The organism is Sphingomonas sp. DC5200-1 (assembly GCF_049897245.1).
GTDB lineage: Bacteria > Pseudomonadota > Alphaproteobacteria > Sphingomonadales > Sphingomonadaceae > Sphingomonas > Sphingomonas aquatilis.
This window is the reverse complement of record NZ_JAFCVW010000005.1, coordinates 166651-221343: the sequence shown is the minus strand read 5'-3', so window position 1 is coordinate 221343 and position 54693 is coordinate 166651. Positions and strand designations below refer to the sequence as shown.

General features: G+C 66.1%; 61 protein-coding genes (2 of these 61 cut by a window edge). 18 read left to right on the top strand and 43 right to left on the bottom strand.

Features of this window, described 5'->3' with window-relative positions; genetic code table 11:
• Positions 1-151 carry the start of an aspartyl protease family protein gene (locus ACP7A3_RS12780; RefSeq protein ID WP_426255843.1) on the bottom strand. It extends 626 nt beyond the left edge of the window, so the window shows 151 of its 777 coding nt (coding positions 1-151); the start codon lies at positions 149-151; its stop codon lies off the left edge, out of view.
• Between the two features lie 982 nt (positions 152-1133).
• Between ACP7A3_RS12780 and ACP7A3_RS12775 the strand changes: the two genes are divergently transcribed.
• The 4 genes from ACP7A3_RS12775 (at position 1134) to ACP7A3_RS12760 (ending at position 7517) form a co-directional block, all read left to right on the top strand.
• Positions 1134-3533: a TonB-dependent receptor plug domain-containing protein gene (locus ACP7A3_RS12775; RefSeq protein WP_426255842.1), complete on the top strand. Its 2400-nt coding sequence runs from the start codon at positions 1134-1136 to the stop codon at positions 3531-3533.
• Positions 3533-4783: an aminotransferase class V-fold PLP-dependent enzyme gene (locus ACP7A3_RS12770; RefSeq protein WP_426255841.1), complete on the top strand. Its 1251-nt coding sequence runs from the start codon at positions 3533-3535 to the stop codon at positions 4781-4783. The genes ACP7A3_RS12775 and ACP7A3_RS12770 overlap by 1 nt, the downstream gene beginning before the upstream one ends.
• Before the next feature lie 534 nt (positions 4784-5317).
• Positions 5318-6286, top strand: a complete 969-nt coding sequence (locus tag ACP7A3_RS12765) for a serine hydrolase domain-containing protein (RefSeq protein ID WP_426257150.1) — start codon at positions 5318-5320, stop codon at positions 6284-6286.
• A 145-nt stretch (positions 6287-6431) separates the two neighbouring features.
• The gene (locus ACP7A3_RS12760; protein WP_426255839.1) at positions 6432-7517 is read left to right on the top strand and encodes a serine hydrolase domain-containing protein; all 1086 of its coding nucleotides are present in this window, start codon (positions 6432-6434) and stop codon (positions 7515-7517) included.
• 17 nt (positions 7518-7534) lie between these two features.
• Here the strand turns inward: ACP7A3_RS12760 and ACP7A3_RS12755 are convergent, their stop codons facing one another.
• The 7 genes from ACP7A3_RS12755 to ACP7A3_RS12725 all read right to left on the bottom strand — a co-directional run bounded on the left by ACP7A3_RS12755 (position 7535) and on the right by ACP7A3_RS12725 (position 15518).
• Positions 7535-8644 (bottom strand): ABC transporter permease, encoded by a 1110-nt coding sequence (locus ACP7A3_RS12755; protein ID WP_426255838.1) that lies wholly within the window; start codon positions 8642-8644, stop codon positions 7535-7537.
• Positions 8641-9774: an ABC transporter permease gene (locus ACP7A3_RS12750; protein WP_426255837.1), complete on the bottom strand. Its 1134-nt coding sequence runs from the start codon at positions 9772-9774 to the stop codon at positions 8641-8643. Before ACP7A3_RS12750 ends, ACP7A3_RS12755 begins: the two co-directional genes overlap by 4 nt.
• Positions 9771-10775: an HlyD family secretion protein gene (locus ACP7A3_RS12745; RefSeq protein ID WP_426255836.1), complete on the bottom strand. Its 1005-nt coding sequence runs from the start codon at positions 10773-10775 to the stop codon at positions 9771-9773. Before ACP7A3_RS12745 ends, ACP7A3_RS12750 begins: the two co-directional genes overlap by 4 nt.
• Positions 10772-12349: a TolC family protein gene (locus tag ACP7A3_RS12740; protein ID WP_426255835.1), complete on the bottom strand. Its 1578-nt coding sequence runs from the start codon at positions 12347-12349 to the stop codon at positions 10772-10774. The genes ACP7A3_RS12745 and ACP7A3_RS12740 overlap by 4 nt, the downstream gene beginning before the upstream one ends.
• A gap of 145 nt (positions 12350-12494) precedes the next feature.
• Complete coding sequence (locus tag ACP7A3_RS12735) at positions 12495-13646, bottom strand: L-dopachrome tautomerase-related protein (RefSeq protein ID WP_426255834.1); 1152 nt, start codon at positions 13644-13646, stop codon at positions 12495-12497.
• Positions 13643-14749 (bottom strand): NADH:flavin oxidoreductase/NADH oxidase, encoded by a 1107-nt coding sequence (locus tag ACP7A3_RS12730; protein WP_426255833.1) that lies wholly within the window; start codon positions 14747-14749, stop codon positions 13643-13645. Before ACP7A3_RS12730 ends, ACP7A3_RS12735 begins: the two co-directional genes overlap by 4 nt.
• Positions 14750-14822: 73 nt before the next feature.
• Positions 14823-15518 carry a type 1 glutamine amidotransferase domain-containing protein gene (locus ACP7A3_RS12725; RefSeq protein ID WP_426255832.1) on the bottom strand — a complete coding sequence of 232 codons (696 nt, stop codon included), beginning with the start codon at positions 15516-15518 and terminating at the stop codon, positions 14823-14825.
• Positions 15519-15685: 167 nt separating this feature from the next.
• Here ACP7A3_RS12725 and ACP7A3_RS12720 point away from each other — a divergent pair, with 167 nt between their 5' ends.
• A complete protein-coding gene (locus ACP7A3_RS12720; RefSeq protein WP_426255831.1) occupies positions 15686-16600 on the top strand; it encodes a LysR family transcriptional regulator in 915 nt (304 codons plus the stop codon).
• A gap of 313 nt (positions 16601-16913) precedes the next feature.
• On the opposite strand, the gene ACP7A3_RS12715 is transcribed toward ACP7A3_RS12720, so the two are convergent.
• On the bottom strand, positions 16914-17615 hold the full coding sequence (locus ACP7A3_RS12715) for a hypothetical protein (protein ID WP_426255830.1): 702 nt from the start codon (positions 17613-17615) through the stop codon (positions 16914-16916).
• Positions 17616-18035: 420 nt separating this feature from the next.
• Between ACP7A3_RS12715 and ACP7A3_RS12710 the strand changes: the two genes are divergently transcribed.
• From ACP7A3_RS12710 to ACP7A3_RS12660, 11 genes are all read left to right on the top strand, one after another.
• Entirely contained in the window at positions 18036-18392 is a 357-nt protein-coding gene (locus tag ACP7A3_RS12710; RefSeq protein WP_426255829.1) for a hypothetical protein, read from the top strand.
• A 114-nt stretch (positions 18393-18506) separates the two neighbouring features.
• Positions 18507-18653 carry a hypothetical protein gene (locus ACP7A3_RS12705; protein WP_426255828.1) on the top strand — a complete coding sequence of 49 codons (147 nt, stop codon included), beginning with the start codon at positions 18507-18509 and terminating at the stop codon, positions 18651-18653.
• A gap of 225 nt (positions 18654-18878) precedes the next feature.
• On the top strand, positions 18879-19220 hold the full coding sequence (locus ACP7A3_RS12700; protein WP_426257151.1) for a hypothetical protein: 342 nt from the start codon (positions 18879-18881) through the stop codon (positions 19218-19220).
• Complete coding sequence (locus ACP7A3_RS12695; protein ID WP_426255826.1) at positions 19220-19849, top strand: SOS response-associated peptidase family protein; 630 nt, start codon at positions 19220-19222, stop codon at positions 19847-19849. Before ACP7A3_RS12700 ends, ACP7A3_RS12695 begins: the two co-directional genes overlap by 1 nt.
• Entirely contained in the window at positions 19846-20037 is a 192-nt protein-coding gene (locus ACP7A3_RS12690; protein ID WP_426255825.1) for a hypothetical protein, read from the top strand. The genes ACP7A3_RS12695 and ACP7A3_RS12690 overlap by 4 nt, the downstream gene beginning before the upstream one ends.
• 418 nt (positions 20038-20455) lie before the next feature.
• On the top strand, positions 20456-20596 hold the full coding sequence (locus ACP7A3_RS12685) for a hypothetical protein (protein ID WP_426255824.1): 141 nt from the start codon (positions 20456-20458) through the stop codon (positions 20594-20596).
• A 23-nt stretch (positions 20597-20619) separates the two neighbouring features.
• Entirely contained in the window at positions 20620-21120 is a 501-nt protein-coding gene (locus ACP7A3_RS12680) for a hypothetical protein (protein ID WP_426255823.1), read from the top strand.
• A 48-nt stretch (positions 21121-21168) separates the two neighbouring features.
• Positions 21169-21483, top strand: a complete 315-nt coding sequence (locus tag ACP7A3_RS12675) for a PadR family transcriptional regulator (protein WP_426255822.1) — start codon at positions 21169-21171, stop codon at positions 21481-21483.
• Complete coding sequence (locus tag ACP7A3_RS12670) at positions 21480-21971, top strand: hypothetical protein (protein ID WP_426255821.1); 492 nt, start codon at positions 21480-21482, stop codon at positions 21969-21971. The genes ACP7A3_RS12675 and ACP7A3_RS12670 overlap by 4 nt, the downstream gene beginning before the upstream one ends.
• Before the next feature lie 78 nt (positions 21972-22049).
• Complete coding sequence (locus tag ACP7A3_RS12665; protein WP_198356128.1) at positions 22050-22388, top strand: type II toxin-antitoxin system RelE/ParE family toxin; 339 nt, start codon at positions 22050-22052, stop codon at positions 22386-22388.
• Positions 22388-22681 (top strand): helix-turn-helix domain-containing protein, encoded by a 294-nt coding sequence (locus tag ACP7A3_RS12660; RefSeq protein WP_426255820.1) that lies wholly within the window; start codon positions 22388-22390, stop codon positions 22679-22681. The genes ACP7A3_RS12665 and ACP7A3_RS12660 overlap by 1 nt, the downstream gene beginning before the upstream one ends.
• Before the next feature lie 192 nt (positions 22682-22873).
• Here ACP7A3_RS12660 and ACP7A3_RS12655 read toward each other — a convergent pair whose 3' ends face one another.
• From ACP7A3_RS12655 to ACP7A3_RS12620, 8 genes are read right to left on the bottom strand one after another with little or no spacing between them, the layout of a single operon-like run.
• A complete protein-coding gene (locus tag ACP7A3_RS12655; RefSeq protein WP_426255819.1) occupies positions 22874-23050 on the bottom strand; it encodes a hypothetical protein in 177 nt (58 codons plus the stop codon).
• A 31-nt stretch (positions 23051-23081) separates the two neighbouring features.
• The gene (locus ACP7A3_RS12650; RefSeq protein WP_426255818.1) at positions 23082-23510 is read right to left on the bottom strand and encodes a hypothetical protein; all 429 of its coding nucleotides are present in this window, start codon (positions 23508-23510) and stop codon (positions 23082-23084) included.
• A complete protein-coding gene (locus ACP7A3_RS12645) occupies positions 23507-24160 on the bottom strand; it encodes a lysozyme (protein ID WP_426255817.1) in 654 nt (217 codons plus the stop codon). The genes ACP7A3_RS12650 and ACP7A3_RS12645 overlap by 4 nt, the downstream gene beginning before the upstream one ends.
• Entirely contained in the window at positions 24144-24422 is a 279-nt protein-coding gene (locus ACP7A3_RS12640) for a hypothetical protein (protein WP_426255816.1), read from the bottom strand. Before ACP7A3_RS12640 ends, ACP7A3_RS12645 begins: the two co-directional genes overlap by 17 nt.
• Positions 24423-24464: 42 nt before the next feature.
• Positions 24465-24656 carry a hypothetical protein gene (locus tag ACP7A3_RS12635; protein WP_198356511.1) on the bottom strand — a complete coding sequence of 64 codons (192 nt, stop codon included), beginning with the start codon at positions 24654-24656 and terminating at the stop codon, positions 24465-24467.
• A complete protein-coding gene (locus ACP7A3_RS12630) occupies positions 24656-24940 on the bottom strand; it encodes a hypothetical protein (protein WP_426255815.1) in 285 nt (94 codons plus the stop codon). The genes ACP7A3_RS12635 and ACP7A3_RS12630 overlap by 1 nt, the downstream gene beginning before the upstream one ends.
• Before the next feature lie 12 nt (positions 24941-24952).
• Positions 24953-26896: a hypothetical protein gene (locus ACP7A3_RS12625; protein ID WP_426255814.1), complete on the bottom strand. Its 1944-nt coding sequence runs from the start codon at positions 26894-26896 to the stop codon at positions 24953-24955.
• Between the two features lie 19 nt (positions 26897-26915).
• Positions 26916-32333: a hypothetical protein gene (locus tag ACP7A3_RS12620; protein ID WP_426255813.1), complete on the bottom strand. Its 5418-nt coding sequence runs from the start codon at positions 32331-32333 to the stop codon at positions 26916-26918.
• Positions 32334-32365: 32 nt separating this feature from the next.
• Here ACP7A3_RS12620 and ACP7A3_RS12615 point away from each other — a divergent pair, with 32 nt between their 5' ends.
• Positions 32366-32695: a hypothetical protein gene (locus ACP7A3_RS12615; protein WP_426255812.1), complete on the top strand. Its 330-nt coding sequence runs from the start codon at positions 32366-32368 to the stop codon at positions 32693-32695.
• Positions 32696-32761: 66 nt separating this feature from the next.
• On the opposite strand, the gene ACP7A3_RS12610 is transcribed toward ACP7A3_RS12615, so the two are convergent.
• From ACP7A3_RS12610 to ACP7A3_RS12490, 25 genes are all read right to left on the bottom strand, one after another.
• Positions 32762-33274, bottom strand: a complete 513-nt coding sequence (locus tag ACP7A3_RS12610; protein ID WP_426255811.1) for a hypothetical protein — start codon at positions 33272-33274, stop codon at positions 32762-32764.
• Positions 33271-33681, bottom strand: coding sequence for a DUF6950 family protein (locus ACP7A3_RS12605; RefSeq protein WP_426256044.1), 411 nt, complete (start codon positions 33679-33681; stop codon positions 33271-33273). Before ACP7A3_RS12605 ends, ACP7A3_RS12610 begins: the two co-directional genes overlap by 4 nt.
• Positions 33682-33685: 4 nt before the next feature.
• Entirely contained in the window at positions 33686-34291 is a 606-nt protein-coding gene (locus ACP7A3_RS12600) for a hypothetical protein (protein ID WP_426255810.1), read from the bottom strand.
• Positions 34292-34293: 2 nt separating this feature from the next.
• Complete coding sequence (locus ACP7A3_RS12595; RefSeq protein WP_426255809.1) at positions 34294-34890, bottom strand: hypothetical protein; 597 nt, start codon at positions 34888-34890, stop codon at positions 34294-34296.
• A 3-nt stretch (positions 34891-34893) separates the two neighbouring features.
• The gene (locus tag ACP7A3_RS12590) at positions 34894-38283 is read right to left on the bottom strand and encodes a phage tail length tape measure family protein (RefSeq protein WP_426255808.1); all 3390 of its coding nucleotides are present in this window, start codon (positions 38281-38283) and stop codon (positions 34894-34896) included.
• Positions 38270-38458 carry a DUF7697 family protein gene (locus tag ACP7A3_RS12585; RefSeq protein WP_426256043.1) on the bottom strand — a complete coding sequence of 63 codons (189 nt, stop codon included), beginning with the start codon at positions 38456-38458 and terminating at the stop codon, positions 38270-38272. The genes ACP7A3_RS12590 and ACP7A3_RS12585 overlap by 14 nt, the downstream gene beginning before the upstream one ends.
• A gap of 35 nt (positions 38459-38493) precedes the next feature.
• Positions 38494-39093 carry a hypothetical protein gene (locus ACP7A3_RS12580; protein WP_426255807.1) on the bottom strand — a complete coding sequence of 200 codons (600 nt, stop codon included), beginning with the start codon at positions 39091-39093 and terminating at the stop codon, positions 38494-38496.
• Complete coding sequence (locus ACP7A3_RS12575; protein WP_426255806.1) at positions 39093-39413, bottom strand: hypothetical protein; 321 nt, start codon at positions 39411-39413, stop codon at positions 39093-39095. Before ACP7A3_RS12575 ends, ACP7A3_RS12580 begins: the two co-directional genes overlap by 1 nt.
• 16 nt (positions 39414-39429) lie before the next feature.
• Positions 39430-40371 carry a phage tail tube protein gene (locus tag ACP7A3_RS12570; protein WP_426255805.1) on the bottom strand — a complete coding sequence of 314 codons (942 nt, stop codon included), beginning with the start codon at positions 40369-40371 and terminating at the stop codon, positions 39430-39432.
• A gap of 30 nt (positions 40372-40401) precedes the next feature.
• Entirely contained in the window at positions 40402-40842 is a 441-nt protein-coding gene (locus ACP7A3_RS12565) for a hypothetical protein (protein ID WP_426255804.1), read from the bottom strand.
• A 4-nt stretch (positions 40843-40846) separates the two neighbouring features.
• Entirely contained in the window at positions 40847-41554 is a 708-nt protein-coding gene (locus ACP7A3_RS12560) for a DUF6441 family protein (RefSeq protein ID WP_426255803.1), read from the bottom strand.
• Positions 41526-41858, bottom strand: coding sequence for a head-tail joining protein (locus ACP7A3_RS12555; RefSeq protein WP_426255802.1), 333 nt, complete (start codon positions 41856-41858; stop codon positions 41526-41528). The genes ACP7A3_RS12560 and ACP7A3_RS12555 overlap by 29 nt, the downstream gene beginning before the upstream one ends.
• Positions 41859-41862: 4 nt before the next feature.
• Positions 41863-42081 carry a hypothetical protein gene (locus ACP7A3_RS12550; protein WP_426255801.1) on the bottom strand — a complete coding sequence of 73 codons (219 nt, stop codon included), beginning with the start codon at positions 42079-42081 and terminating at the stop codon, positions 41863-41865.
• Positions 42082-42150: 69 nt separating this feature from the next.
• Positions 42151-43188: a major capsid protein gene (locus tag ACP7A3_RS12545; RefSeq protein WP_426255800.1), complete on the bottom strand. Its 1038-nt coding sequence runs from the start codon at positions 43186-43188 to the stop codon at positions 42151-42153.
• A gap of 79 nt (positions 43189-43267) precedes the next feature.
• On the bottom strand, positions 43268-43630 hold the full coding sequence (locus ACP7A3_RS12540; protein ID WP_426255799.1) for a head decoration protein: 363 nt from the start codon (positions 43628-43630) through the stop codon (positions 43268-43270).
• Between the two features lie 54 nt (positions 43631-43684).
• On the bottom strand, positions 43685-44230 hold the full coding sequence (locus ACP7A3_RS12535; RefSeq protein ID WP_426255798.1) for a hypothetical protein: 546 nt from the start codon (positions 44228-44230) through the stop codon (positions 43685-43687).
• A gap of 60 nt (positions 44231-44290) precedes the next feature.
• Complete coding sequence (locus ACP7A3_RS12530; RefSeq protein WP_426255797.1) at positions 44291-45157, bottom strand: S49 family peptidase; 867 nt, start codon at positions 45155-45157, stop codon at positions 44291-44293.
• Positions 45150-46880: a phage portal protein gene (locus tag ACP7A3_RS12525; protein WP_426255796.1), complete on the bottom strand. Its 1731-nt coding sequence runs from the start codon at positions 46878-46880 to the stop codon at positions 45150-45152. Before ACP7A3_RS12525 ends, ACP7A3_RS12530 begins: the two co-directional genes overlap by 8 nt.
• On the bottom strand, positions 46858-47100 hold the full coding sequence (locus ACP7A3_RS12520) for a DUF6148 family protein (protein ID WP_426255795.1): 243 nt from the start codon (positions 47098-47100) through the stop codon (positions 46858-46860). The genes ACP7A3_RS12525 and ACP7A3_RS12520 overlap by 23 nt, the downstream gene beginning before the upstream one ends.
• Positions 47101-47103: 3 nt before the next feature.
• Positions 47104-47334, bottom strand: a complete 231-nt coding sequence (locus ACP7A3_RS12515; protein WP_426255794.1) for a DUF7681 family protein — start codon at positions 47332-47334, stop codon at positions 47104-47106.
• 10 nt (positions 47335-47344) lie between these two features.
• Complete coding sequence (locus ACP7A3_RS12510; RefSeq protein ID WP_426255793.1) at positions 47345-49561, bottom strand: terminase gpA endonuclease subunit; 2217 nt, start codon at positions 49559-49561, stop codon at positions 47345-47347.
• On the bottom strand, positions 49497-50132 hold the full coding sequence (locus tag ACP7A3_RS12505; RefSeq protein WP_426255792.1) for a hypothetical protein: 636 nt from the start codon (positions 50130-50132) through the stop codon (positions 49497-49499). Before ACP7A3_RS12505 ends, ACP7A3_RS12510 begins: the two co-directional genes overlap by 65 nt.
• Positions 50133-50316: 184 nt before the next feature.
• Positions 50317-50466: a hypothetical protein gene (locus ACP7A3_RS12500; protein ID WP_426255791.1), complete on the bottom strand. Its 150-nt coding sequence runs from the start codon at positions 50464-50466 to the stop codon at positions 50317-50319.
• A gap of 48 nt (positions 50467-50514) precedes the next feature.
• A complete protein-coding gene (locus ACP7A3_RS12495; protein ID WP_426255790.1) occupies positions 50515-50931 on the bottom strand; it encodes a hypothetical protein in 417 nt (138 codons plus the stop codon).
• 108 nt (positions 50932-51039) lie between these two features.
• Positions 51040-51621 (bottom strand): transcription termination/antitermination NusG family protein, encoded by a 582-nt coding sequence (locus tag ACP7A3_RS12490; protein ID WP_426255789.1) that lies wholly within the window; start codon positions 51619-51621, stop codon positions 51040-51042.
• A gap of 200 nt (positions 51622-51821) precedes the next feature.
• Here ACP7A3_RS12490 and ACP7A3_RS12485 point away from each other — a divergent pair, with 200 nt between their 5' ends.
• The gene (locus tag ACP7A3_RS12485; protein WP_426255788.1) at positions 51822-53195 is read left to right on the top strand and encodes a hypothetical protein; all 1374 of its coding nucleotides are present in this window, start codon (positions 51822-51824) and stop codon (positions 53193-53195) included.
• A gap of 393 nt (positions 53196-53588) precedes the next feature.
• On the opposite strand, the gene ACP7A3_RS12480 is transcribed toward ACP7A3_RS12485, so the two are convergent.
• Positions 53589-54693, bottom strand: partial view of an SNF2-related protein gene (locus ACP7A3_RS12480; RefSeq protein ID WP_426255787.1) — the 3' portion only. It continues 569 nt past the right edge of the window; the window shows 1105 of its 1674 coding nt (coding positions 570-1674); the start codon falls outside the window, past its right edge; the stop codon is at positions 53589-53591.

Here is a 54693-nt window from a genome sequence, read left to right as displayed (position 1 = left end):
GCGCGGCAACCAAGCCGGCATCGGCACGCCCCATGCCGCTCGCGCCCGTATCGACGGCGAAGACGAACGGCCCTTTTCCATCGACCTTAACAGTCACATAGATCCGGCCATCGACGACGCGGAACGGCACGCTCAGAACCGCGCCAGTCATCGCTCTTCGCGCCAGGGAACAGACCCCGGGTTTGTCCGGCTTGATTGCGAAAGCGGGCGTTGTGAGACTGGCTAAGGCGGTCGCCGCAACGGTCGCTGTCCGTAGAATATTCCGGTGCATGCCCTTCCCCCGACCTTAAGCGTATTACCCATGCAATACACTTGGTGATTTGTCTTTTCAACAGCGCAAGGGGGGGCGGCGGCGATGATCGACGGAAGGCGGGGATGACAGAGGCCGCTCAGGAGACCCACAAACGGTCATGCGGAGCCCCCAACCTATACATTACCGACGGACATTCGGTCTTTTGGTTGGTCAGCCGGCCTAAGGGGCGGTCATGTCAGTGCGGATGCACCATTTATCGTCGGTGACGTCGTCCATCGACGTGCATCGTCGTCAGACGGCGGCAGCGGCACCGGGGCCCTATGGCTCACGTGTGTCCGAGAACCGATCGGTGTCGTGGCCGCGGTCACGGAGCAGGCACGGCGCTTATGGCAGGTGTTTTAACAACCCTGCCGCGCCCGTGTATTGCTAATCTATTCAGCGGTCTTCGAGAGACGCAGAGTACGGCCGTTCGCGCACCGGCGACGGCGTAACCTTCGGTGTGCATGGTTCGCGCGACGCTTGGCGATAAAGTTGCGCTTTGCCCGCAAGATCCCGTTGATCGCAGTCTTCGATACGCCAGCGCGGGACATGCTGGGGGGGTCGGACCACGTCCAACGTTGGTTTTGGCGCCCGATTGTGCCGAACGCTCGGTTTGATTTCGACAAGAGAGTAACGAGGCGGTTCGCGGCGACCGGGCCCGTTGCAGAACGGCTGGCGCCAATCCTCCCGTCGCGACTGATGCTGCCGGTTAGGAGGTGACACATAACGGTCATCGGCCTGACGCGTCTTTGCATTCGAAGCACAACGACACTGCAACAAAGCTGCTTTAGCGCGCAGTCCACAGGCGCCGAGAGAGCCGCCCTTCAGGGACTGTGTCATCATGAAATTCGCTACCGCCAGCGCCGTTGCGGCGCTGCACGTTCTCTTCGCGCCTGCCGTTTCGGCGCAGGTCACTGCGTCCCAGGGAGGTTCGGAGGTCAGTCAGGCCACGATGGATGCTGCTCGTGGAGATGACATCGTCGTGACCGGCACGCGCGAGCGCGGTCGTACGCAATTCGATACGCTGGCGCCGGTCGACGTGCTGCCGCAAGGGCTGGTGCAGTCCAGCGTATCGAGCGATCTCACCACCGTGCTGGCGCAGCTGCTGCCGTCCTTCAACGTGCAGCGCCTGCCCGCCGCCGACGGACAGGCGTTCGTGCGCCCGGCGACGCTGCGCGGCCTGTCCGCCGACCAGACGCTCGTCCTCGTCAACGGCAAGCGCTATCATCGCTCGGCTCTGCTGGGAACGCGCGGCGCACAGGCCCCCGATCTCGCCAGCATCCCCACCCTCTCGATCAAGCGCATCGAGGTGCTACGCGATGGCGCGTCGGCCCAATATGGCTCCGACGCGATCGCCGGCGTCATCAACATCATGCTCGACGACCAGCCGGGGATGGAGGCATACGGCCAGTTCAGCCAATATTATGCCGGGGACGGCAACACCTACCAGTCCGGCGCCCGCGGGGGCATCGCGCTGGACGACAAGGGCGCGATCGTCTTCACCGGCCAATTCGCGCATGGGGAGGCCACCTCGCGCACCCGCCAGCGTCCCGATGCTCTCGCGTTCCAGGCGGCGAACCCGACGCTCGCGGTGCCGAACCCGGTACAGCGCTGGGGGCAGCCGGACGAAGAGCGCATCAGCGGCGCGATCGACATGCACTATGACATCACCGATGCGGCGAAGGTCTACGCCTTCGCTACGGTGCAGCAGGGCGAGGGGCTGACCGATTTCAACTGGCGTAATCCCAGCAACACCGGCAGCGTCTACAACGCCAGCAGCGTCTTCCCCGGTTTCAGCTTCCGCAGCATCTACCCGGCTGGCTTCACCCCGCGCTTCGGCACGCAGTTCGCCGACCTGCAACTCGTCAGCGGCCTGCGCGGCGACCTGTCGGACGCCCTGAGCTACGACCTCAGCGCCTCGGCCGGCCGCAGCCGTATCGACTATACGATCGCCGAAACGCTCAACGCCTCCTTGGGGCCGGCCAGTCCGACCAGCTTCTACCTCGGCCGCCTGACGCAGCGTGAGACGAACCTCAACGCCGACTTCGTCTATCGCCTGCCCGTCGGCGTCGTCGAACCGCTCAATATCGCCTTTGGCGGCGAACGGCGGATCGAGCGCTACGCGGTCGGCGTCGGCGATCCGGCCTCCTATGCGATCGGAGCGGGGGCCGCGACGGGTCTTGCCCCCAACGCCAACGGCTTCCCCGGCTTCGGCCCGCAACAGGCGGGCAACTTCAAACAGACGAGCAACGCGGGTTACGTCGACCTCACATGGCATCCGATCACGATGCTCACCCTCGGCACGGCGGGCCGTTACGAGGACTTCTCGAGCTTCGGCGACAAGTTCACCTACAAATTCTCCGGCCGAGTCGAGCCGGTCGAATGGCTTGCGCTGCGCGGCACCTATTCCACCGGATTCCGCGCGCCGACCCCGGCGCAGCTCAACACACGCGTCGTGAGCCAGGGTCTCGACACCCGGACGTTGCAGGTCTTCAATCAGGGACGCCTCGCGCCGACGGACCCGCTTGCGGTCGCGCTCGGTGCCAAGCCGCTGCGCCCCGAAACCTCGCGCAATATCAGCGCCGGCCTCGTCGCGCAGACGCATATCGGGCTGGGCGGGACGGTCGATCTCTACCAGGTCGATGTCGACGACCGCTTCAGCCAGTCGGCGACCATCGCCATCCCGGCGGGCTTCGCCAACCCCAACCGCTTCACCTCGATCAGCTACTTTACCAACGATTTCAACACCCGGACCCGGGGTGTCGATGTCGTCGTCAGCTATGCTCGCGCGCTCGGCGGCGGTCGGGCCAGCGCCACGTTGGCTTACAATTACAACCACACCACCGTCCGTAGCGGGACGAGTGCGGCGATCGCCAACGACACGCAACGCCGCATCTTCCAGGAACGCCTGCCCCAGCATAATGCGACCGGCACGCTCGGCTACGATATCGGTCCGATCGGCATGATCCTGCGCGGCCGCTATTATGGGCCCTGGACCGATGTGACGGGCAATGCGACCGGCGAGCTGTTCCAGCGCTTCGGCGGCATCGCGCTCTTCGACGCCTCGCTCACCTATCGCATGACGCCGAACATCTCGATCCGCGGCGGCGCCGAAAACCTGTTCGACACCTATCCGGCGGAGGCGACCAATCAGGCCAATCGCGGCCTGATCTATTCGCGAAACGCCCCCTATGATACCGATGGCGGCCGGTACTATGTCCGGCTCGGGTTGAGCTTCTGATGATCGATCGGCGCGCGCTTCTGGCCGGCGGGATGGCCGCCACCCTTCCCCTGCCCGCGCGCGCCGGTGCGCCCGCGCATCCCGCCCCGGACGACGAGGCGTTCTGGGCGACCGTCGCTGCGGAGTATGACCTGCCCCAGGACGTCATCCAGCTCGAAAACGGCAATTGGGGCGCGATGTCCCGCCCCGTCCGCGCCGCCTACGAACAGGCTGTCGCGCGTGTGAACCGCGATACCAGCTATTACGCCCGGCGCGGCATGCTCGCCGACCTTGGCGCCGCCCGCAGCGCCGTCGCGGCGGAGCTGGGCGTACCTGCCGATGAGATCGCCTTCACCCGCAATGCGACCGAGGCGCTCAAGGCGCTGATCCTCGGCTACAATCGTCTGACCGCAGGCGATGCGATCGTCTATGCCGACCTCGACTATGACAGCATGCAGGCGTGCATGGAGAGCCTTGGGCCGCGGCGTGGCGTGCGCGTTCGTCGCATCGCGCTACCCGAACCCGCCACGCGCGCCAGCCTGATCGACGCCTATGCACAGGTGATGGCTGACGAACCGCGGCTGAAGCTCATCCTCCTCACCCACCTTAGCCACCGGACCGGCCTGGTGATCCCGGTTCGCGAGATCACTGCGATGGCCCGCGCCCGCGGCATCGACGTCATCGTCGATGCCGCGCACAGTTGGCAACAGCTCGACTTCGCGCTGCCCGACCTCGATTGCGATTTCGTCGGACTGAACGGCCACAAATGGCTCGGCGCGCCGCTGGGCATCGGCATCCTCCATATCCGCAAAGGCGCGCTGTCCCGCATCGACCGGGATCCCGCCGAAGACGCGAGCGGCCCCGACACCGTCATGGCCCGGATCCACACCGGCACGCTCGATTATGCGTCCTGGCTCACCGTCCCCGCTGCACTCGCCTTTCAGCATCGGATCGACCGTGCCGCCCGCGCCGCACGGCTGCGCGCGCTTCGCGACCGCTGGGTCCGGCAGGCGCGGGCGATCCCCGGCATCGAGATACTGACGCCGGACGACCCCGCGTCGCATGGCGCGATCACGTCGTTCCGGTTCCGGGGGGTAATCAGCCCGCAGGCGAATGCCGCCCTTGCCCAGCGACTGCTTGAGCAGCATCGCATCTTCACCGTTCATCGGACAGGAGCCGCCCATGGCGCATGTGTCCGCGTAACGCCGTCCTTGTTCAATTCGGCGAGCGACGTCGACCGTCTGGCGAAGGCTCTGTCAGCCGTTAATTGAAAGCACGTGGGCGTGTATCCGATGGGCTGTTGAGGCCGCAAGCGATCGCCACACTGCCGAAGAATGGCCGCGACACCTGGCGATCATAAAATGTCGGAGCATGAGACGGCGTTAATGGTGATATGTCTCAGAGCTTGGATCACATAGGCAGTAGCAATTCGACGTCGCTGCCCTGACCCAAAAGTAAACGGTCGCAGTGACACCGCCACTGCTCAGAAGCGGACGTTTGGTCATCCGGTCTGGTGCAGTTCGAGAGCTGAGGACGCCGTACGTCAGACCTTCCGGTAACGCACGAAGGTCAATTGCAAATAGCGCGACGGACCGTATTGTAGGCACAATACACCAAGCGATCGGTTATGTCATGACGCTCTTGCGAATGCCCGAATGAACCCGACACGGCGAACGATCCTGATCGGCACCGCAGTCGCTGCCGGCTGTGCCTCCATGCCGGCGCTGGCCAGGAGCCAGAGGCGTACGGCGATGCAAGTCCCGTCATGGATGGCGCTTGCTTCCGTGCCGGGGGCAAGCTGGGCTGTGTTCGACGGCGAAGCGGAGCCCGTCAGCTCTGCAATAGGATACGCCAAAGTCGGTGAGGCGAACGCGACGACGGAGACGCTGTTCGAAGCCGCTTCCCTGTCAAAGCCGGTCCTGGCGGCTGCCATCCACGACCTTGTCCGCGACGGCAGCGTCGATCTCGACGAGCCTGTGGCCAAGCACATCGATTTCACGGCGGATGTCGCGACCAAGGCTATTACGCCTCGTCACTTGCTATCGCATTCCAGTGGTCTGCCGAATTGGCGGACCGAGGCCGGCAGCGATCTGGTGAGCCGGTTCAAGCCAGGCTCTCACTTTCGCTATTCGGGAGAGGGCTACGCCCTGCTCGCTCGCCTTGCCGAAAAAGTCACCGGTCAGACCGCAGCGGAGGTCGTCCGTTCTCGGGTGCTGACGCCTGCGGGAATGACGCGAAGCGGCTATGGCTGGTCAGCCGGCCAATCGCCGCTGGTGGCGTGGGCGCACGATGCCGGCGGCGCGTTGATGGCGGACAAGGGTCCCGCGCAGTTCCAGAGGAGCCGGGACGCCGGCCCCCGCCGGTCCGTAGAGGCATGGACGCAGGATGATCGCGTTGCGGGGGCCCAGGCGCTCGGCAAGCCGGCCCTGCCCGTCTTTATGATCCCGAACATGGCGGCGGGACTGTGGACGACCGCGAGCGACTATGCCCGCTTCGTCCGTTTCGCGCGCCGCTACCCGGCCATGAATACGCCGACGGTGACCGTCGAAGGCAGTCTCGCCTGGGGCCTGGGGTGGGGATTGGAACAGTCGGGCTCAGACCGCTTCGCCTGGCATTGGGGCGCCAATGACGGTGTCGCCAACCTGTTCATCCTCGATCTCGTCAGCAACGACGGACTGGTCATGCTGACGAACGGGGCCGGGGGGCTGCGGGTCTACGAACGAGCCGCCCGCGTCCGGTTCGGACGTGAGTTTGACGCCTTGACGTGGTTGTAGCCGTGACGTCGAGGTTGTTCCCGCCTCGGTATAGCCTGCGGCTTTCGGCCATCCATTCGTGTTGGGAGCGAGGGAGAGCGGTAGCGTAGCTCTGCTCGCCACCGGCGAGATTGCCGCCACGCTTCAATATCGCTAGCTGTTGCATATGGGTAATACAGTCGCTGTGCTGAAGCAGGCAGTTTCTCGCGGTTTGGTCGCGCTGGTGGTTTGTTCTTCGATTGCGGACGCCAGGACGAACACCACGCTGCCGGATCTCACCACAACCCTGCGTGAGCAGCGCGTGGAAAGCGCTTCGGTCGCCGTGATCCGCAATGGGCGGATCGTCTCGAGCGGGGCTTGGGGCATGGCTGGCCCCAACCGCGCGGCGACCGTCTCCACACCCTATAATCTCGCCTCGCTGACGAAGCCGCTTACGGCGGAGGTCATCCTGCGACTGGTGTCGGCCGGCACGCTGTCGCTGGACGAACCGATGGACCGCTATTGGAGCGATCCCGACCTGTCGCGCGATCCCCGGCGGATGAAGCTGACGGTCCGCATGGCGCTGAGCCATCGCACCGGCTTGCCGAACTGGCGCGATGCCAAGGGGCTGGCGTTCGATCACGATCCCGGCACGACCACCGGCTATTCGGGCGAGGGATATCAATATGCGGCGCGCTATGCCGAGCACCGCACCGGGCAATCGTTCGAGACGCTGGCCGGGCGCTGGCTGTTCGCTCCGGCTCACATGCGCGCCTCGGGCTATGTTTCGGCGCAGGGCGAGACGGCGCCGATCGCCGTACCCTATGACGAGGCAGGCAAGCCGCTGCCGGTCGAGCGGGTGACGCAATACAATGCCGCCGATCTGGCGCATGCCACCGCGCGGGATTATGCGCGTTTCCTCATCGCGGCCCGCAACGACCGCGGTCTGACCAGGGTCATTGCAGCCGAACGCAGCAGGTCGCAGGCCGATCTGACGCCCGACATCTGTACCGGAACGAAAGCGAACACCTGTCCGCCCTGGACCGGCTTCGGCCTTGGCTGGCAGCTCCTTGGCTTTCCCGGTGGAACGACGATGCTCCACACCGGCAAGGATGCCGGGGCGTTCACCTTCGCCGCGATCGATCGCGCGAGCGGCGACGGCATCGTCATCCTGACCAACAGCGACAATGGGTGGCGGGTGATCCTGCCGATCCTCGAACGCACCGGCAGCGATCCGAAGCTGATCGCCTTCCTCCGTGGCCAGATGAGCTGACGGGACCGCTCGCGCCGTCAGCCGCGACGCCGAGGCGATGGGTCGATCAGCCGCAGATAGGCGAAAGCGGCGTAGCCAATTGCCAGCACGACCAACGTCAGCAACGAGCTTGCGACCTCGCCGATCGACGCTCGCATCTGATTGAGCGGGACGAAGGCATGCACCCCTGCCGTCGAGGGTATCAGCTGCGCGAAGGCGGCGACGAAGCGCGGCATCTGATCGAGCGGGTACGTGGCACCGGTCAGAAAGAAGAAGGGCACCGACGTCGGGCCGAGAATGTAGATCGCCCGCTCCGCCCGGTCGAAGGCGCTGCCCGCCAGCAGACCCAGCGCGGCGACCGCGGTCGCGAAGATCGGCACCACTAGCAACATGCCCGGCACATTCCCGTCGACGGGCACCCCCTGGACCCAGAAGATCAGGCCGAACAGGAAATAGCAGCCGAGCAAGCCGACCGAGGCGAAGGCGGCGAGCGTGCCGCCAAATTCCCCGCGCCCCATCCGCCAGCACCCTGTCTGCCGCCGCCCGCCCATGAAGGTCGCGGCGCCGAACAGCAGCGTCTGCTGGATGATGATGACGGCGACCGAGGGAAAGACATAGCCCTTGTAGCCGCCGGTCCGGTTGAACAGCGGCTCCTCGACGACCGCGACCGGCGGGCCGGTGCGACCGAGCTGCCCTCCCGACAGAAGGCGGGTCTTCGCGATGTCCTGGACGACCGCGGTCACCGCCTCGCCAATCGTGCTGGCGCGGAGCAAATAGGTGGCGTTGACCCAGACTGCGATTCCCGACCCGGCCGTCCCGGCCTGCAGCTGGCGTTCCAGACCGTCGGAGATCAGGATGATCCCGTCGGCCTTGCCGCTGCGCATGTCGGCGCGCCCGGCAGAGAGGTCACCGGTTACTGCCACGACGTGGACCGCGCGGGTCGCATCCAGATCGCGGATCATGGCGCGGCTGAGCGCACTGGCATCCTGATCGACCACCACCACGGGCAGCTTGCGCGGTGCCTCGTGCGCATAGGGCGCAGGATAGTAAAAGGCATAGAGGACGACCGCGAGCAGCATCGTGCTGAGCAACGTCCGCGAGGTGAGGATCGCGCGCCATGTCGCGAAAAACGCCGCGCCGAAGGTCATGCTCGCCCCGCCCGCGGCCTGATGACGGCCAGCGCGCCGCCGCCCGCCACGACGACATAGGCGATCAGCGCCAGGGTCGGCGAAACCGCTGCGGCGACCGTCTGACCGCTCACCTGCCCCATCTGGAGCGCGATATAATGGGTGAGCGGCAGCACCTCGCTCCAGATCCGCGCAAAGGCATTGCCGCCGTTCAGGGGCAGCGTCGCGCCCGAATAGGCGAGCGCAGAGCCTGCATAGACCGCGCTGGCCGACAGCGCGGTGGCGGTTTCGCGCGTGACCGCCACCAGCAACGCGGCGATGGCGGCGGTCGCGACGTAGAACAGCGTCTGACCGCAGGCGATGAGGACAAGGCTGCCCTCGACACGCCAGCCGCGCGCCAGGGTCAGGTAGAGAAGCCAGACCAGCCCCCAGCCGCTGATCGCCACGACATAGGGCAGCAACTTGCCCGCCATCGCCGCCCCCACCCCGCCGCTGCCCTTCGCCCAGGCCGACAGCGACTTGTCCTCGAGTTCACGACCGAGCGCCATCGCGCAGACACAGGCCGCGATCAGATGCAGGACGGCGGGAAAGATCAGCAATCCGAGAAACCATTCGAAGCTGACCGGCGCATTGCCCAGCGCCGTCGCCTCCACCACCAGACGGCGGACGCGGCTCTCCGGCACGGCGTGGTTCGGCAACTGGCTGGCCGCGATGGTGGGAAGCGCCGCCGTCACCGCATCACCGGCCGCGCGCGCGACCTGCCCGCCAGCGGTCAGAAAGCTGCCATTGTAGAGGATGCGGACGACCGGCTCGCGATGCCGGGCGATGCTTTCGCCAAGCCCTGCGGGCATGTGCACGAACCCCATGATCGTGCCGGTGCGGACGGCGCGCCCTGCGGCGGCCTCGTCGCGGTAGCTGCCGCCGGGGCGGATGAGCGGCGATGCGTCCAGCGCGCGGATGATCGCCCGGCTCGCGCCGCTGCCGTCGCTGTCGACGATGCCGAGCGGCAGTTGGCGAAACGGCCCCTGCCAGAACAGGGCGGCGACGATGAATATCAGGATGCCGGGCAGCAGCGTGATCCCCGCCAGATCCCAGCGATCGCGGCGAAGGTGCCGCATTTCGCGGGCGAGCGCCCGGCGAAAGGCGGTCATTGCGGCCAGTCGAACAGCACGCTCATGCCCGGGCGCAGCTTGGGTATCGCGGATACGGGACGCAGCCGGATCTCGAAGGTGCGCACGTCATAGCCCGACGCCTCGCGCGTCGCGCGCCACGTTGCGAAGTCGCCGCGCGGCGCGACGAGATAGACCCGGAAGACGGCGTCGCGTTGCAGCGCGGGGATATGGCCGTGCAGCACCGTCCCGACGTCGATCGCGTGATACCGATCCTCGCGCAGGTTGAGCGCGACCCAGGGGTGGTCGATGTCGATGACCTGATAGGCGGGGATGACGGGGCTGACGACCTCGCCCGGCCGCACCAGCTTGCGCGCGACCTCTCCCGCGATCGGCGACACCAGCCGCGTTTCGCGCCCGAGGGCGTCGGCGGTGCGCAGCGCAGCCTCGGCGATGCGGACCTGCGCATTGGCGGCCTGCCGGTTCTGCGGCCGCGCGCCCGCCAGCGCCTTGGCATATTGCTGGCGGGCGGCCTCCGCATTGCGCGCGCTGCTGTCGCGCGCCGCAGCCGCTTCGTCGCGGCGCTGGGCGGCGACCACGCCCTCGGCATAGAGGTTGGCGGTACGTCGGCTGGTCACCGCCGCCAGATCCGCCGCCGCCTGCGCCGCCTGCCACGTCGCGCGCAGCGTCGCGATATCCTCCGCCCGGGCACCCTCGTTGGTTTCGGAGGCGATGGCGCGCGCGGCGTCGAGCGCCCCTTGCGCCTGCGCCTGCCCGCCCGCGATCTCGGGGCTGGACAAGGTGGCGAGCAGCGACCCCGGCTGGACCCGCTGCCCCTCCTCCGCAATCAGTCGATCGACGCGGGCGAGCGCCTTCGTCCCGACATTGACCTCGTCGGCATCGACCATGCCCTGCAGCTGCTCGGGCGCCGGGCGGCTCGCCAGCCATAGGCACAGCCCGATGACGATCACGACGATCAGCCCCGCGACGATCGCGAGCGACCGCTTGCCACGCGCCGGCGGGGTGGTGGCTTCGTCGGTCACTGCTCATCCCCTAAACGTCGATCGGCGCGCGCCAGATAGGTGGTGAAGTCGTCGACCCGGTGGCTGGCCGCGAGCAATCCGGCGAGCGCGAGATCATATTCATAGGCCGCCGCGATCCGCTGGCTTTGCGTCGTCGCCAGCACCGCCCGGGCATCGACGAGCGACGAGGACGGCGCCTCCCCTTCCGCGAAGGAAAGCTGCTGCACCCGCAGATTCTCGCGCGCCGCTGCGAGGTTGCTGTCGAGCAGCAGGAAGGAACGCCGCGCCGCCTCGACCAAATTCCAGGCGCGCACGATCTCGCCCGCGACGTCCTTGCGCGCCTGTGCCGCCGCATCGGCCGCGGCGCGTTCCTGCTCGCGCGCCGCATCCAGCGACTTCTTGCGGTCGAAGTTGGACAGCAGTGTGTAGCGCAGGCTGACGCCCGCGACCCAATCGGGTTCGGTCGGCAGCGCGTGGTCGCGGTTGGCATTGTAGCTGCCGAACGCAAAGGCCTGGGGACGGTATCGCGCCTTCGCCAGGTCGACGCCCGCCCGCGCGATGCCGCGCGCGGCATCGGCACCCCGCGCGCGCGGAGAGGTGTCGATCCCGCCAAGGAAGGTGTCGACCGGCGGCAAGGGCGTCGAATTGACGAATAGCGGCGTCAGCGCCGTTATGCCCTGCGGCTGATCGAGCAGCCGCGCCAACGCATCGGCCGCACTCGATTCCTCGAGCTGCGCGCGCAAATAGGCCCGCTCTGCGGCGTCGCGGGCGACCTGGACCTGAAGCACGCGGGCATGCGGGATGACGCCGTTCTGCTCGAACTTGCGGGCGTCGGACAGATGGCGATCGAACCCCGCCAGCGTCTCGCGGGTCGAGCGCGTCAGCTGCGATGCCACCTGCCGCCCGAAATAGCTGCGGACCAGGCCGACGCGGGCCAAGTCGCGGCCCCCGGCCTGCTTGGCCCGCGCCACGTCGACGGCGGCATCGGCGCCAGCCTGCACCGCCGGGATCGCTCCGCCGGTGTACAGGGGCATGGCTGCGGTCACCGCGGGTCGGAACACCGTGTCGCGTGTCTGATACTGGAGGGTATCGGGAATGGCCCCAAAGATCGTCGGCAGCGCCGCACCGACCCGCTGGACCACCTGCCCGACGATCTGCTGCAGACCGATAGGAAAATTGCCCGGAAGCTGTGACAGGAAGTCGGCGGCGCCGGTCGCCGCATTCTCCTTCGCGCCGGTCAGATCGACGGACAGCGTCTTCTGATAGGCGATGACGCTGGCGGAGGCGCTGACGACCGGGCGGCGCAGACTGCGCGTGGCATCGGCAATCAATTCGCTTGCGCGGACGGCATGATCCTCGCCCGAGAGACCGGGCGATGCGTCGTCGAGCCTGGCCAGGGCCGCATCGAAGCTGAGTCCCAGCGGCGGCTGCGCCGCATCCGGCGGCACCATGGTCTGGGCCTCCGCCTGCGCGATCGCCGCACAGGCGAATGATGCCAGGAACGCCAGCCGTGCCGCCGGACGTAGCATCACGCCATTGCCTTCCCGCACAGGCCGGTCGCCAGGCGCTCGCTCCGACAGGATTGGTTCCCGCATGCGATCCCCCTCCACCCATGTGCCTGACAGAGCACAAAATGTCGCAGATGTGGACGGTGGTTACAATAGCGTCACGATCGCAACCCGGCGGGCCAGACCGGCTTCCCCGCCACCGGTCCGGGCGACCATTCCGAAAGTGGTATTGTCAACGCCGCGTCAGCAGTACCGGGCGGCTGCCGACCTTGATGCGAAGCAGTTCATAGGGCTTGCGACGCAGGTCGCGGCCGCCGTGAAAGCCGGGCTGGCGGTGAAGCTGGTTAGCGGTAAAGTAGAGATAGCCATCGGGGCCGATCGACAGGGTATCGGGCCAGCTGATGCGCGGATCGCTGACCAGGGTCGACCAATGGCCGCGATCGAGCACCCGGATCGCATTATGTTCGTAATCACCGGCGAAGACGCGGCCCCGATCGTCCTCGGCAATGCCATCCGACGCGCCTTTGCGCCCCATGCTGCGAACCGCGCGGCCAAGTTGCTCTTCCGACACGGACGGATCGCGCAACATCGCCGTGGGCACGGCATGCAGGGTGCGGCCCGAGAGCGGCCCGTAATAGAGCATGCTGCCATCGGCGCTCAGCGCGATCGCGTCGCTGGCGATGGCGACCGGCGTCGCAGTCCCACTGGCCGGGCGGTTCATCAGCACCTCGCCGTCGACGACCGGCATGAAGCCCGGCTCCGGGTTGGTCGTCGCGTGGCCGGACAGGCGGCGGATCGCCCGTCCGCTGGCGATGTCGACGACGATAATGCCACCGACGCCCGCGTTGCTGCTGTCGGTGATGTAAGCGGTGCCCTGCTCCCCCTGCCGCAGGTCGAAGCGCACGTCGTTGAGATAGGTCGTCGGCAGCACGACGCTTGGGGGCAGGACGATGGTCTTGACCACCCGGTTGGTCGCGAGGTCGATCGCTACCAGCTTCCCGCCACCCGCGTGGGGCGGCGCGAATTTCGGTGCAGCCGTGTCGAGCACCCACAGACGATTTGCGCCATCGGCGACGACGCTCTGCACCGAGATGAAGTGACCGGCCGGGTCGGCGGGATCAGGGCGATTGGTCGCCGCATCTGGATAGGGCACCGCCTTGCCGTCTACCAGCTCGGCGACCGTGAACGGCGCCTGGTCGCCCCATTGCGGGAAGTTGACGAAGATACGGCCGTTGGGCGCGACGGTCACGCCGGTCGGCATCGCGCCGTCGAACGCGGCAACCCGCTCGATCCGGGGTGCCGGAGCCGTGTCGCGGGCCGTCGCCCCGACCGTGATCGAGGCGACGGCAGCGGCGGCGAGGAGCAATGTGGCAGGCCGTTTCATCGCGTCATCTCCTTCAAGATACGGCCCGCCTCATGCGGCTCGGACCGGAGATATTGCGGCGGCGCCTTGACCGACGCACCGAGCACGGCGGCGGCGTGCCAGGGCCAGCGCGGATCCCACAAGGCGGTGCGCGCGATGGCGATGGCGTCCGCATGCCCGTCCTGCAGAATCTGCTCGGCCTGCTGCGGATCGGTAATCAGGCCGACCGCGATGACGGGCATCGTAACCGCGTCCTTGACCGTCCGCGCCAGCGGCACCTGATAGCCGGGACCAACCGGGATCTGCTGGCGTGGATCAAGGCCGCCGCTCGACACGTGGATGGCGGCGCAGCCGCGCTGTTCCAGCGCGTCGGCAAATTGCGCGGTTTCGTCCGCCGTCCAGCCGCCCTCGACCCAATCGGTCCCCGACACGCGGACGGTGACGGGTCGGTCAGCGGGAAACGCCGCGCGCACCGCGTCGAAGATTTCGAGCGGGAACCGCATCCGGTTGGCGAGGCTGCCGCCATAGGCGTCCTCGCGGTGATTGGAGAGCGGCGAGAGGAATTCGTGCAGCAGATAGCCATGCGCAGCATGGATCTGGATCGCGTCGAGCCCAAGTCGCGCCGCCCGTCGGGCGGCATCGGCGAAGGCATCGCGAATCCGGGCCAGGCCCGCCTCGTCCAGAGCGACGGGCGCATGATCGGTCGCGGCATAGGGCACCGCGCTCGGCGCAACCGTCTGCCAGCCATTCTCCGCATCCGGCGCGATCTGCGCGCCCCCGTGCCACGGCTTGGCACAGCTCGCCTTCCGGCCGGCATGCGCCAGCTGGACGACCAGCGGCACGTCCGACCAGCGGCGCACACTGTCGATCACGCGCCGCATCGCCTCTTCGGTACGGTCGTCGTACAGACCGACATCGCCATAGGTAATCCGCCCGTCCGGGCTGACCGCGGTGGCTTCGATCGTCAGGGCGCCCGCCCCCGCCATGGCGAGCTGGCCCAGATGAATCTGGTGCCAGTCGGTCATCGCGCCGTCTTCGGCGGAATATTGGCACATCGGCGCGATGACGATGCGGTTGGCGAGGCTGAGTCCGCCGAGCGTCAGCGGTTCGAACAGTCGGGCCATTATGCGTCTCCTGTGGAGGGCAGCGACGCCGCAGGATCGGCGGCGCGCAGCATGGTCTGGAGATTCCGCATGATCATGCCGCCTTGTCCTTCAGGGCGTCCATCACGAGTTCCGCCGTACGGGTCGCGCTCGCCGGGTTCTGGCCCGTCACCAGATTGCCGTCACGCAGGGCGAAGGGGGCGAAGTCCGGGCCTGCCTCATGCTGGCCGCCGAGTTCCTTGAGGCGGGTTTCGAGCAGGAAGGGCACGGCCTGGTCCAATCCGACCGCGCGTTCCTCACTATCGGTGAAGCCTGCGACACGCCGACCGGCGACGAAGGGCGTGCCGTCCGCCTTCTTGGCCGAGACCAGCCCCGCCGGGCCATGGCAGACGGCGGCGACGATCTTGCCCGCGCGGTCGAACCGCTCCACCAGCTGCGCCAGTTCCGCACTGCCGGGATAATCGAACATGGTGCCGTGGCCGCCGGGCAGGAACAGCGCGTCATAGCCGTCGGGATCGATGTCGGTGAACACCGGCGTATCCGCAACCTCGGCCTTCAGCGCCTCGTCCTTCAGATAGCGTTCGACCGAGGCATCGTTCTCGCCGTCCGCATTGACGCTGCGCTGGTCGACCGGCACCGCGCCGCCCGTGATCGAGGCGAGCGTCACGTCGGCACCGGCATCGCGGAAGACGTAATAGGGGGTGGTCAGCTCTTCCAGCCAGACGCCGGTCGGTTCGGTCCCCGGCGTCATGCGATCGGCGGACGTGGTCACCATGAGGATACGGGTCATCGTCAAAACTCCTGCTGCGTGGACGTCGCGAACGCGGGGTGCCCGCTGCCGCACCTGCGACGACGAGGCCATAGGGCTGTGCGATCCGGCAGCGGCGACCGGGCGTTCGTGTCCGTCCTTGTGCCCATTCAGATAGGCCCTCGCCGGCATCAGCAAATCCAAGCGGAATGGCGATCAGCCATAAGACAGGTTATGGAAACCCAATGTCCCTTTTGCAGTTGCGCACCTTTGTCGAAGTCTATCGCCGCCGCTCGCTGAGCGACGCGGCCCGCGCGATCGGCCTCACCCAGCCCGCCGCATCGCAGCATATCGCCTCGCTCGAGGCGCAGCTCGGCCACCCCCTGTTCGATCGCCATTCCCGCGGCGTGCGCGCCACGGCCATCGCCGACGACCTGGCTGCGGCGATCGGCGACAGCCTCGATACGGCAGAAACGGCCCTCGCCACGGCGCGGGCGCGATCCTCGCGGATGTCCGGGACGGTGCATATCGCCGCGCCATCGGATTTGCTGGGCGAGATGATCGCCCCCCGGCTGGGGCCGCTGCTGGACGCGGGCCTCGACCTGCGCCTCCACATTGGCGGGCGGGACGCGCTTTATAGCCTGTTGCTGGAGGACAAGGTGCATCTGGCCGTGACGGCATCGCAGCCGGACGATCCCCGGCTCGCCTTTCACCGTCTCGGGGATGAGGATTTGCGCGCCGTCGCCGCGCCGGCAGTGATCGAGCGGATGGCGGGCCTGCCGCTGGCCGATGCGCTGACACGCATACCGCATCTGGCATATGATCTCGACCGGCCGCTATTGCGCGCCTGGCTCGAGGCCAACCGGATCGCGCTGGCCGGTCAGCCCGCCCTCACCGCCCCCGACCTTCGCGTGCTGCGATCTGGGTTGTGTGCGGGGCTCGGCTGGACGGTCCTGCCCGGTTATCTGACCCGTGCCGAGCGGGCCGACTGCACGCTCGTGGAGATACCCGCGCCGATCAGGGTGCCGCGCAATACCTTCTACCTCGTCTGGGCGCGTTCGTCGCTGCGGCACCCCCGCGTTGCGCTCGCGCGCGATGCGTTGATCGCCGCGCTCAGGATGTGAGGCCAAGTCGACACGACATCGTGGGGCTCACTTCTCGACCCATCGATGGCGGCTTCGATTGACGTGATGGACCCCGAGCGCGGATTGGCGTGGATCCCCGCATACATCAGCGGACGCAAAAACCGCCGATTTCTACCGGTTTACATTAATTTTCGGATGGTACGGATATGGCCCAAAAAGGCCAAAGTGGCGGAGAGGGAGGCAGTCTTATCAAGCCTCACAAACGGCTGATTTCTGCGCCCCAGCTAAGTGGCGCCCAATAATTTTCCATGGGCCATACCATGGATAAAAAATTTGCCTCGTGACGAGCGCGTCACGCCGATGCAGCTGCCGATGGAGCAAAGCAAGCGGCATACAACGCCAAGCCAAGATACGAAGCCGAAAGGGTGGCAGTCACAGAAAGGGCGCTGGCCATATCATCTGCCAGGCTGTTGATCGTATCCCCGAACTCCAGTCCGCGCCATGACGATCCCGCGACCTCCCGCACCAGATTGAATTGACGCTCAAAGACTCCGAGCGCGACAAGGTGATCGATCGAGATCGATGCTTGCTCTCCCAGATCTGCCCGACTGCCCTTCCAAGCCTCATACTCGCTCATCTCGGGGTGTCGCGGCGGAGGCCCACCTTTCTCAAACAACCACACGAGGACCTTCGCGTCGAACGGCGTTAATCTCGTGACGATCTCGAGCAAACGGCGATCAGCAGCATCCTCGTCACCGGCGGCGGCCCTCGCCAGCAGACGAGCAAAGAGCGTCTGAATCTCAGCCTCGTCCTGTTTGGTCGCCTCCTCGAACCATGCGATTGCATAGCGCTCAGGTATCTTGGAGCGGTCGACCTTCAGCCCAAGCGCGGCCCATTCGCGATTGACCTTCAGCTGAAGCTCTGCCGCATTTTTGAGCCGCCACGTCGCGATTCGATCCCCGATGACGGCCGCCCAGGCTTCGCTCAGAGTGCCCCCAGCTGGGGCCAGCACCGCCTTTGCGGGCTCGATCATCTTCGTGACATCGATCGCCATTCGGTCAGCCTGCGCGATTATCGCTTGTGTGCCAACCCTCTGCATCCAGATACCTTTGGATGCTCGGCCCCCTTCCTTCGGAGGGCAGGCCCTCGCCCGGATTTGCGCCATTTCATGACCAAACGCGCTGCATAAAAAGCGGAACAAGCGAGCAACGGGAAGGGAACAAAGGCATTTTGCACCGGAGCTGCACCGGATTGATTGATCACTGCAGCTGAATAAGAAACATCGGCCTGCCCTTCTATCGTTCAAATGGTTCGGTCTCTGCCTGATGGCCCCCTGAGCGAGGTGAAACTTGTCGGAAAGAAGCAAGTGGCCTCGAGCCAGCTTATGCTGGCTGGCGGTGGGCCGGTTGCCTGCGAGTTCGCGAGGCACGATATTGCCTGTCGAAACCGCAAATCTGCCAAACCAGGAGAGAGCATGGATATTCAGCTGAATAACGGACCGATCACGTCACACGGTTCGGTGGTCGTGGTCCCAACCGACAGGATTGAGGTCACTGCCCACGGCCAACGCTTTGCATTCGTGCGCACCCATAAATTGGCCGCAATTTCACCGGACGACAGCGCGTTGGTGGTGATCGAAACGGCCGCCGGGTCCGGTACTGGAGCGCACACTGCCGGGCGTGAAAAGGGTCGCACATCGAGCGGTCACTCCGAATATGATGTGCGCTGGAGTCTCATTCAGCACGGCCATCACGAGGAGCTGGCGACTCTCACTTTTTCAATCGTCGTTCAGCCGCTGCCGCATGATCAACGGACCCCTCCTTCGAAGTAAGGTAAGCAACGTGATCGGCTGACAATTTCGGCCGATCACTCAACTACGCGCTAGGATAGCCGACACGTCGGCAAGACGCTGGCGCGCAGGCGATCGGTGCTGCAGGCTGATAGAATGCCTGATCCAGACGATTCGACCGATCCGACCAAGCTGACCGACAAGCAATTGCTTGACGCATACGAGGCGACGCCCGGCGAGGCCGGCGACGCTGCCGCCGATCGGCTGCTCGTCAGGATTCGGCGTAGGGGCCTCGACCTATGAGGCTGCGATCGGCGATGTTCCGTATCGAGGTGACGATCGTCGGCCTTCTCGTCGCGAGCGGAGCCATCTCATCGATCTGGTCGCTGGCGCGCATGATCTGGCGCCTCTGACCGATGCGAAAGCTCGCTGCCCCTGCTCTGGCGCTGATGGTGAGCGCCTGTGGGCAAAATGACGCCTCCGCGCCAAGGTGCGCCAAGGTGCGCCAAGCTCGAACAGCCCACTGACGTGCCCGCCGACGCTGAGGGTGACGTAAGGCTCAACGTGGCGATGGCGAGAATCGTGGAGCTTCAGCGGGAGAACGCCGAACTGCGCGCGAGCCAGGATCTAGTGGATGCTGAAATGCTGCGGCAGGAAGTGGCGTCGCTGAAGAGCGCGCTTGCGATGGCGGCCGTGGCGAACAGTCCGGCGCCTTTGGAGGCGGCCACGAAGCCGGGCAAGACCGACACGAAAAGCTCGGGACCACGAACCGCTACCATTCCGCCAAAGCCGGCGTCAGTGGCCAAGCCGGCGTCGCCCGAGGCGAAACGCCAGCCCAATCGCAAGCCACTAACATTGGATCTTCGCTGATGTGCAACCGTGCGCGCCTAAGCAGCGAGCCCGAGACGCTCTTCGAACGCTTCGGCGCCAGCTGGGCGCAGGACGTCGTCCGGCCAAACAAGGACCCTCACGAGCTATTCCCAAAGTCGAAGGCGTTCGTCTTGCGCGAGGAGCGCGGCCGGCGCGCTGTCGATGTGATGCTGTGGGACGTGCTCGGAGGCGGCGCCAAGTGGCCGATGACGAACGTCCGCAGTCTGGGGTTGCCGCAGTGGCGGAAGCTGGCGGCTGAGCCGGAAAACCGGTGTCTCGTCCCGCTCACCGAATTCTGCGAGTGGACGCCCGACCTCCATCAGGTGGGCGAGGGCAAGCCGATCAAAGGGGAGATGTGGTTCAACGTCGTCGACCAGCCGGTGTTCGCGATCGCCGGCTTTTGGCAGCACACGGCGAAGGGCGCCGGCTTTTCCATGGTGACGTGCGATCCGAACGAAATAGTCGCGCCAATCCACCCCAAAGCGATGATCACCATTCTGCACGAAGCGGATTGGGATCGCTGGCTGCAGGGCAGCTATGACGATGTCGTCGCGCTTCAACAGCCTTATCCGGCCGAGCGGATGACGGTGCGCGGACCCGTTTTCCCTACGAGGAATGCCAAGGCTTGAGCGATCTGCCTCCGGCGCTGCAGGCGGTCATCGACGCCGCGCACCACGACGGTGAGGGATGGGCGTTGCCCGCGGATGCACCGCTGGGCGCGGTCGACCAGCTGGCCGCCGACGGCCTGGCCCGCCACTGGCACGACCGATGGCAGCTTACCCCTCAGGGCTTTGCCGCGAGCGCTATGTTTCGATAGCCGGCCGCGATGGATGGCCAGCTCGTGATATTCGTGGCGTTCGCCGCGGCGCTGGTCGGGGCGATCGTGTTCCTGCGGCTGGCGACGCGACACCGCGACTAGCCCGACGTGTCAGACCAGGCACCCGATCGGCGCAGCTGACGAATGATCCCGTTGAATGCCGACGTCATCGTCTGCTGCCGGCCGATCTCGTGTCCGCACTGGCAGCCCTCCCAGAACGAAAAGAGCGGCCAGCGTTCGGGGCAGTGCCGCCAGAGGCATCGCAGAGCGAGCCGAACGGGCGCGCAGTCAGGCGGCACCTGCTCGCCGGCCGACATGACGGTGCGCAGGATCTGTATCGATAGCTCGACCGTGATTCGCTCGCCGGGGCGCATCCGGCCATGGAACGGATCAGGAACAACATCGCAAGCGATTCGACATGGCGCGCTGCCGACGATGCACCAGCAACGATGATGAGGTGGTGATCGAGTACCTCGCCAAGAAGCTGTGGGATATTCCGCTCGCCACTCTTGAGGCTGCCGGCCGGCAACTGCATCATCTTGCACGCAATGGCCGGTGAGCCGGAAAGATAAGGGGGATGCTATGGGCGTGTGGGCAGTCGAAGAGGGGATCATAACCGCGATCGATCGTGCTCTCGCCACGATCGCGATCCTCTCTGCCTTCGCGCTCACTCCGCTATTGCCGTTCGCAAACCCGGTGGCTGTTGCTGCCGGCGGGTGCCTGTTCGCCGTTGCCGCCGGTCTGCGCTTTTTCGGACAGCAGTTGCCCCCTCGTTGGTCGATCGCGTCCGCCGTCATCGGCTTGGTGCTATTCGTCATTGCCGGCGCAATACTGCTGCCTGCCACCAGTAATGCCGCCGCCGCGGCGAAGGCCAACGAGCGCCGATGCCTAGCGATCCAAAAAGATATGCTATCGTCCCTCCCGCTGCGCGCGAATGACGCCGACGTGTTCCAGGCGCTGGGGTGTAAGCCTCAGGGCGCGGGCAGTGTGTATGCGGACAGGCCCGACGATGATCTGATGTCGACGCTGGAGCGCGGCGACCGCCGCCGCGCCCTCCCCTATCGCGATCCGAACGCTCACTGACCCTTGCATCTGCAATGTATACGTCTACATTGCAGATGAGGAGGTCCTATGATCGGAAAACTGGAAGAGGTCGTGCTGCTCGCCACGATCCGCGCGGGCGCGGGTTCGCTGCCGAGCGGCATCTACGAGCACATCGTGGCGACCGTGCCCGAAGGTGAAAAGGAACCCGCTTTCGGCGCGGTCTACACAACCATTATGCGTATGGCGGCGAAGGGCATGCTGTCCGAAGGCTCGAAAACCGACGATAAGGGCCGACCCCGCAAGGCCTTCACCGTTACTGCCGACGGGACGCGGGCGTTGCAGGCCGGCTTATCGCAGACGGCGGCTCTGGGTGGCTATCAGCTGAAGGGGGCGTTGGCATGAGCGGCCAGCCGGATGACGATCAGGATGATGCGCGCGCCTATGTGAACGGCGTCTATGTTGAATTTTCCGAAAAAGGCCCTGACGACTTACTCGAACACATTCGTGCAGTGCGAACGTCGCTAAACGCTGTGTCAGAGGATGACCAAACTCAGGCCAACGTAGCAAGTCTGTTGGAACGGTATTTCGACGGCCGTCTCTCAATTTCCATCGCGATGCACATGGCGACCGCAGGTGCCCAGCGTGAAATGCCGCCGTCGACGTTCCTGTTCGATCTGCTGATGAAGCCGGACGAGGCGAAGGACGCCACTGCCAATCTGGAGGATTATTACCCTATCTGGGTGGCAAAGCATGGCAGCCGCCGTGCATCGCGCATTTTCCGGTTTCAGACCGGCCGCATTCTCGTCGGCTATTGGTGGGGCCGGATCATGACGCAGGTCGAGCGGGTTGTGAAAACGGTCAGCGTCTTCATCCGGCCGGGCGGAAATTGACGGAGGAAGCCTACTGGGAAGTGCGGCAATGCCGTATTTCGCTATTGACATCACTACGGCATTGCCGTATATGGCGCTATGCACACGGTGATCGAAACCAATGCTTACCTTCGCGCCGCGAAGCTGGCCGGTGTCGATGACGATGAGCGGTCCGCGATCGTTGACCTGATCGCGGAGAACCCGGAGGCTGGCGACATAATGCCCGGATGCGGCGGCGCGCGAAAGCTTCGCGTGGCGCGTGAGGGCGGCGGAAAGTCAGGCGGCTATCGGGTCGTGACCTACTTTGCGGGTGAAGCGTTTCCGGTGTTTCTGCTCACGGTCTTCCCGAAGAATGTGAAGACCAACCTAACCAAGGATGAGCAGAACACGTTCGCCAGCGCCTGCAAGCGGCTGACTGATGGACTTGGAGGACGATAATGGCTCGCAAGGCATTCGACATGATGATGGACGGCATCACCGATGCCATCGCCTATGTTGAGGGTGACGAAAGCAAGGCGCGCGTCGCGAAGCCGATCGACGCCAAGGCCGTGCGCGTGGCCACCAAGAAGACGCAGGCCGAATTTGCGCAAACCTATCACCTCCCCATTGGGACGGTGCGGGACTGGGAGCAAAAGCGGCGCTATCCCGATGCACCCGCGCGCGCCTTTTTGGCGATGATCGAGGCCGAACCTGAGACGGTCGAGCGGCTGATGGCGAAGGTGTCGGCGTAATCACTCGATCGTAAGGGGACGCCGCCGCCGACCGCCTCAAACAGATGGCGCCGGATCGCGGCCGAGCGGTTGGCGCGATAGCCGAACATCTCACGGCGCGCTGCGGGCATCAACCGCCGCCGCGATCGCGGTTGGCCTGCATGTGCGTGGCAAAACGAAAAATGGGGCCGGCCATCCCTGACCGACCCCATGTCATTGCGTTCGAAGCGGAGGACACCCCGGCGGCGGCGCGCCGGTAGCGAGCAGCCCCGAGACGCACCGCCGTTCCCGGATCACGCCGCCGGCGCGCACGTTGCCGCGCTCGACCGCGCCCACCGCTTCGGCGAGCCGCGTCACAATCTCCGTCAGCACCGCCACGTCAATCGTCACCAGCCGCCCGGCGGGCTTTGCCGCCAGCGGCTCAAGATGCTCGGTCTTGACCAGCTCCGGCGACAGCGGTGGCAGTTTCGGCCGCTCGGTTCGCGCGAGCGATGGCAACGTTGATGTCGTCCCGCATGCCGTCGACAGGAGCGGCAGGCAGAGGATCGCCGGCAGGAGCAGGCGGGATAGTGTCGAGCGCATGGCGCAGGTTCTCCACAATGTGATGCGTGACGGCCGCCGAGGCGACCGTCTGTTGCGCGACGCTGGTCGCGATGGTGGCGGATGCGTCGACGGCGGCGCGCTCATCCTGCCGCGCCACAGTGACGGCGGCGGCGTGATCGCGCTGAACCTGCATGGTGACGTGATCAGCCCCTGCCCGCTCGCCCTTCCGATGAGCGGTGAACAGGGCCGCACCGAGCAGCAGCGCGACGACAGCGATGGCGATCGCCCGGACCTGCCAGCCGGTCATTTCGGCAGATCCTGAAGGAACAGCGTGCGCTCCCGCTGGCGGCGGGCTGTCAGGCCCTTCGACGTGCACGACCAGCCGCCCGACGCCTTGGGCGCACACGTCTCGCCCCGGCGCCGATACGCGGCGACCTGCGCCAGCGGCACCGTCACCTTGTTCCAGGCTCCGAAGGCATCGGCGGCGCCCCGCCAGTCGCCCGCGTTGATCTTGCGGACCAGCGTCGATCCGCAGATCGCGTTGGTCCCCATATTGTAGGCCAGCGAGACGACCGCCGCCGACTGGGGGCCGCGCCCGCGCAGCGACGGCGCGCAACGCATGACCGGTTCGGCGTGCGCGATGAGTTCCGCCTCGTTCATCGCGTCGCACTGCGCGGCGGTGTAGACCTGCCCGACCTTCACCCCCTTGGTGACGCCATCGCAGGCGGTGGGCACCCCGACGATGTCGAGATACGTCTGCAGGTGGCGAGCACCGGCAACGTGCTTGACGGTTACGGACTGATCGGTGTTCACGGTCGCCGACACCGTTCGACCGCTCTCCTCCTTCGGCACGAGGACAAAAAGCAGCGCCGCGGCGAGAACCGATCCGGTCACAGTGGCGAGCGTCTTGCGCGGCGCGCCCGTCGGCGGCGCCTGCGGATCAGGAGCGCGCGTCATCGGCCACCCCCTTCCGCTGCGGGATGAGTCGGACGACGATCGTCGCGACGAACAGGATCGTCGGGATCGCGCGCGCCCAGCTGTCCGGCACCGTCGCACGGATCTCCGCTGGCATCGATGCCCAAGCGTGGGTCAACGCGTCCGGCGCGCCGAGCGCGATGCCAGTCAGGATGGCGCCGAACGCAGACACGCGAACGGACCATAGCGGCCAGGCGCGCGCCCATAGGGCCCGCACCCGCCGCCAAGCGTCGGGGAGCTTCATCAGCAGTCTCCAGGAGAAGGCGGGCACCGCGCCCGCCAAGGATTAGGGGATCTGGTCAAGCAGGCCGGCCATGTCGGCCGGCACAGCTTGGGGGATGGCAGCGCTGCTATCACCGAGCAGCTGGCGCGCCGCCTCGATCGGGCGGCGAGCGAGGCCACGGACGCAGGTCACGGACCCGGCCGACATGGCCGCGCCGCCGACCACCATCATGGCGCCGCCGATGATGTCCGCCATTACCGCCCCCTCTGGCTGGCGCGCTCGTCCTCGCGGCGCGCACGGTCGGCGAGGTAGCTGACGTCGCGCGTCATGCCGACCAGCACCGGGATGTACGTCCGGTCGTTGACTTCGGCCTGCGATGCCTGGGCTTTCAGCTGGGCGATGTCCTTGTCGACACCGCCCCGCCAATTGCCGATCGCGATCAGATAGCCGCAGACCGCGACGATCAGACCCGAGCATGTAGCGATCGCGCCAGCGATCGCAATCCAGCGCGGCGGCGCTGGCGTGGAGGTGTTGACCATCGATGTCTCCGATCAGCCGTGCTGCACGTCGATCCAGGGACGACCGTCGCGGATCGCCCAGACGGCGCCGAGACGGCGCATGTACTGCTGCAGCGTCATGTCGGCTTCGCGCACGGCGGTGACGCCGATGCCGGCGCCGCGGGCGACCGCGACGAGGTAGACCGCCACGCCATCGCCCAACGCCGCTTCGCACGCCGCGAGCGTGTCCGGGTCGACGTTGACCGGCACCTGCCCCGAGAAGGCGATGCGGTCGACCGTCTGACGGGCGGCTTCCAACTCGCCCTCCCAGGCGGTCAGCGCTTCGCCATGCTCGGCGAGCGCGACGGCATGCGCCGCCTCGGCCGCCTCGACCACAGTGCGATGTGCCGCCTGCGCATCCCGATAGGCGGCGAGGTCCGCCTGATACTGGCCGACTGCCGCGGCATAGGCGGCCTGCGCCTTTGCGGCCTCAATCTGGGCATCAGCTGCCGCCTGCGCCTGGGCGATCGTGAAAGCCCGGTCGTTGAGGAACGCGGCGAGCCGCAGCAGATAGGCGTCGTCATCCTCGCCATCGCCGCGGACCGGCTGCACCGGCATCTCGATCACCGGCGGCACGAAGGCGGCGGGCTCGACCGGCTTGGTCGGCTCGACCGGGCCATCATAGGCCGGCGCGGCATACAGCGGGGCTTCGGGCCGCGGTCCGAGGTGCGCCGCCCAGGTGTCACCGCCGACCAAGTTAGGATCGGTCGACTTCACGACATAGCGACGAGCATCCGCCCAGGTACGGGTGAGCTGGCCGTTGCCGTCGATGCCGCAGACGTCACCCTTCGGGATCGTGCCGCACGCCAGCGACTTGCGGACATATTCCGCATAGTCGGCGCCGCCCGCGTTGATAGTCCCCGGCGCATTGATCGAGCGATTATTGGAGGCACGCCCCACAAATAGCGCAGCGTTTGCCGCGTTGCCGAGACCCGGGCTGACTACCGATGCGAACCGCGCCGATACGTATCCATTGGCGCCGTTTGTCACGTCCAAGACGGTTGCGCCTTCGCCGGCCGTTTTCGCGATTACGTGCGATGAGCCGCTGCTGGCACCAACCAGCAGGTTGCCGTTACCGTCGAAGCGACCGTATTCGACCTGCGCACCGCCTTGGTTGTAATTGCCAAATATAATTGGCTTGCCACCGCCGAAGGTCAGCAGCTGCATATCGCCGGTGCCGTTCACTCCAACCAACGCACCGCCGTTGTCATTTCCCGTAGTGGAATAGGACGGTGCCGATCCGTTCGTATTGACGTGCAGCTTCGTCAGCGGGTTGGTGGTTCCGATGCCGACACGGCCGCTGTCGATGACGTTGACCAAATCATAGACCAAGCCGCCCTGGTTCTTGCTAATGGCGAATTGATAGCCGGTGCCGTCCGTGCCGAACGCCAGCCGCGTCGCGACCGGCGAGGTGCCAGTGGTGAGGATTTCGGTGCTGCCCTGGGCGCCTGGATCGCCCAGGCCGATCCGGAGCCTGCGACGCACGAGCGCGCCGTCCCCGTCGAATAGCGTGCTGATCGAACCGCCAGCCCCCACCCCCAGGACGTTCGCCGCGTATTTGTACAGGCCGGTGTCCTGATCGCTCGCAAAGCGGACGGCAGGCGCATTGATAGAGCCATCGGTAAAAAGGCCCTGCCCGATCGTGTCGAGGATCCCGCCGAAGGTGTTCTTGAACCCGGCGAAGGCCAGCGCGAGGTCGCGCGCAAAGCTCTGCGTCGGCGCGATGCCATAGGTCTGACCCGCGCCCGAGGCGCTCTGATACGGCGGCTTGATCGAGATCTGCGCCGCCGAGGTGACGACGTCGATTTCGTACACCTTGAGGTCGGGTCCGACGAAGATCTCGCCCACCTGCGTGTTGGAGACGAAGTCGGTGTTCGTGCCGGTGACGATGGCGTTGCCATTCGTCACCGCAACCGTGCCGGCGCGATACCATGACATTGTCGATGTCCTTTCGGGGTTATTCTTCGGTCTGGATGAGCGAGATGACTTGCGCCTGGCTGTCGAAGCTTGGCGCGGAGGTCGGGCCGGGACCCAGGGTGCGGGTGGCCAAGACGACGCGGTACACGACGCTCGTCCCGCCGAAATTGTCGTTGACGGTGACGGCCCCGCCCATATCTTCCTCGTAGCGCGCAGGGTTTGAGGACCCGCCGTAGGCGGTGGCCGTCCACTTGCCGGCGACGTTGAGTTCGCCGATCTGCGTCGAGCCCCGATAGATCAGGAGCTGCGCGCTGATCGCCCCGTTGCCGGCAGCTTGGGCGCGAGGGATCTCCGCCACGCGCGACCAATTGTAGCTGACGACGACCCGGCGCGATCGGCCGTTGCTGCCGAACACGCCGCTATCGAGCACGGCGTTGTACGCCGTATCGGTGGTCTGCACCGCGTTCTTGATGACGCCGGCAGCCAAGCCCCCGCCGAAATAGGCGATGCCGGTCAGCGTCTTGTACGTCACGCCGTTAGCACGCGAACACTGGCTGATCGCCATCGTCGGTCCGAACCACTCGATGAGGTCGCTGTCCTTGCCGAAGCCGAGGCCCTGCACCTGCATGAAGCTGCCGGTATTGAGGACGATCCGACCCGTGCCCATGCGCAGATCGGTGTTGATGAGATTGAGCGTGCCCGGACCAGCGTCGGACCCGATGAGCTGAAAGCCCGTAAGGTTGCCGTTGCCATCGATCGTGACCGTGTAGCGCCCTTCGATAACGCCTAGGCGATTCACGACCGTCTCGATCGACTGCTCGACGCCGACACCACCAATGCCGTCCAGACGCGCCGTCACCTGCTGGACCGCCTGTGCGTTCGCGTTGTCGCGGGTCACGCTGGCTTGCCGCTCGGCCGCGATCGAGGCGTGCGCAGCCGCAAGGCCATCGTCAGGGTCGTGGATCTCGACCGCGAGCCGGTCGATGTCGATCCCGAGCGCGTTGTCACGCTCGAGACTGAGTTCGCGTTCGTGATCGATCCGCCCGGATACGGCCGGCAGGCCGGAAGGCCCGTCGAACACATCGCCCCGCAGCTGCGAGATATCGGAGACGCGCGCGGTGTTGGCATCTGCCGCAGCCTTACGATCGGCCGCGATCGTCGCGCCCGAGATCGGCTTGCCGGTCGTCGGATCGAGCAGCTGCGCGTCGATCAGGTCGAGCCGCTCGGTCGTCGCCTTATTCTGATCGGCGGTCAGCTCCGCCAGCGCGACGATCCGCGCGCGGGTCGCCGCAAGCCCCGTCGCCGCATCGTTGAACGCCGCCTCAAGCGCATCCTGACGAGAGGTGAACGCCTTCTGCGCGTCGGCGACCGCCTTGGAGGTGCTGACGATCGCTGCTTCGGCAAGGCCCATGCGGGTGAGCAGCGCCTGCCGCGCGGTCGCCTCCGACAGCTGGCCGGCGACCAGCGACGTCGTAAACTCCGCCTGAATCTGCACCAGCTGCGCCGCGCGGGTCTGCCCGGCAATCTCGCCGGCCGCCATGGAGCGCAGCAGCGCCTCGGCGTCGGTGTCCGCTGCGGCAGTCACCTGTCGGATCGTCATCTGCGTGCCCGCGATGCCCCCCGTATTGTCGATTGCGGTCCGGTCGAGCCGGCCGATCGCCGCAGCTTGTTCGCCCAGCGCTGCGCCCTGCGCCTCAACCTGTTCCGTCAGCGCCGCATCTCCGTCGACCTGCGCCTTACGGTTCGTAACGATCATCCCGATTGCCGCCACGAGACCCGTATTCGGATCATCAAGCTCGGCCTGCATTTCGTCGAACCGCTCGACCAAGGCGCTCTGCTGATCGGCTGCGGCCTTAAGGCCTGCGGTCAGCTGCGCCCTCGTTGCCCTCAGGCCGGTCAGCGCATCGTTGACGATGGCATCGACTGCTTCGATTCGCTGGCCTAGCGCCGCGTCGGCCTCCGCGCTCCCGCGTTCGACCGCGTTGATGCGCACCTGCGTCGCGGCCTGCCCCGAAACCGGGTCGGCATAGGCGAGTTCGAGCGCATTGATCCGGCTACCGTAGGCGCCGGTCGTGTCCGCCAGCACCTTCGACGTCGTGAAGATCGCCGCCTCGGCTGCGCCCATCCGCGCGAGGATCGCCTGCTGCGCGATCGCCGAAGCCGCCTTGTCGGCTATGAGCGTCGTCGTGAAGTCGGTCTGGATCTGGACCAGCTGCGCCGCACGGGTCTGCGCCGACGTCTCGCCGGCCGCCAGGGCCCGCAGCAAGGCTTCATCGCTTTCGCCCGCCGCACCGCGCATCTGACGGATCGTCATCTGCGCGCCCGCGATACCACCGGCGGCATCGATGCGCGCCTCGTCGAGGCGGCCGATCGCGGCCGTCTGTCCGTCGAGCACCAGGCCCTGCGCCGTCAGCTGCCGCGTCAGCGCCGCGTCGCGCGTGATGCTCGCCTCGGCCTCCGTCAGCACCAAAGCGCTGGCGGCGTCGACTTTCGCCGACAAGGCAGTGCGCGCGATCGCGGCGGCCGAGAAGCCGTCGTCCATCCGGGTCGACAGTTCCTGCCTCGCCTGCGCGAGCTGGCTGACCTGATATTTGGCGGCCGTCTCGCCCGACAGGAGGGAGCGCAGCATCGCATCGGCCGAGCCATCGGCTGCACCGCGCGCCTGGCGGACGCTGACCACGAGGCCGGCGGTGTCGGGCAGCGCGGTCAGCGTCTGCTCGATCTCCGACGTCCGCAAGCCGATCTGATCGACGACGTCGGCGTTCGCCTTCAGCGCGATCGCGCCCTTCATCGCATCGATGTCGATCTCGGCGGTGCGGGTGCGGGCGGCGAGCGCGGTCAGCTCGGCGACTGACGCCTTCAGCGTGACCGCGGCGTTAAGGCCGTCGATCGCGCTCTCGGCCTGCGCAAGGCGGGCGATGATCGGCTCCAGCTCGGCGACCTGCCCCGGGTCGAGCACCGCAAGGGCGATCTGCTCCTGGACGAAATTCACCGACGCCTTGGTCGCGACGAGGCCCTTAACGCCATCGATCGCGACTTCGGCGCTGGCGGTCCGATCCTTCAGCTGGTCGACGGCATAAATACGAACCTGACCGGTCGCGGGATCGACGACGATGCCGGCATCCCGCAGCACGTCACGCGTGCGCGCGCTTTCCAGCAGCGTCCGCAACAGGCCTTCCTCGATCCGGCCGACGGCCTGGCCGACCTGCCGCTGAGCGGCGCCCTGATCTGCAACGGCGCCACCCAGATCGGCGAGAGCCTCGGCCGTCTTAGCGTCGGCGTCCTTCAGCGCGGAGATATCGCCGGCGCTGTCATCCACTCGGCCCGTGAGCGCGGTCAACGCAGCGTCCGCATCGACGCGGGCTTCCTTCAGCGCGGAAACGTCGGTCTCGATCGGATCGAACCGTTCCTCGATCGGCACGATCCGTTCGAGCTTCGCTACCGCTTCCTTCACCGTGCTGTCGCCGAACGGCGAGTTTGGGTCTGCACTGTTTGTGGCATGATCCGCAGGCCGGGTAGGACCGGTCACGCCGCTGAAGTCCAGCTTCGTTCCCCCAGTGACGACAGGTCCGATCACGCGTCGGTCGCCGGTAAAACCCTGCCGGCGATAGCTGACAGCCACCTCGTACGCCGAAGCGCCCTGAACGCTGACGATCTCCTGCCGGATCAATGAAGGCTCGAAAACGCCCGCGCCCGCCCAGCCAGCGCCTGCTGCCTGGCCATCCACGAAGGGGCGATATTCGAGAACGATCGCTTCCGCGGATCCTGCATCGACGGCGCCGGTAACGATCAACGCCGGCGCCACTGATCCAGCGGAGACAATGCTTGTCCCCGAAATGGTCCAAGCTGCCGCGCCAGGCGTCGGTATGAGCATCGGACCGGTAACGCCCGGGGTCGGCGGCGGCGTGGCGGCTTGCCCGAGCGCGAACGCGTGTTTTCCAGCCGTCTCGCTGCGGGCGGTCATCGTGGTGACGCCGGCCGACGGATCGAGGTCGCGGTTCAGCAGCAGGATGGGCTGATTGTTGAGCCCCACCTCAGGGAGGTTTGCTGTAACGCAGTCACCCGGCTTGTAGCCCATCCACACCAGTTTCAGCGGCAGGACGATCGGCCCGAACTCGCGGGCATTCTCGATGTCGTAGCGGACGGCTGTGCCGATCTGCGGCGTGTTCTGGATGAAGGGGTAATCCAGCACCTTCGACCGCTTGCCGCGATCCTCGGCGACATGCTCCGCGACGCTGATCGGTGCGCCTGGCAACAGCTGCCAATTGTTCGCCTCCAGCCGATAGCGCGGCGTGACGGTGTTGAACCGGTTCCGGCGCGGCTGCGTCGCGGAGACGCTCGCTTCGCCGATCACGTCGTCGATCGTGATCGTCGCGAGACTCACCTTCGGCGCGTTGACGAGGCACGAGATCTTCGCACCCAAGGCAAGCGGCTCGCCCATGCCGGCCTGAAGGATTTTCTTCATGCTGGCCCACTTCTCGTCGCCCGAGAAGATGATGCCGCCGCACGTCCATCCGTTGGCCTGGGCGATGTTCCGCCCCTCGACGAACGCCGGCACGTCGATGCCGGCCCACGGCGCGCCCATTCCCATAACGCGCTGATAGGTCGACCCCGGCACACGCGGATCGCGCTGCCAAAAGCCATGCGCCCAGCGCAGGCCGAGCAGGTAGGGGTTCTCCGTCCATTCCCAGGTCGCAACGGCCGCGTCATACGCTGCCGTGTCGGCGGGATCGGCCATACGGTGCGGGCCGTTGCCGCCGGGATACGTGCTATCCTTCGTAGGGTCGTAGGCCAGCGCGCCCTTCACCGTCCACATCGGCGCAGGGACGCCGCTCTGATAGACCTTCGCCTTTGTGTCGAAGCGCAGGGTCCAGGACGCCGCCGCCTTTCCCGAAAGGCCGCACTGCGCGGACCAACCCGGCGGCGTGCCTGCACCTGCCCCGAAGCCAAGCGCCGGCTCCGGCATCGCGCCGAGCTGCGTCATCGACCACATGAAACCGGCAAAGGCGCCGATCGCCGCGCCGGTACCGCCGAAGAACGTCGGCACCTTGTCGACCGTCATGCCCTCGATCGCGGCGATGGGGCCCAGCGAGAGGATCGCTACAAACGCCTGTCGGTCGTTATCGCCGGCATCGCGCGTGTCCCAACCCCGTCGAAAGCCGATGTTCCCCGCTGTACCTGTTCGCCCGAGAGCCAGCGGGATACCGGCGTCGGGATCCGCGCTAAACTGTTCCTGTGAGCCGGTCGCGTTAGCTGTCGGTTTTCCTGCGGTTAAATTGGCGGCGATGGTCAACGCCCCGGCTGCGACGGAAGCCACGGTGGCCACGGTAGCGATCGTCGCGAGTGTGGACGCGGACAGGCCCAGCCCGATGCCGACGCCAGCCGCCGCGCCGATGCCCGACGCCACGAGCGCAACAGCGCCGACGACTACCGCGGCTGTCTTTAATACCTTAGACATGCTCACCAGCCCGCCAACAGGAGTCGGCTCATATGAAAATTGCGGTAGGCGTCATCGCAGCCTTGCTCGCGGCCGAAGCTGGCGCAGGTCCGCTGTCGAAATTCGACGCGAAGGCGCCAGAATTCGAGATGACCTCAACCAAGCAGATGGGCGACATCGAGCGATGCCTGATTGACCTCAACGGTGTCCCAGCACCGAACGTTTACCGGCAGCCAGACCGACCCGACGACGTTACCATTCTTTGGCTTGCGAACGGTGCGTTCAACGGCACCGCTCTAGGGCGTGCCGACCTACGTCGAACCCCTAGCGGCACCACGGTAAAGCTGTGGCTGAAGGACAAATCCGCACGCCTGTGCGCCTGAAAAGAGCGGCTTTAGCCTCCACCGCTCATGCGTAAAAAAGTCTTGCTCGCCTCGATCCGACGAGATCTAGCCGATCAGCACCCCGCGGAGCGCCGCTGCGCAGCCGGCCGTGAAGCAACCGATTGAAACGACTGCCAACACGAAGGCGGCACAATAAGCCCACTGCCCGACGGTGTACGCCCGAACTTCCGCTGGCGTCGGTTCCAGGGCCTCGGCGGTCAGCATAATGGTCTGGTTGCGCCAAACCTCGTACGTCGATGCGTGGTAGAAGCGCTCCTGCGACAGGAACGCGAAGGCGTGGGTCAGCAGCGCCGCGATCAGCCCCGCCACGAAGCACGCGAATGCGGTCCACAACGCGTGAGCGTCGAAGGCCGGCTTGCCCGCCGACTTGGCGATCAGGTTCCCGACGAAGGTGAAGAGCGCGATCATCGCACCGCCGTTGGCGAGGAGCAGCGCCTTCATCGTGGCATCGGCGATCGACATCTGGTTCTTGATCCGATCGGTCGCCTCCGCCCGCGCAGCGACATAATCCTGCTCGGCGACCTTGCGGACCATCGCCGCCTTCTCGTCATCGGTCATAGCACGCTCCAAGCGGTGACATATTCCAACGGCTGCAACACGGCGGCCGTCGCCACCTCCTCATGATAGGCGACGACGCGGCCGTTGCCGAGGCAGATCGCCAGGCCGCCCAGCCGATCGACGCCAGGAAGCATCAACAGGTCCGCGACGATCGCCGCCGCTGGAGCGATGCGCTTCATGCCCATCGCGTCGATTGCGGCCTCGACGCTATCGAAGCCGCGGGCATTTAGCGCCTTCACCGCGCTGTTGACGGTGCGATACGATCCCGACGCCGGCAGCTTCACTTGATGGCCGAGTAAGCGGAGATGCGACGCCCCCATCCGCACACAATCGGACGTTCCCATGCGCAACGGTCGCTTTGACCAAACATCCAGCGTCTTCTGCGCGGCATCACGGCGGCGCACCATCGGGTCAACCTGCATAGCTGATCCCGGTCGGGTTCTGCCCCGCGATGCCCCAATACACCGGCTCGGCGACGCCCGTCACGAAGTCGAGTCCCGCCTCGCCTGGAAAGATGCTCCGATGATGCCCGGCCGATAGCCGTGCGCTCTCGTCGTCCTCGAACAGCCGCTCGAACACGCTGACGATCTCATAATCGAGCCGCCTGCCCTCCTCACCACTAACCAGCGAGGGCACGTCCAGTTCACCCAGGAAGATGAGGTGCGGCGACGGAATGACCCCACCGCTAACCGGGTCGATCGCGCCCATGTAGATTGCGACGGGCGCGCCCTGCATCGTTGGCGCTGCGAGCGCTGCCGCGGCGGCGTCGCCAGCGGGCAACAGCGTGAGCCCGATCGCCGGCGCGCTGTCGCCGACACCGTCGGTGAGGTTTTCGACATCGGAGATGGTGCCGAACGTATCGTCCTGACCGACGTAAGTCCGGCCGCCGAACTCGGCGATGCCGGCTCCGTCCAAAAGATTAACCTCGCGATCAGGCAGCGCGATCGACACGGCGCCGAAGACTGTCGGCGCATCGCTCTTAAGCGCTGCCTCCAGCGCCGGGGTAAGGTTCGACATGGCTATGCTCGCTCGGTGATGAGGATGGCGGGAATGTCTGCGCGGGCGCTGGTGAGCTCGAGGTCGATGCTGGCGCCGGAAACGATGCCTTCAATCATCGGCCGCGCAAATTCGCAAAGCGCGCCATCCGACGGCCGGACGCGTAGCATCGGATAGAGGCCAAGGACTATGCCCCCCGCCTCGTTCGCGACCGCATCACCCTCGGCGCAATGCAGATAGCGCCGTCCGCCATGGATGATGCTGAAGAATTGCCCTTCGCGCACCGTGTAGCCGGCTGTGAACCCCCGGAGGAGCAGGGCAAGCCCCGCCTGCCCCGCCCCGTTGACCACCGGAGCGCCGGGGTTGCCGATCTCAAGCCCCGGCTGCGGCACCGGAAACAATGCGCCCTCCGTCTTCGCGCGCCGGAGCCGAGAGGCGAGAATGCGACCGTCTGGCTCGGGCTTCAGGCGGGGATAGGTGATTTCCAGCGCGAAGCGATTGCCGAGGCGATTGAGGCGCTGATAGGCCCCGCCCATCGGCGCCTTTTGGTCTGCGCCCCAATCGAGCAATTTCGGGACAGCGCGGTTTGGCAGCCGCGGTTGCGGCAGTTCGATGGCCATTCCCTACGTTCCCGGTAGTCGGCGGCGACGCCGCCGCGCTTCCTGCGCACCGCTTAGGCGCGCCGCGCCCACCGCGATCCCTGGCGCCGCCGCCTGGAGCTGGCTCCCCGAAATCGAGGTGACGGTGGCGGTGAACAGATCGGTGTTGAGATTGATGTCGACTGCCATGCGCCCGCCGCCGCCGACATCATTGGCAGCCATCATGCGTCGCGATTCTGCAGCCGGGTAAATCCGGGTTCCCGACGGGAGATCCATGATCTCTTTGCCGTTCTCGTTGACGTAGGTCATCCCGCCCGACCAATATTCGGTGCCAACGGCGTTCCCACTGAGGAGGCCCGACAGGCCCACGGTCGTCTTGCCGACAGCTGCCGACTTTCCGCCACCGAACAGCGCGCCGAGTTTGCCGAGTGCGGAGCTGAGGGTGGGCAGATCGCTGTTGCCGTTGATCAGGTTCTTCAGCGGGTTGAGCAGCGCGAGCTTCATGAACTCCGCCTGCAACTCGCGCGTGATGGCCTTGCCGGCGCTGCCCCAATCGTCCCAATTACTCGGGTCTAGGACCGTATCAACTAGCCCCGCACCGAACGAGCGCAGCTCGCCCATCGCCGCCGCGGCGACCTTCAGCTTGGCGTTCATCTCACCCTGCGCAACGACGCCAGCGACGATCCGGTCGACGTCCGCCGCCGCCATGTCCGGAAACTGCCGGCGGATATCCAGCGCGACCTTCAGCTTGTCGAGCTCGGCCTGACGGACGTTATCATTCGCGCCGACGAGTTCCAGCTCGCGCTGCGTTAGGGCCAGTGCGTCGCGCTGCCCGACCAGCGAATCCGTGACATACTTCGAACGCGACGCCTGATAGCTCGCTTCGGCTTCGTGCTCGCGCTGGCGGACGAGCCGCGTCCGTTCCGCAGACCCGGCCTTCAACCCCAGCCCATCCGCTTCGAGGTTCGCAGCGCGACCGGCGGCATTCAGCGCCTTGTCGAGCGGCGACAGATCGATGTCGGCGATCGCGCTCTTGAACTCCTCGGCGCGGTCGACGCTGCCCTGCATCGCCTTCTCGAACGCAACGCTCGTTTCGGCCGCCCGGGCCCCCGTCATCGCCTCGCGATACTGGTCGATCAGCGTATTTAGCCGCGTCAGCGCATCACCCTGCGCAATCGTGCGCAAAGCAAGCAGCGGGCGCAGGGCAGCCTCATCCGCGAGCGCCGCCGACATATCGGTAACTGCCAGCGTGCCGTCGCGGACCTGCGCCAGGACGCCCAGTCGCGCCGTCGTCTCGTCACGCATGCTGGCGACGCTCTTCGCGCCATTTGCCACGCCCTCGGCGACGTTGAGCGCCAGCTGACGCCGAACCTGCGCGTCGACGTCGGTGCCCTTCTTCGTAGCGTCGGTGAGCGCCTTGCGACGCGCCTCCGCCTCAATCCCGGCGGCACTGCTCTTCAGGTAAGCATCGGCAACGTCGAGCGCGGCGCGCGCGCTCGCCTCCATCGACGCCGCCTCGCGCGCCGCGGCTGCGGCCCTTCCGGCGCCGCTCCGCTCCGCCTGGTTGCGGGCACGGTTGCCCGCCTCGGTCGCGCGCGTCTCGGCATCCTGGCGGCTGATGACAGTGCCGGCGAGATCCAGTCGCTGGCGTTGTGCGGCGAGCGCCGACCGTTCGGCTGGCGTCTTCGCCGCGGCGAGCTTTGCATCGATCGCGGCCAGCTGGTTCGCCTTCTCCTGCCGCGGAATGAAGGTGGCGATGGCGTTGCTATAGGCGTCGATCGCGCCCGTCAGCTGACGACGATCCTCGGCGGAGGCGTTCGAGGGGAGCGCCTTCAACCCGGCGCGAAGGGTGCCCAGCTGCTTCTGATACTGATCGCGACTGTCGCCGGAGAACGCCCCGGCTACGTCCATGGCGCGTTGCAGCGCCTGGTTGCCAGCAGCATCGATCTTACGCTTCTGCTCGTCGGCGCCGGGAAGGAGGAAGCCGAGGCCCTGGCCGTTCAGACCCACCTGCCCGATCATGTCGAGGTAGCGGCCGAGCGATACCCATGCTCGGTCGGTCGCGGACTTCACGTTGTCCCAGACGTAAGCGAGCCCTTCCGTTTTCGCCGCCGCGCCGCCGATTGCACCCTGCAAATCCTTCAGCAGTTCCGCTTGCGCGCGGGTGTAGTCGCCCTCCTCGACCAGCTTGGCGATATGCTCGATCTGCGCCTGCGTCAGGAAGCCGTATTCGCCAGCCAGCGCCTGCGCGCCAGCAATCGGATCCTGGAACGCTCCCGCCAGGACCTTTTGCGCGCCGGCGAGATCCGTTCCCGTCGCCTTGGCGAAGTCGTTCGTAACGGCAGTCAATCCGACCAGCACGTCACCCGATTTGGCAACCTGTAGATACCCCGTCTCGATTTGGCGGGCGCTGTCCACAGTCATGTGGCCTGCCGCCGCCGCCGCTTCGGCGGACGCCTCGAGCTGCATGCCAGACAGGCCCAGCGCCATGCCCGTGCCGCGCGCGGCGGCGCTAAGCTTTTCCGTTGCGGCAGAATAATCGTACCACGCCTTCGCCCCGATCGCCGCAGCCAACCCGACGCCGCCGAGCAGCAGCCGCGTCGGGGTCAGCAGCGCGCCAACCTTGCGCAAGCCGCCAGCGACGCCGCCCTCATCCATGCTGAGGACCGATTCGAAGTCGCCCGCCTGCATCACGGCGGCGCGCATGACCGGGGTGCCCGCGGACACGCTGTCGAAGAAATTGCGGATCGCGGCGCCGCCGACGACCATCTGCATGCGGTTGAAGCCGGCGGAGCTCGTGTGGCCGTCGAGCGAGCGCTTCGCCTCATTAAGGCGCTGCGTCGACATCGCGACGAGGCGGCCGTGCTCTTCCTCGTTGAGATCGGTTCGCTTCAGCAGGTCGTTATAGGTGGCGAGCTCCTCGTCATACCGGTGCTGCGCAACGGTGAGCGGGTCGAGCATCGCCCGCAGCTTCGCGACGGTCGCCGCGCGGTCGTCCTCCGCCTTCTGTAGCAGTCGCTGCGCCTCCACCGCCTCGCGCGCGCCGCGCTCCTCTTCTTCGAAGGCGGCGGCGAACACGGCTGCGGACGCCTTGGCGGCACCCGTCGACCGGTCGAGGTTGACGGTGGCGAATTGCCCGGCATTGCCGCGCCCGGCAAGCACCTGGTCAACGGAGGCGTTGGCCGACACACCGGCGGCTGCCAGTTTCGCGGCATTCGCCTGGCGCTGATAGCTGTCGATCTGCCGCTTCGTGTACGTCTCGGTCGCCCGGGCGGCGCGCTCGCCTGCCTGCTCGGCGGCAACGGCGACGCTTTCCATGGCATCATCGCCCGCCTTCTTCACCTCGGCGAAGTCGTTCTTTACCTCCGCCTTGCCGTCCATACCGAGGCGGAAGCCGACGTTACGCATCGTCATCGTCGTCCTCCCCCTCTTCCTCACCGGGCTGCGCAGGATTGATTATTGCCGCCTCGATCTGCGGCAGGATCGACACCAGCATGCGCGTGTCGACGCCGGCGGCGCTCGCCATCATCATGACGGCGGTGTTGTCGAGGCCGACCGCGCGGGTCGTAAAGCCTTCAGGCGTGGGGATCGTAGCGAGCCGGACCTGGTTGCCGATACCGGCGATCAGCTCCCAGAGCGCTTGCCCCGCTTCGGTTTGACAGGCTTCGGTGTCGTAAGGGCAGGCTGGGGCGCCGGTGTCGTCATCGCGGCATCGCCCTTCGGTTCGGTATCGGCAGCTGAGTTCGCAGTATCGCGCTCCGGCGTCGCCGCCGCTGTGGTGCCACTCACAGAGGCGGATGATCCGTTTTTTTCCCGATCCGCGTCAGTCCACGGGATGACATATTCGCGGTCCGCTGCCTCGACGAGGCGCGGCTCAGCGAGGAAGGCAGAAATCGTGCCCAGTTCGACGCCGGTCACGTTCCCGTCGTCGTCGGTACGCTCGCGATCATGCGTCGGCTCGATTGCATCGCCTTGCGCATCGCCGATGCCCGACCAGCTGACGATATTGTGGCGGATGATCGCGACGGTGAAGGCATCGGCGGCGCGCTGCATGCGATCCGGACGGCCTTCGAAGTCGCGCATCGCCGTGGCCACTGCCAGGCGCGCGTAGCGCAGCGACAGCGGGGACGGCTGGGCATTGAAGGTGACGGCGACCGCCTGCCGATCGCCCACGGCATTGATCAGGGTCTTCGTCACCGGCTCGGGGCTGGAAAGCTGGAACATCAGCCCTCCTGCGCGCCGTCGGCCGGGTCAGCCGGGGCGCCGTCATCGGCGATCGGCTCGACCGGCGGATCGATCCATTCGATCCGGATTTTGCGATTCTCGTCGATCGTCTTGAACGCGTTGCCCTCGCGGACGAGGTTTCCGTCGTCGATCGCATACCGTGACACCTTGCCGGCATCGCTGTCGGCGGCAATCACGCGGGCGATCGCCTCGCCGGTGGCAGCGTCAACGACGCGAATGTTGCCGAGGACCTCGTTCGGCGTGGTGCCGAATGCGACGGCAGAAGGGGCGACGATCGCCGTCGGATTGCGCTTGGCCATGTGATGCTCTCCCGGATCAGGCGTACGAGGCGACGTCGTTGACCAGCGTCGCGGTCAGCTGCGCGCCGGACGCGCCCGAAGCCTGATAGTTGAAGGTCGCCTGCAGCCCCTTGGGACCGGTGACCGGGCGCTTCGGGCGGGGCAGGAAAATGCGCGGCAGCGCGAACGTCAGGCTCCCGCCATCCTGCACCCAGCCGAAGCTGACGCCCGCAGGCAGCTTCGCGCGCGACTTGGCGAAGAGCGTGCCGCGCGGCCCGCGCGCGGTGAGCGAGCCGCTGGTCATCGCCTTGCCGGGGTCGACGCCGCCGATCCGGCCGTCGTCGCGGATCACTTCAACCTTATCGAGCTGGTTGCTGTAGGCGATGTCGGCCGACACGATGTCGGCCGCGGCGGCTCCCTCGATGGTGATCTTGCCCGTCGCCTGCGCGAACCGCGGCCCGCGAAGGCTGGTCGTGACGCCACCAATCGACAGCGCGACCGGGTCCGTCTCTCCCTGACCGATGAACGACAGGGTGGCGTTCAGATTGCCAGAGCGCGAGAGCGAGATCTTGATGGAGTTGACGACGCAGCCGTAGTTCGTGGTCCACGACGGTTCGTCGGGATAGCCCATCTCGATCGACGTCGACGGCAGCGCCTGCGCGCCCGACGTGAAGACGTGCGTGTACTTGCCATTGACCGGTCCGGTCGTCGTCGGCGGGCCGAACGTCTGGCGGAGCCAAAAGCCGATGCCACGCAGGTCGACCGGCACCACGACATCGCCATCGTTCGTGATGACGTCGGGCGTTGGATCGAGGCCTTCACGGCCGAACCCGAGCTGATCGTCCTCGATCAGGCCCTGCTCTTCGCCCAGGTTGTGGCTGACGAGCGGGAGCTTGGTGAAGGGGGTGGCGGGGGTCAGGCCGTACGTCGTCTCGGCGACGGCGTTCATAACCATGTTGATGCCGATGGGGCGACCCATAGACGTATCTCCTGGTGACGGGTGGAAGGCTCAGCCGAGCGGGCTGTCGGTCGAGTAGGAAGCGATGATAGCGAAGTCGGCCCAGCCAACCGGCACGGCGCCGGTCTTGTCGATCTCGCCATCCGACGGCGGCTCAGCGTCGAGGTAGATGCACAGGCCGCCCAGCGTGCGGTTCGCCTGGATCGCCAAGTCGACCGCGGCGATCATGTCGTCGAGCACCTCTTGGTAGGTGCGCGCGGTGGACTGGTAGCCCGCCATTTCGATGGGGATGCGATGATCCCACCAATAGGTCGCCGGCGACAGGTCGACGTCGGGCGTGCCGGGGTCGCCGGAGCGGACGATAACCATCCCGGTGGGGCTGACCCGCGTCGGCTTAGCGTCATCGGCGTCCATGCCCCGGACATCCGCGCCGGGCAGCGCGGCGACGATCATCGCCTTCACGGCAGTCAGCACCGCCAGCCGCTTGCGCATCGGGCTATCTCCAGCGGGCGTTGAGGTGGCTCTCGAACCGCTGCTCGGCGATCGCCGCGGGCGCGGAGAGGTCGACCGACTTCGGCTTCTTCACCGACCGGACGAGGCTGAACATGATGACGGCCTGCACGGGGCGCGGATTGCGGGTCTTGCCGCTCTGCTCCCGCTCCGAAGCGTTGCGCCAGCGCCCGGTCTTCTTCCGGATGACGAGGCCCTTCAGGACAAGATAGGCGACGGCGCGGTGACGGGTCGACGGGGTCCGGAACCCCTTGTCCTGCGGGCTTATGAATTGAAGCGTCCGACCGAACCGCTGCTCCACCTCGTCCGGCGTCAGGGCGTTGCCACTGCGCTTGCGGGGGCAGTCGTCGGTCGGGATGGCGAGGAACTTGCGACCGTTCTTCGCGACGATCATGCGGCCGTCGGCGTAGCTCTCGATGATCGCCGCGGCGCCGCGGCCGTCTTTCGACGGTTGGGCATAGATCCACCCGGCCGGCTCGAGGCTATGGACGCCATTGCGGTTGGGATAGGCGACCCCGCGCACGGCGTTGGCGAGGCGATCGCCCAAGCCTGCGGCGCGCACCTGATCGCGGAATGCCTCCTTCACGTCATCGGTCGTGTCGCTCATAGCCTCCGTGACGAAGCGGGCGACATCCGCCTCCGAGCCGTCGAAGGCGTCGGCAAAATCAGGGCGCTTGAACTTCGGCCGGAGCATCGCTCGGCTCCAACTCGCAAGCGTGAATGGTATCGTCGCGGTTGAGACGTGGGTCGCCGACCACGCGGAAGAACTCTCCCGTCCGGACGATCTTGATGATCCCGCCGCGCGGATCCGGCACCTGAGAAACAGGCAGGTGCATGACGTTGGTATCGACGACGACGACACTCGAGCCGAGCTCAGCCGTATCGGTCGGGCGGTCCCAAATGCCGACGATCCCGCCGACGCCATTGAACGTGATCGCCTCGCCGAACTCGTCGGCGGCGAAGAACGTGGCCATGTCGGCGGCGGGATCGATCGGCACCGGATCAGCCCTTCAGCACGTCGACGTGCTCGATCGCGCCGGTATCAACGAGATCCATCACCGCCTCGTCGTCGAGGCCGTGCGTCTTCAAGATGTCGTCGGTCAGCAGCGTGCCGGAGGCGATCTTGTTTTCAGGCTTCGGGCCCGTGACGATCTCGTGCACCGCACGAGGCATTTCGACGGTCTTCGGCGCGGACGCGGCGGCGGGAGCCTTATCGGCCATGGCAATTCTCCAAGTGATGCGGGGCGCGCCCGCGGCAGGTCGCCCGCGCCACTGGCGCGGGCGGATCAATCAGCGGACGGTGATGCAGGCGGTCGCGTTCGGGCGCTTCGGTACGAAGATCGGCGCCGACTGCGTCATCAGATATTCGCCGGCCGGGTTCTCCTCGATCCAGTTCTTCGAGAAGAGCCGGGTCGCGCCGTAATTGTTGCGCGGGTCGAGGATCGCGCCGTAGCAGGGCGTGCCCTCATAGGTGGCCGGCGCGCCGATGATGACGGTGTACTGCGGCAGCAGCTTCTTGGTGACGCCGTCGACGTCCTCATAGGTGTCGTTGTAGACGTAGAGCTCGACGGTGCCGAGGCGACCGACGAACACCGGCGAACCCGGCACGCCCGGCTTGTAGCCGAGGTCGACCGCGCTGGTGTTGCCCTGATAGGTCGTGTCGAGCTTGTCCTTCAGCTTGGGGTCCGCTTTGTAGAGCGCCCAGGCATCCTTCTCGAACACGACATGGCTGGGGGCGGCGCCGCATTCCTCGGCGACCTCCTGGATCCACGCCTCGAGGTTATCGACGGGCGAGACGTTCGCTTCACCCCAGCGGGCGCCGAGCGTCAGCGTCTTCGTCAGCGAGCCCTTGCGGTTGAAGTTGACCACCGCGCGGGGGTATTCGATCCCCTCGATGATGACGCCACCGGTGCGCAAGATCTCCGAGGCCATGACCTCTTCACGACGTTCGATCTTGGTCTTCTGACCGGCGAGCAGGTCGACGAAAGCTAGATCGCGACGCTGCTGCAGCGTGAACTCGCCCCCGATCGGCTCTCCCGGCCGACGACGGCTGACCTTATGCGCGTCGATGCGGTCGAGCGGCTTGATATAACCCGGCGCGAAGCGGTCGGTCTGGAACGGGCGGTCCTGGCCGGGAGTGCCCTTCGCATAGGGACTGACCCAGGGTGCGATGCGCTTGTCGTCGAAGACGCGATCGAACATCACCTCGGGGGTGTCGAACTCGATCGGGGTGCTTCCGAAGAACAGCGCGCGGAGGAAGTTGCCCTGCGTGGTCAGCGGCGTGATGATACCGATCAGCGCAGTGGTCGTATAGAGGAGAGGATCCATGGTCGGGCCTTTGCAGATATGAGCAATGGCGGCCCGACCAGGATCGGACCGACATCAGGATGCGGGAGGGTGGCGGGCGTCAGCCGTCGAACGTGATGCCGAGGTCGCGCAGCGCCGGGCGGATGCTGGCGAGCGTGTGGCCGGCGCCGAGCACCAGCTGCGAGCCGATCAGATCACCGGTTTCGACCGCCATCGCTTCGACATCGCCGGCCGTGGCATCGACGGTATAGGAGAGGACATACTGCGGCGCCTGGCTGCCGTCGTTCGCGGCGGCGGCCGAGATGATGGCCTTCTTGGTGGCATCGATGATGCCGAGCACGGCGCCGATCGGATAGATCTGGCCGGCGAGCAACGTCACCTTCTTGGTATTGGGGGTGCCCGACCGGATCAGCGTGACCGGGGCGGTCGACGAGGTCGAGGCGGCGCTTGCGCGGGAATACATAGGGAATTCCTTCGTGATGGACGGCCAGAAGGCCGGAAGTGCGGCGCTCGGCGATCAGGTCGCCGGCAGCAGGTGCTTCGCCGCGCGCACGCCCGCCTGCGCAGCAAGCGCGAGGATGCCGCTCGCGCGCTCGGCGTCAGTCTTCGCCTTGCCCTTGTCGGCCGATGCGTCGGTTCCCGGCTTCGGCAGCTGGTTCTTCTGCACCGCGCCCGCGGCGAGGTCGGCCATCGTCGCGCCGCGCGCCTTGGCGGCGGTGGCAATGCCGATCGCGAAGGCGCCGGCGTCCTGGCCCTGCTCGATCGCGGTGCGAAGCGGGGTCGCCAGCACGCTGGACGGGCAGAGGTCGGCGAGCGCCAGGATGCGGGTACGCTCTGCAGCTACGGCCGCGGCCGTCGGATCCGGCGTGTCGTCGGCACCACCCGCGGCTGCCTCCGCCGCGGCGATCTGCGTCCTGAGGCCAGCGAGCTCGGATTCGTCCGCCGTGTTCGCCGCCTCCTCTTCCGCAGTCAGATCGCGGTTCGCGCCAAGCGCGCTGTTGATGCGGGTCTCCATGCGCGTTGCGACCGCACGCGCCTGAGCCCGGAGTGCTTCCAGGTCCATCGTCTACTCCATTGGTGCGGGCGCGGATCGCCCAGGGTTCGCGCCCGACGTGGGCGGGAATTAGAAAGCGGCGGCCATCGCCGCGGCGCGGCGCCGCATCAGCGCGAGGCGGGTGCGGCTGGCGCTATATTTCGCGACGACATCGCGCAGCGTCATCACGCCGTCGGTGACGCCGAGCTCAGCAGCGCGCTTCGCCGAGAAGGTCTGGCCGGTGCCGTGCATGGCAGGGACGTCCGCCGTTTCCATGCCGCGCCCGCGCGCGATCGCAGCGACGAACGCTTGGTTCATCTCGTCGATCTCCGCCTGCATCTCGGCTCGATCCGCATCGGAGAGCGGCGCATAGGGGTGGCCGGCGATCTTCTGGGGATCAGACGCGATCAACGTCGTCTTCATGCCGATCTTATCTTCGAAGCCCGACATATCGACGTGGCCGCCGCGCACGCCGGCCGAGCCGACGCCGCCGCTAGTAGAGGCATAATAGGCGGACGCCTGCGTGCCGATCCAATGCGCGGCCGAATAGGCATAGGGGCTAGCGACCGCGATGACGGGCTTGATCTGCCGCACCTCATAGACCGCGTCGCCAGCTTCGGCCGTGCCGTAGACGAGGCCGCCGGGGCTCATGATGCTGAGCACAACGCACCCGACCGCACGATCAGCGCCCGCGTCACGGACCTGCTGCGAGAACCGCTCGGTCGACGTGCCACCATAGCTGCCCTTCGGCGAGAGCGGGCCGGCTAGCGGAATGATGACCGTGGCGCCATCGCGCACTGGGTCGGCAGGCTTCGCCGCCGAGGCGCCACCGCCGAAGGCGGCGAGCGCCTTCAACGCCTCAGGCAGCATAGCTTCCACCGATCCTCGCTTGAGCAGATCGCCCAACGCGTCGGGGTGCATGGCCCACAGGGTGCGAGCGCCGAACGTCTCAAGCATCCTGATTGTCCTTTCGTTTCGGATCAGCGGGCGGCGTGCCATCTTCGACGCCGCCGCTGCCCGCATTTGCGCTCGGCGTGCCTGGCGACACGGCAACCGGCAGGCCCTCGGCGACCCACGCGCGATGCTCGCGACCGCGGCGGGCGACGTTCTGGCGGAAGCTGCCGCCGGTGAGTTCGGCGGTGATTTCCTCGCCGGTCTGCCAGCCGTTATCCTGCCGGATCTTGTAACCGTTAGCCTCTTGGGCGGGGTTGAGCGTGATCTTGCCATCGCCGCGCCAGTCGACCCCGGTCCAGGCCGCGCGGATATCGAGATCGGAGAAGAATCCCGGCATGGCGTAGTCGCCACGCGCGACCTTCTCCGCGACAAAGCAAACATAGGTCGGGACGCACCAATCCCCGCCGAACCACGCACGCTCGGCGCGCACGTCCATGTACAGCGCCTCGAGCTCCGCCTTGCTGGCCGTGTAGCTCGAGTTGAACATCAGCATCAGCACGCCGGCGGGCACGCCGATGGCGGCACCGATCTGGCGCACGATGGCCTCAAAGAACGGGTTGAAGGCGCTGTTTGGCCGGCCCGGCGACTTGATCTCGACCTCCGCCTCGCTGTCGATCTCCATGACCGAGCCGGATTCGAACTTGTACGTCGGCGCGGCGGCCGGGATGTCGTATGCGGCCCCACCTTCCGCAGGTTCTGCCAAGCTATCCTCGTCGCCGTAATCCGGCTCCGGCATCGGCGTCGCGCCGGGGCTCTTGTAGACGACAGCGATCATCGCCGACATCACCGCGGCGAACAGCTCGGCATCGCTAAGGTCGGACACCATCTTGAGCGGTTCCAGGACGGTGGCGAGCAGCCCCACCCCCCTCACCTGCTCGGCGCGTTCCTTCTTGTATACGTGCACCACGCGCGGCAGCTGAAGCTTCGTGTCCCAGGCGTCGATCCGCTCGGGCATGAGGCTGGCCGCGTTGACCAGCTGCAGGTCACCCGGATGCTGCTTCAGGATCCAGTAAGCGACCGGGCTCCAATGCTGGTCGACCTCCACGCCGCCGGCGACGATGTTGCCGGTCGCGGGGTTCCTGGCACCATCCGTGATCGTCGGCGGGTTGCGCAGGCGATCCGCTTCGACAAGCTGCCACGCGGTGGCGGTCACGCGGCCAGGCTGATCCTCGGGCATGACGCGCAGCGCCAGCATGTCGCCCGACGTGATCGTCCCGCGCTCGACGATCGCCTGCACCCCGTACCCCGTCGCTTGGCGCGCTGCGTCAACGTCCTTCGATGCGAGATAGGCGTCGAAGTCGGTTGCGAGGCGCTGCTCCCACCTCTCCTGCTCATCCGCGGTCAGACCCAGGGCGGCGCCGTTGATCGCCGGGATCGCCATCAGGCCGGTGCCGATCGTGAATGTCACCTTGCGGTTGATCGCCGCGGTGGCGATCGGCTGGTTCATCGCCGCATCGCGCTGCTCGGCGCGCATCCGATCGGAACCCGGCAGGGTATCAGCGTTGGCGGAGCGCGCGCGGGCAAACCATCCGCGCCGTTTGGCGCGATCGGGCTGCGCCCCACGATAACCGCCTGCGCCGCCGCCGAACACCGACGACGTCGCCGATAGCCGCGCGCGGTTCTCAAGGCGGGCAAGCCCTGCGGCCGGATCGATGAAGCCGACGGCCCGGTCGATGAGGTTCGGCGTGACGCGGACCTTCATCTCAGCGGAGCCGGTACGAGCCACGGCGCACGCGACCGACAGCGTGCTTCTTCGGCGACGGGTTCAGGCGATCGACCTGGCCCTGCCAGAAGACGATGCCCTCGCGGATCTGTTGCAGATCGGCGCGCGTCAGCTTGCGGCCCTCGATCTCGTACGACTGGTTGTCGAGCACCCGCCGCTCGGCGACGAGATATTCCTTCAGCCGTGCGTCGGCGATGTCGAGGGTGATGCCGACGTCGGCCACTGGTCAGGCGACCTTACGCTCGGGGCGGGCGATCGATCGCACGATCCGTGAAAACGCATCCTCGGCATAGGACTGCCCAAGACTGACGTTCCGCTGATCGATGTCGGGCAGCGCGCGCAAGCGGTCCACCATGCCGTTGAACTTCGCTTCGAGTGCCTTCGCCTCGTTCATGAGGTCGATCTCGGCCTGCGTCAGATCGCGGTAACCCGCGATCTTCTTGTGCTGATTGTCCACTGCTGGCTCCTTAAATCGTTCGCACGGTGCGCACGGCGCGGCGGGGCTTTGCGCGCACCGCGCTGGCGGCTCGGGTGACGGTCACGCCGGCGCGGGCAGGCGGTGGCGGTGGCGGTGGCGGGGCATCATCGTCCACTTGCTGCACCACAGGAGTGGGTGCCGCCGGCTTCGGCGGCCGTGCCCACTGCGGCACCTTGGTCAGGTTCTGATCCAGGCCGACCAGTCGCAGCATCACGACTAGCGCGTAAATGAAGAGGTCCCACGTCTCGTTGCGGACGCCCTCGGGCTTGGTCCAAAGCCCCTCTTCCTTCTCCTCGGCGCGCAACTCAGCGAGGTGCTTGTCGGAGAGGTCCTGCGGTAGACCGACATAGGCGGGGCCGGGGATCGGCCGCCGTAGGCGGTAATCGGCGATATCTTTGACGCGGTTGACGTTGGGGATGAACAGCTCGCACTCGGGCGCGCCCTTCACCTGCCGCTTCGCGTCGACGGTCGGCGACGGTAGCAGCAGCTTCTGCGTGGGCTTGCCGCCCTTCAGCAGCGTGACGGCGCTCGCCGGCAGCGCGGCCCGCCGCTCCTTCCGGCTGCCGGTGACCATGTCATGCCACCAGGCGTAGGCATTGTCGGTCGCGTCGTCGCCGCCGCCGGTGTCGATGCCGGTGCACAGGATCCGCATCGTCAACGTAGGGTCGCGCTGCAACGGATACCGGCGCGCCAGCACCTTGGAATAAAGGACCGCCCAATGTTCCCGGCGGCGGAACGGCTCCAGCTTGGTAATGCCGTCCGCCAGCGTCAGGATGTCGAACCGGTCGATGATCCACGCCCGATTACCGACGCCGTGCCCAACGATCAGTACGGAGAACCGATCAACACCAAGATCAACGGTGGCCGTCAGCGCGACGACACCATCGGGCACCTGCCCCAGCCGATATGATGAAGCGCGGGCGCGCTCGGTGAGCATGTCGAGCGTCACCGGCGCATCCCCGCTCGATCGGCTGACGTAATTCCGGCCGACCTTCGTTTGGAAGAACGACTTGAGCGGGCCCTCGTCCTGGTGGTCCTCGAACCGCAGTTCGGCGGTGCGATATTGCCGCGCCAGCGTCGACCAGGGTGCGAGACCGAACGTGCCGTCCCACCAATAGCTGTCGGTGCTGTTCGGCTCGAGTTCGCCGATCCTGCCGGTGTTCGTCCCCGTCGACCAGGAGACGGCCGTCTCACCTTTCCCGATCCACCGCCCGGACGCCATCAGCGCCGCCTTGTCGGCTTGCTTGTGCGACCCGCCACAGGTCGGGCTAGGGCAGCTGAGCTCGGCGGAGTTGGCCGCGTCGAGCGCCGTGCCGGTGCGGTCGAACGTCAGCCGCTCCCACGCCATCTCGAACGGCTCGCCGCATTGCAGGCAGTCGACCCACCAGCGCTTTGAGGTGCCGGCGGCGACGAGCGGCTCAATGCCGCGCTTCGGTCCCTTCTTCGGACTGGAGTTGACGTAGAGCTTCCAGCCGTAGCCCTGGAAGCTGGTGGTCCGACCTTCGAACAGGGAAACAGCGTCGCCCTGATCGCCGATGTCGTCATCGAAATCGTCGTAGTCGTCGAGACGTCCGCGCGAGAACGGGCGCGCGCGGAAGTTCGGACCGGTCGGCCACAGGAAGTGCCAGTCGCAGCCGCGAAACTGCTTGAGGTAGATGTTGTCGGCGCTGGCCGTGGCCAGCTGCCGCTTCGAAACGTCGGGGCACTCCTCGAGCAGCTTGTTGATCTGCGTCGTGACGTAGGAGGCGGTCAGCTCCTTGGTTGGGCTGTAGAACGCCATGTCCGCCGGGTCGTAGATGACCGAGTGGACCTGCCAGTTGTTGCCGACTTCCGACTTGCCCATCTGCGATGGACCGATCACGGCGATGATCGCGTAGGCGCTGGTCATCGCGAGGTTATTGGTCGGCTCGACCAGGTGCTGCATCGGTTCCGGGCTGTCGCGCCACGGTCCGCTATAGGCGCCAGGGTTGCGCAGGTGCCGATGTCGGTTGGCCGCCTCGATCGGCGTCACCTTCTCCGGGAAAAGCACCTCTCTGAACGACCGCCTCACGCTGGCACGGGCATCGGCGAACCGCGGCGGCTCGCGCGTCTGCTGCATCAGCAGCGACAGCGCGCCCAGTCGGGGGTGGATGGCCTGGCGGCTAGTCGATGACGCCGTCGCCTCCGCCGTCCTGTTCCGCGGCGTCGAGATCACCGACGTCGGCATCGAGCGCCTCCACGAAGAGCTTGAGCCGATCGCCGATCAGATCGTCGATCGCGTCCTGCACCTCCCTATCGAGTGAGAACCTGCGGCGGATCGTAAGGCCGACACCCTGAAGCTGGCGCCGCAGCTCAATCACTGCGTTGACCGTCTCGGCCTCATAGTCATGGACGCGCGTCAGCTCGCCCATCGCCTCTCGATATTCCAGCTCAGCGAGGCCGGCTTTGAATTCGTCCCCGCGCTGCTTGCCGGATAGAAGGAGGTCGTCCTCACTGGCGTCGCCGCCGAGCATGGACAAGCGCAATTCGGCGAGCTTGGCGGCGCGCCCGTCATCATCACCGCCGGCAGCGGCGCGTTGCTTCCACCACTCGACGCCAGCAAGCGCCGCGATCTTGTAGCCCCGTCCTCGCGTGCCGCGCTCGAGGATCCAAGGCGCTTTCGCAGGCGCGGCTTTTAGATGCGAACGCATCGTCTCCGGCGTTACGCCGCAGAGCGATGCGAACTCGTCCAGATTGACGATGAGCTCGTCGGATTTGCGCTTGCGCGGCGCCGCGCGCGGGGTCGCGGCTCGCGCCATTCAGCCTCCTACGCCTACCGCCAGGGCCCGACGGAAAAGCAAAACCCAAATAAAAAGGCGTAACGATTTCCGAACACGGGAAACGCACGCGCGTCGCGGCTTCGCCCCCCGTATTCGCCGCCCCCGCTGGGAGGACCCAACGGGGGGTATGTCCGCCTCGGACTGACCTGAGGTCGGACGTTGGTCAGCCCCGACCACGCACGGCGGCGCGCGCCTCGGCGGCGATGCGCTCGACGTTCGCGATGCGATCCTCGGCGCGGCTGTGGCTTTCGACATCAGCCTCGAAGTCGAACGCGGCGCTATGCAGTTCGCCAGCCAAGCGCTCGAGGATCATTGCTGTCGTGGCTACAGGTTGAGACATCGAGCCTCCCACTTCCGAATGTCAGGAAGTCTTATCGGCCGCCCTCTGCTTTCGTGCGGTGGCCATCAGATCGACACGCCGGCGGCGCTCTTCCGCCCTCGTGAGATCGTGAGACACTATCGGCGCGCGCACGCGGTTAAGTTGCGGTTGCAACCTGCCGACCGGCCGTCGAGCGATAGCGCATTTGTTGTACTCAGGGCGGAGGGCCTGAATGTATCGCCGCTCAGTTGCGTCCAGCTTGTCCCGCTCGCACCTGATAAACGATACGGCGTCGAAGGTCTTCACACCTTCAGCAATGTGCGAGCAGATGCGACGGCGGATATCGACGGCTTGCCCGACGTAAACGACCTCACCACTCCGATACAGGAAGTAAACGCCCGTCACGTTGAAGCCGTCGAACGAGGGAATGCAGAGTGAAAGGCCTAGTTCGGTAGCCAACGCTTCGCACTCCTGCTGGCGACATCCGCCGGCTAGTTCGGTGGCGGGCGCGATTGGCTCAATGGCCAGCCTTCAAACCCGCAGGGCTGCTCTATGCAGCGGCGCCCGTCATCCGGGCTGACGATCCTGTACCTGATCCGTTCGCAAATGCATAGAGGCGATCTTGAAGTCGAAGGCGCCGCCGAACGTCACCACGGTCCAGCTACCATCGCACAGAACCACTTCCCCTGTGAGGCCTCGGAAAGTGTCGTTCTCCACCCTCACCGGCTGACCGGCGGCGAACAGGGGCGCGCTGCCGCTCGCCTTCCGCTTCGCCTTGCCACGAAGCTCCTCCGTCCTCAGGCGCTCGACTTCGGCGTTCTTAACCTTTGCGACCTTGCCCATATGATGGAAGATTGAGAAGGCCGGGAACGGCGAGGCGGGCATACGCAGCACCGCTTGCAAATCATCCTGGCGGTCCTGGCGTGCGAAGACGAAAGTGGGCATCAGCGGCACCTCGACCTCTGACGTCTTCGTCTTTCCCCGCAGCGTGCGCCGCTTCTGCATGCGTGTCGGAGTCCACACGTCGTAGCCGGCGTCGAGCAGGGCCTGTGCCAGGATCAGCGTACGTGGCGCGGCGGTGCGCAGGACGATCCAGCGGCCTGTGCTGACGGCCGAAGCCTGCAACGATTCGGTCCTCTGGTGCATCATGACAGCTCCCCCGGCGCAAGCCGTCGGGCTGCGTTCACCCTATGTGCTATGGCGTACCCGAAAGCGGCAGTTCCCAATTCCGCACATGCCAACCCCCGATTGCGAAGATAGCGTGTCAATGAAATGGCCGTTACGCTTGGCAAGGGGAGCACCACAGGAGGGGCAATTTTGTGGCAGATTCAAAGGTTACGGTAGAGGACGTGGCGAAAAGCCTCGAACAGGCGGGTGAGCGTTTCCTGACCCAGTGGAAGGCGCATGGTTGGCAGACCACAGTAAATATGCACGCCAACGTCAACTGGATGGCCCCCTCCATGAGTGCGGACGAATTATATGCCGAGGTGGCAGACGCGGCGACGCGTGTTCGATCTGCCAATTCTCGCAAGCTGCCGGACGCAGAGTCGAAATATTTATTTCGATTGAAGGTGCGTGCTGACGCCTTCAATGCGTCGCAGATCAATTCGGCTTTCGACGCCGTAACAGCCAATTTGCTGGAGCTCGTGAACTCCGTCTACCGGCACGTACCTCCACTGCCAGCCCCGCCGCCACCACCGCCAAAGATCGACTGGGAAGATCTGAAAAAGGACCGGAATCTTTTACCGAAAGACCTGTTTGCACGTCTCCGGGCAGTCGACACCCGCCTGAAAGATATCGAGCCGCGCTCATTGGAAGTGGGTAAAAAGATAGCGGACATCGAAGCAGCTCATGAAACTGCGGAACAATTGCCCACAGACCTCGCGGAGCTGCGGGACCAGAAGTCGGAGCTCACTGCGCTTATGAAGAGCGCCTCCCAGGCTGCGGAGACGGTGTCGAGTGAGGAAACGAGAGCGAGTGACGCGCGGCAGCGCATCGAAGCCGCCGAGCGCGATGCGGGCCGCCGAATAGGCGATGCGCTTGGATCGGCAGATGCGATGATCCGTCGCAGCGAACAAGCTCTCCGCGGCGCGACCAGCGCGGGCTTGGCAAAAGCATTCGAGGCACGCAGGTCCGCCCTTGCCCAATCCGGTATGTTTTGGACCTTTGGACTAATCGCAGCTCTTGGTGTCGCGCTACTCGTCGGATGGGAGCGACTGCAAAGCCTCAAGGAGGTGCTAAACGGAGGCAAGGAGGCCGCAACGATCTGGGCGAACGCGGCGCTCGCGATCTTCGGCATCGGAGCACCAGTCTGGTTTGCCTGGCTCGCCACGAAGCAGATCGGCATGACGTTCCGACTAGCGGAGGACTACGCGTTCAAGGCTTCTGTATCTCAAGCCTATGAGGGATATCGTGCCGAAGCCGTGCAGGTGGACGAAGCGCTGCGCGAAAGACTTTTGATCTCTGCCCTGACGCGCATCGAAGAGGCGCCCAGCCGCCTGCTCGGACCAGATCATCACAGCAGCCCCCTATCCGAATTGCTATCAAACCCGGCGATACGAAAAAGCTTGGAAGCGGTGCCAGGAATTTCAGAGAAAATCATGGCGCTAATTCCGACGAAAGGCGGCGCGGCAGCCGCCATTATTGTGCCGGCGGCAGCAACCGCAGCGGTAGCTTCTGCCATCTCGGGCGATGACACGAAGCCCGAAGGGTCGACGCCGTAGGAGAGCGACATCAGGCGAGACGGCTGGTTGGCTAAGTCGTCCATTTAGGACAGCCATTTTCGACCGGATATGAGGCGGCAACTTCGGGTGCAGCTGACTTGATAATCGTCCATCCGCGTCCGTGGCAGCCATTCTCCAGGTCTAGGTCTGAAAGGTTAGCGGCAGGGTCGATTAACACAATCGGCTCTGCTGCATGACGGTCGTAGGTCAGATAGCCGCCGATCTGTAGCTTCAGCAGGTATCGGGCAACATGTTGACGCCGCACAGCAGCACGACGTGACACTTCTCCCAAGCTGGGGGAGCGGCCGTGCTGGCGCCGATACGCCCTGATTGCGAACAGAACGCGATCACACGCGCTGGTTGTGAAGGGAACAGGGATGACCGCCATATCAGTCACGCCACTTCCCGATTGCTCGTGCCGGCCATGCCGAGGACGTATTGAGCGAGGCGACGGATTCGGCTGTCATCGGTGAACCGCGCCGCCGGCGCAACGCCGGGATCGACGATGCCTCGCGCCTGGTCCGTCTTGACGCCCAACGTCTCGAGCAGCACGGGATCGCTTCCGCCTGACGTGTGGAGGTAGTGGGCCGTCACCTGCTCGACTTGGCCCGGCCGGCGTAGCCGCCCGACGACCTGGTAATGCACCTGCGGTGACCAATCGAGCTCCCCGAACACGACGTCGCGGCAATGGAATTGCAGGCCGTCGAGCCCCGCCCCCGATCGCAGCGAAATGATCATCACGCGGCTGTCGCCGTTGGTGAACGCCTCGACGCTACGCGCCTTCCCTGCGCCGCTTTCGGATCCGGTGTAGAGGACCGGATTGAACGGCGCGAGATCCTCCATCCACCTCGCGTAGACGTCGCGGTGCCAGCCAGCGAGCAGCACCCGCGGGCTGTCCTTGAGCAAAAGCCTGACGTACGCCGCCGCTGATCGTGCCTTTGCGATACCGGTCAGCATCCGCATCTTGAGGTCGAGATCGCGCGCCGCGCGCCCAGCCTCGACGAAGCTGCCGCTCAGCACCGTCATCGCGAGGGACCGCGTCAGCGCCTCCTCTGCCTCGGTGGCGTCGTCATCCCAGCCGACCTCATAGTCAATGACGTTCGCCGGCGGCATGGACGCGGACACGGTCGCGTCCGTCTCGGTGCGCCGCAGGAAATAGCCGGTGTCGCGAAGGTACGAGCCCAGTGCGTCGGGGTCTTTCACCTGGCGCGTGCCATTGCACCACTCGCGCATGAACTCATCACCCCTGCCGAGCAGGTCAGGCTGGATGAAGTTCATGACGTTGTGGATCTCGTCGCCGTAATTGTAGACCGGCGTCGCCGTCAGCCCGATCCGCAGCTCGGCGCCCTGGCTCGCGATACGACACGCCTGCCCCTTCGACGTGCTGGGTCCGTGGCGCAGCTCCTGCACCTCGTCATACGCCACCGTCTTGAACAGGCCCGTCTTCAGCACGTCGATCCAGCCAGCGACGTTCGAATAGCGGAACACGTACACGTCC

Excerpts from the sequence above, each read along its gene's own strand:
- ACP7A3_RS12775 (WP_426255842.1), top strand. The coding sequence starts at position 1,134 with ATGAAATTCGCTACCGCCAGCGCCGTTGCGGCGCTGCACGTTCTCTTC.
- ACP7A3_RS12770 (WP_426255841.1), top strand. The coding sequence starts at position 3,533 with ATGATCGATCGGCGCGCGCTTCTGGCCGGCGGGATGGCCGCCACCCTT.
- ACP7A3_RS12760 (WP_426255839.1), top strand. The coding sequence starts at position 6,432 with ATGGGTAATACAGTCGCTGTGCTGAAGCAGGCAGTTTCTCGCGGTTTG.
- ACP7A3_RS12755 (WP_426255838.1), bottom strand. The coding sequence starts at position 8,644 with ATGACCTTCGGCGCGGCGTTTTTCGCGACATGGCGCGCGATCCTCACC.
- ACP7A3_RS12750 (WP_426255837.1), bottom strand. The coding sequence starts at position 9,774 with ATGACCGCCTTTCGCCGGGCGCTCGCCCGCGAAATGCGGCACCTTCGC.
- ACP7A3_RS12740 (WP_426255835.1), bottom strand. The coding sequence starts at position 12,349 with ATGCGGGAACCAATCCTGTCGGAGCGAGCGCCTGGCGACCGGCCTGTG.
- ACP7A3_RS12735 (WP_426255834.1), bottom strand. The coding sequence starts at position 13,646 with ATGAAACGGCCTGCCACATTGCTCCTCGCCGCCGCTGCCGTCGCCTCG.
- ACP7A3_RS12730 (WP_426255833.1), bottom strand. The coding sequence starts at position 14,749 with ATGGCCCGACTGTTCGAACCGCTGACGCTCGGCGGACTCAGCCTCGCC.
- ACP7A3_RS12725 (WP_426255832.1), bottom strand. The coding sequence starts at position 15,518 with ATGACCCGTATCCTCATGGTGACCACGTCCGCCGATCGCATGACGCCG.
- ACP7A3_RS12720 (WP_426255831.1), top strand. The coding sequence starts at position 15,686 with ATGGCGATCAGCCATAAGACAGGTTATGGAAACCCAATGTCCCTTTTG.
- ACP7A3_RS12715 (WP_426255830.1), bottom strand. The coding sequence starts at position 17,615 with ATGGCGATCGATGTCACGAAGATGATCGAGCCCGCAAAGGCGGTGCTG.
- ACP7A3_RS12710 (WP_426255829.1), top strand. The coding sequence starts at position 18,036 with ATGGATATTCAGCTGAATAACGGACCGATCACGTCACACGGTTCGGTG.
- ACP7A3_RS12705 (WP_426255828.1), top strand. The coding sequence starts at position 18,507 with ATGCCTGATCCAGACGATTCGACCGATCCGACCAAGCTGACCGACAAG.
- ACP7A3_RS12695 (WP_426255826.1), top strand. The coding sequence starts at position 19,220 with ATGTGCAACCGTGCGCGCCTAAGCAGCGAGCCCGAGACGCTCTTCGAA.
- ACP7A3_RS12685 (WP_426255824.1), top strand. The coding sequence starts at position 20,456 with ATGGCGCGCTGCCGACGATGCACCAGCAACGATGATGAGGTGGTGATC.
- ACP7A3_RS12680 (WP_426255823.1), top strand. The coding sequence starts at position 20,620 with ATGGGCGTGTGGGCAGTCGAAGAGGGGATCATAACCGCGATCGATCGT.
- ACP7A3_RS12675 (WP_426255822.1), top strand. The coding sequence starts at position 21,169 with ATGATCGGAAAACTGGAAGAGGTCGTGCTGCTCGCCACGATCCGCGCG.
- ACP7A3_RS12670 (WP_426255821.1), top strand. The coding sequence starts at position 21,480 with ATGAGCGGCCAGCCGGATGACGATCAGGATGATGCGCGCGCCTATGTG.
- ACP7A3_RS12665 (WP_198356128.1), top strand. The coding sequence starts at position 22,050 with ATGCACACGGTGATCGAAACCAATGCTTACCTTCGCGCCGCGAAGCTG.
- ACP7A3_RS12660 (WP_426255820.1), top strand. The coding sequence starts at position 22,388 with ATGGCTCGCAAGGCATTCGACATGATGATGGACGGCATCACCGATGCC.
- ACP7A3_RS12650 (WP_426255818.1), bottom strand. The coding sequence starts at position 23,510 with ATGACCGGCTGGCAGGTCCGGGCGATCGCCATCGCTGTCGTCGCGCTG.
- ACP7A3_RS12645 (WP_426255817.1), bottom strand. The coding sequence starts at position 24,160 with ATGACGCGCGCTCCTGATCCGCAGGCGCCGCCGACGGGCGCGCCGCGC.
- ACP7A3_RS12640 (WP_426255816.1), bottom strand. The coding sequence starts at position 24,422 with ATGAAGCTCCCCGACGCTTGGCGGCGGGTGCGGGCCCTATGGGCGCGC.
- ACP7A3_RS12635 (WP_198356511.1), bottom strand. The coding sequence starts at position 24,656 with ATGGCGGACATCATCGGCGGCGCCATGATGGTGGTCGGCGGCGCGGCC.
- ACP7A3_RS12630 (WP_426255815.1), bottom strand. The coding sequence starts at position 24,940 with ATGGTCAACACCTCCACGCCAGCGCCGCCGCGCTGGATTGCGATCGCT.
- ACP7A3_RS12625 (WP_426255814.1), bottom strand. The coding sequence starts at position 26,896 with ATGTCATGGTATCGCGCCGGCACGGTTGCGGTGACGAATGGCAACGCC.
- ACP7A3_RS12620 (WP_426255813.1), bottom strand. The coding sequence starts at position 32,333 with ATGTCTAAGGTATTAAAGACAGCCGCGGTAGTCGTCGGCGCTGTTGCG.
- ACP7A3_RS12615 (WP_426255812.1), top strand. The coding sequence starts at position 32,366 with ATGAAAATTGCGGTAGGCGTCATCGCAGCCTTGCTCGCGGCCGAAGCT.
- ACP7A3_RS12610 (WP_426255811.1), bottom strand. The coding sequence starts at position 33,274 with ATGACCGATGACGAGAAGGCGGCGATGGTCCGCAAGGTCGCCGAGCAG.
- ACP7A3_RS12605 (WP_426256044.1), bottom strand. The coding sequence starts at position 33,681 with ATGGTGCGCCGCCGTGATGCCGCGCAGAAGACGCTGGATGTTTGGTCA.
- ACP7A3_RS12600 (WP_426255810.1), bottom strand. The coding sequence starts at position 34,291 with ATGTCGAACCTTACCCCGGCGCTGGAGGCAGCGCTTAAGAGCGATGCG.
- ACP7A3_RS12595 (WP_426255809.1), bottom strand. The coding sequence starts at position 34,890 with ATGGCCATCGAACTGCCGCAACCGCGGCTGCCAAACCGCGCTGTCCCG.
- ACP7A3_RS12590 (WP_426255808.1), bottom strand. The coding sequence starts at position 38,283 with ATGACGATGCGTAACGTCGGCTTCCGCCTCGGTATGGACGGCAAGGCG.
- ACP7A3_RS12580 (WP_426255807.1), bottom strand. The coding sequence starts at position 39,093 with ATGTTCCAGCTTTCCAGCCCCGAGCCGGTGACGAAGACCCTGATCAAT.
- ACP7A3_RS12575 (WP_426255806.1), bottom strand. The coding sequence starts at position 39,413 with ATGGCCAAGCGCAATCCGACGGCGATCGTCGCCCCTTCTGCCGTCGCA.
- ACP7A3_RS12570 (WP_426255805.1), bottom strand. The coding sequence starts at position 40,371 with ATGGGTCGCCCCATCGGCATCAACATGGTTATGAACGCCGTCGCCGAG.
- ACP7A3_RS12565 (WP_426255804.1), bottom strand. The coding sequence starts at position 40,842 with ATGCGCAAGCGGCTGGCGGTGCTGACTGCCGTGAAGGCGATGATCGTC.
- ACP7A3_RS12560 (WP_426255803.1), bottom strand. The coding sequence starts at position 41,554 with ATGCTCCGGCCGAAGTTCAAGCGCCCTGATTTTGCCGACGCCTTCGAC.
- ACP7A3_RS12550 (WP_426255801.1), bottom strand. The coding sequence starts at position 42,081 with ATGGCCGATAAGGCTCCCGCCGCCGCGTCCGCGCCGAAGACCGTCGAA.
- ACP7A3_RS12545 (WP_426255800.1), bottom strand. The coding sequence starts at position 43,188 with ATGGATCCTCTCCTCTATACGACCACTGCGCTGATCGGTATCATCACG.
- ACP7A3_RS12540 (WP_426255799.1), bottom strand. The coding sequence starts at position 43,630 with ATGTATTCCCGCGCAAGCGCCGCCTCGACCTCGTCGACCGCCCCGGTC.
- ACP7A3_RS12535 (WP_426255798.1), bottom strand. The coding sequence starts at position 44,230 with ATGGACCTGGAAGCACTCCGGGCTCAGGCGCGTGCGGTCGCAACGCGC.
- ACP7A3_RS12530 (WP_426255797.1), bottom strand. The coding sequence starts at position 45,157 with ATGCTTGAGACGTTCGGCGCTCGCACCCTGTGGGCCATGCACCCCGAC.
- ACP7A3_RS12510 (WP_426255793.1), bottom strand. The coding sequence starts at position 49,561 with ATGCCGACGTCGGTGATCTCGACGCCGCGGAACAGGACGGCGGAGGCG.
- ACP7A3_RS12505 (WP_426255792.1), bottom strand. The coding sequence starts at position 50,132 with ATGGCGCGAGCCGCGACCCCGCGCGCGGCGCCGCGCAAGCGCAAATCC.
- ACP7A3_RS12500 (WP_426255791.1), bottom strand. The coding sequence starts at position 50,466 with ATGATCCTCGAGCGCTTGGCTGGCGAACTGCATAGCGCCGCGTTCGAC.
- ACP7A3_RS12490 (WP_426255789.1), bottom strand. The coding sequence starts at position 51,621 with ATGATGCACCAGAGGACCGAATCGTTGCAGGCTTCGGCCGTCAGCACA.